Raw genomic sequence first — 57,671 nt, 5'->3', positions numbered from 1 at the left:
CATCGGAATACAGAAGAGTCCGCCGGTATCCATGCCGTCTGCTGTTGGGCGTGCGCCGTAACCGCCTGCCATCGGTTCCATCATGATGTTGAGGAACGGAACGGGTTGTTCTCCGCGTTCGTCGAGGCCTGCGATCACGGCGGTGTCCCAGGTGCCGCAACATGCAGCCTGCACGCTCTTGCCGAGGTCCACCGATCGGTCGAGCATCTGCGACAGACATTCGGCGATGAGGGTTCCGGTCAGCCACGCCGGTCCGATGGGACCACGGCTGACCGCCGCCGGGAAGCTCGCGTTGTTGATGGTGCCCTCTTCGGAGACCAGGTCGAAGCATCGCATCAATCCGCCTGCAGACCAGGGAATGTCACCCGCGAGGATCGGAAGCAAGGCGAGCATGACGCCGCCGCGCATTCCTGCGTAGGTGCAGTTGATGACGCCCGTCTGCTTGTCGGTGCCGGTGAAGTCGAATGTGAGATGGTCGGCGGTCTTGCTCATCGCGACGGTGATCTTGTGGACATCACGGTCACCGGTGTGCGACTGGTCCTGGTAACCGGTGGCCTTCCAGGTCCCGTCGGGCAGCGACGAGAGTTTGCTGCGCAGGCGGCCTTCGGCGTCGGTCATCATGCGCTTCATGACGGCCTTGACCGTGTCGGCACCGTACTGCTCGATGACGGCGAGCATGCGATTTCGTCCGACGGTGTTCGCACCGATCTTCGCCCGCAGGTCGAGCCCGACCAACATCGGAACTCGGGAGCGTCGCACCCAGAGATCGGCGATGTCGCGCTGCAACTCGTAGTCCCGAACGACCTTCACCGGTGGAGTCGGAAGCGATTCGGAGAAAACGTCTTCCGCCGACGGATCGAACGATCCGAGGCCGGAACCACCGAGGTCGGGTTCGTGGCAGATCGCGCTGGTCCAAGCGAACAGCTTGCCCTCGTGGAAGATGGGTTGGTAGACGATGACGTCGCTCTGGTGCAGTCCCCCGCCGACCCACGGGTCGTTGCAGAGGAACATGTCTCCCGGCGCGATTCTCGGATTGGTGGCGCGGTGTTGCAGCGTCCAGTAGATCGCGAGGTCGACGGCTCCGACAAGCATGGTGTTGTAGAGGCCCACCTGAACTTCTTGTCCCAGTTCGTCACTGATTGCGAAGTCGAAATCGTTCGCATCGGTGACGATGGGTGAGCCCGACATTCGTTTGAGTGCCTCGCCCATCTCGTCGGTGACCGACCAGAGTCGGTGCCGGATGACCTCGTATGTCAGCGGGTCGAGGTCGTCGATCTGCTGCTGGGTGACGGTGTGAACGGGAAGAGTCGGTGGCAGAGTGCGGGCGAGGGCGTCGGGGTCGACGGGGCGGGACGAGAAGATCTCGGACCCGGGAATTGGGGATGTCATGGTTCGGTTCTCCTGTGGTCTCAGCCGGCGACGATGTTGAGGTTGCCGAGGCGGTCGACAGTTCCGGTGGTGCCGTGCGGGACGACGACGGTGGTCGTCGGGACTTCGACGATGGCGGGGCCGGCGAGCACATGCCCGGCCGCGAGCTTGCTGTAGTCGTAGATGTCGGTGTCGACGTAGCCGATTCGACCGTCCAGGTTGACTTTTCGGGAGCCGATGCGAGCGACCGAGGCATCGGCTGAGTCGGCGGACTTCAGTTCGGGCAGGGTCGGCGAGAACGGCAACACGCCCGTCGCACGAACGCGATAGGTGATCGCTTGGATGCCGGCTTCGCGGAATCCGCTGTCCTTGCCGTACAGATCTGCGTATCGCTGCTCGAAGAGATCGGAGGCATGGGCGACGCTTGCCGAGTCCAGCGAGCCCTCGGGAACGGTAGTGGCCACCTCGGCCAGCTGCATCGTGTACCGCATGTCGATCTCGCGTTCAACCTCGACGGACGTGAAATTCAATCCCTGTCGACCGAGAGCTTCGCGGACGCGCTTCTCGAGGCTCTCGAAGTTCGCCTCGGCGCGGGCCGGATCGAGCGGCATCGCAGCTGGGTCCGACAGCTCGGCCGCGAGCACGATGTTGGACGAGGCAAGACCGTAGGCCGAGAACGCCGATGCCACCTGCCCGAGCGGAACGATGACTTCCTTGACGCCGACTTCTGCGGCATAGGCAGCGCAATGCGACGGGCCGGCTCCACCGAATGCGTAGAGAACGAAGTTGCGCGGATCGTGCCCGGCTTCGACGACGGTCTTGCGCAGAAGGTCGCCGGTCTGTGCGTTCTGGACGGCATAGATCGCGGCGGCTGCGTCCTCGATCGACAGACCGAGCGGTTCGGCGATGCGGCGTCGAATGGCCTCGCGCGCCAGCTCTTTGTCGAGTGGTTTACGTCCGCCGAGCAGTCCGCGTTCGGGGAGGATGCCGAGGACGAGATTGGCGTCGGCATTGGTGGGTTCGGTGCCACCCTGTCCGTAACAGGCAGGTCCGGGTACCGCCTGGGCGCTGTGCGGCCCGATCTGGAGGTTGCCGCCGGCATCCACCCACGCGATGGCACCGCCACCGGAGCCGATGGCGTGCACCTGCAGGGTGGGCACGTTGATCGGGTGGTGATTGATGATGGTGCTCGACGCACGCACCGGCTCACCGTCCACGACGAGGCCGACGAGGAAGGTGGTGCCGCCGACGTCGGTGGCGATGATGTTCTTGTGACCGAGCTGTTTTCCGAGTGATACCGCACCGACCACGCCGCCGGTCAACACGGACCCGACTGTGCTGATGGCGTTCTTCGGGGCCTCGGCTGCGGCAACGGCACCGCCGTTGCTCTGCATCACCAGGAGTGGGCCGGCGAGGTCGAGGGCGCGAAGCTTCTTTTCCAACGAGCCGAGGTAATCGCGCAATCCCGGGCCGATCTGGGTACTCATGATCGTCGTCGCGTTACGCGCGAACTCACGGATGCGCGGGCTCACCTCGGAGGACAGCGAGACGAATATGTCGGGGTCGATCTCGTGGACCAGCTCGCGAATGCGCTGCTCGTGCACAGGGTTACGGAACGACCAGAGCAGCGAGACCGCGATGCCGGAGACGCCGTCGTCGACGAGGCTTCGGATGGCGACGCGCGCGGACTCCTCGTCCAGCGCGACGACGACCGTGCCGTCACGGTCGAGGCGTTCGGTGACCTCGAGTGCGTGTCGCTTGGGGACGAGACCGTGGGACTTGCTCTGTCCCAACACGTTCTGCAGTTGCTCGGGAGAGCCACCGAGGTAACGACCCTCGACGTTCATGATGTAGATCGAATCCCGATGCCCCTTGGTGGTCAGGAATCCGACCGGCGGAACGTTGCCCATCACCAGAGCATTGAGCGAGGACGTGGTGCCGTGCGCGATGTGGTGGGTGTTCGCGAGCATTTCCTGCACCGGGCATCCGAGTTGTTCGGCCAACGCTTCGAGAACGTCGATGACCCCCTGGGAATAGTCGGGTGGAGTCGAGGGCGCTTTTGCAGCGACCACGGTGCCGGAACTGTCGTCGAGTACTGCGTCCGTGAACGTTCCGCCGACGTCCACTCCGATCACATAGGTCATGCCGGTGTGCTCCTTAGGTCCGAGTCGAAGACGTTCTGGCGTGTGAGAGCGAATCACCCTCGAACACTGCTTACGTCTGCGTCGAGTATTCGACGTGACCGACGACATGTCAAGCGTGGATGTGAGTGCTGTCACCACGGACAATTCTGCCCGACTGGACACAACCTTCCACTTTCCCAGCTGAGGGCCACTTGACGAATCATCGTCTACGTCGAATACTCGTCACTAGCGTCAATTAGTGAAAGGCAGTTCATGAGTATTCATCGTGTTGGCTTGGTCGTCCCGAGCTCCAACGTCACCGTCGAAACGGAGATGCCCGCGTTGTTGGCGCGACATCGAGAGGCCCGGTTCTCGTTCCACTCCTCGCGGATGCGCATGCAGGCCGTGTCACCGGAACAACTGCGAGCGATGAACGCCCAGCGCGAACGGTGCATCCTCGAGTTGGGCGATGCCGGAATCGACGCCGTTCTCTATGCGTGCCTTGTCGCCCTCATGGTCGTTGCGCCCGGGGAACACCAACGCGTCGAGGGGCTCATCGCGGAGCAACTCGCCACGGGCGGATCCGATGCAGCCGTCAGGTCGAGCGCGGGCGCTCTCGTCGAAGGCCTGAGGGCTCTGGACGCAAAGAACATCGTTCTCGTGACGCCGTACATGCGACCGCTCGCGGAGAAAGTCGTCGAGTACATCGAGGCCGAAGGCATTCGTGTACTCGATTGGCGTGCGCTCGAGGTGTCCGACAATGCCGAAGTCGGCTGCATCCCAGGCGAACGAGTCATGGACGCTGCGCGGTCGCTGGACCTCACGGATGCCGACGCCCTGGTGATTTCTGCGTGCGTACAGATGCCGTCCCTACCGCTCGTCCAGGCTGCCGAGGACGAATTCGGCATCCCCGTTCTGTCGGCCGCGACGGCAGGTGCCTACAGCCTGCTCCAAGCGCTCGACCTGCCCGTCGATCTACCAGACGCCGGCTCACTGCTCCGGGCCGACGCAGTCGTCACGTCGTAGATCGTCACTTCGTAGAGAGGAAATCTTCATGTCCGACTTGCCACACAAGGTGCGGGGCGTCGACCACGTCGCCTACCCCACGTTCGATCCGGCGGCAACGGTCGAGTTCTATCGCGACGTGCTCGGCTTCCCCGTCGTCCACTCCATCTGCGCCGCAGGGTGGGGCCCGGAGAAGCATCCCGACTTCATTCACTTCTTCTTCGACATCGGCAACGACGACCGACTCGCGTTCTTCTACTACTTCGGCCTCGAACCGTTCGACGGTGGACCACAGGGTGATTCCTATTCACGCTTCGCCGAGGACGTACCGATCTTCTTCATCCGCTCGCGTCACCTGGCAATCCACGTCGACAGCGAAGAAGACCTCATGGAATACCGGCGGCGGCTGGACGGCAGCGACTGGCCCGTGGAGATGCAGATCCAACACGAGACGATCGAGTCGATCTACACACACGATCCCAACGGCTACATGATCGAGCTCACCCGCGCGATGCGTCCGGTCACGCCGCAGGAAGACCTCGACGCGAACCTGACGATCGACGCCCTGATCGACGTCGTTCGCGGACCCGACCCGAGTATGGCGAACCTGTTGACCCGCAAGGCCGAGCTGATCGTCGAACGTGCGGCCGACTGGTCGGCCGAGCACGAGGTGGGGGTGTCGTGACCACGTTGTATGTACTCGACATTCCCGAGAACACCACTATCGCATCGGTGGCCGACGTCGACCCAGCCGTACGCGTAGACCACGTAGGCCCGTACTTCCGCATAGTCTCGGACGGGGACATCGTCATCGACCGTCGGGCCACTGGATGCAGGCACGCCGTCTGGTACAGCAGCGTCTCTGGCCTGTCGGAGTCTCGAATCACACAGTGGGACAAAGACGCCCTGCGCGTCGAGCAGTCATGACTCGGACCCGACTCGGCGCAGGCCGGTACATCGATGCCGCCGAGGCTCCGTCGAACACGGTGACCTCGGCGCACGAGCTCACCACCGCAGACGGTGCCAAGGTCAGCGGTGTGTTGCGCACGGTCCCTGGTGCCGAGACGGTCGTTGCCCTGATGCACCCGAGACAGGACCTGACGCATCACGTTCTCGTGCCCGAGTTGCTCGCCCGCGGATACGCGGTGTGGACGCAGGGCACGCGATCGGTGAACAACGACATCTCCCTGGTGCACGAGCAGGCATTGCTCGACGCCGCCGCCGGGCAGGTGTTCCTACGCTCACAATCGTTCGATCACGTTGTGACGCTCGGACACTCGGGTGGCGGCACCCTGTTCGCGTTCTACCACGAGCAAGCCGGTCTCGCGCCCGGGGATCGGCTGGCGGCAACGCCTGCAGGTCGACCGATCGACCTCGCGTCCGCGGAGATGCCAGTGCCGGACGGTGCGATCTTCATGGCTCCGCACCCCGGACAGGGTGCGCTGCTGCTCCGACTGATCGATCCGTCCGTCGTCGAAGAATCCGACCCCATGTCCATCGACCCGTCGCTCGATCCTTTCGATGCCGCCAACGGATTCGTCGATGCTCCCGGAAGCTCCTCGTATTCAGAAAATTTCGTGGACCGGTATCGCGTCGCACAACGCGAGCGCGTCGCTCGATTGGACGCACTCGCGCGAGCACGGGTCGCCGAAGCATCCGACGCCCGACGGCGTTTCAAGACAAGCGGTGATCCTGCCGACCGTCGAGATGCGTTGGCACCGAGATTACTGACCGTCTATCGAACCGACGCGGACCTGAGATTCACCGACCTCTCGCTCAGTCCGAACGCTCGACCGTACGGTTCGTTGTTCGGCCGACGGCCGGATCTGACGAACTACGGTCTCGTCGGATTCGCACGCCTGTCCACGCCCGATGCCTGGCTGTCGACGTGGTCCGGTCTGAGCTCCAACGCCGACTTCGTTCGGTGCGCACCGTCGGTGACGGTCCCGTCGTTGTTCGTCGAACTGACCGGCGATCAGGCGTGTTTCCCGGAGGACGCGTCCAGGATGGTCGAGGCTCTCGGCTCGGTCGACAAGAGCCGCGTGGCGATCGAGGGCACCCACTTCGGCGGCCCCATTCGCGACGGGGCGCCCACCGGCGCTTCTCTGGCCGCCGCCGATATCGGTACCTGGTTGTCCGAACACTTCATCTGACCCTCTTGCGAGCGGAAACACATGTCACGTAACACTTTTTCTCCCGTGGTCGCACTCTGTCTGTCGGCGCTGACGCTGGAAGGGTACGACCTTCTGATGTACGGAACGGTGGTTCCGTCGCTCCTGGCGTACGAGCCGTGGGATCTGGATCCGGCGACCGTCGGGGTACTCGGATCCGTGGCGGGAGTCGGCATGCTCGCCGGGGCACTCGCCGCGGGCAGCATCGCGGATCGCTGGGGTAGGCGACGCGCCTTGATCGCCGCGGCCGCGTTGTTCTCGGCCGCAATGGGATGCTGTTCGATTGCACCCTCACCCGAGATCTTCGGAGCAGCGCGATTCGTGGTCGGCGTCGGAGCAGGAGTGTTGATGCCGACCGCGGCATCGATGCTGATCGAATTCTCCCGACTGGACACGAGAGCACGAACGGTCGCACTGGGATTCGTGGGCACCAGTGTCGGCGGTATCGCGGCGGGGATCCTGTCGCTGTGGCTCGTCCCGGAGTTCGGCTTCCGAGCGATGTTCGCAGCAGGAATGATCCCGGCGTTGTTGATTCTGCCAGTGATGGTCGGCTATCTCCCCGAATCTCCGGCCTTCCTGACCTCGCGAGGCAGGACCGATGCGGCACAAACGATCTCGACGCGCTACGGACTGGAGGAAGCAGTCGAGGATTCCGGTGGTGACCCGCGATCGACGGATCGCGGAATCAGCGCACTGTTCACCGCGAACCGAGCGCGAGTGACGTTGTCCTTCTGGGTGATGACCCTGCTGTGCCTGCTCGTGTTGTTCGGTGTCGCGACCTGGTTGCCCGCTGTGATGCGATCGGCCGGGTACCCGCTCGGAGCAGCGCTGTCCTTCCTGCTGGTACTCAATGTGGGCGGTGCAGTAGGTGCGCTCGGCGGTGCTTACCTGGCCGATCGGTTCGGCATCAAACCGGTGACCACCCTCGGATTCCTCTGCGCAGCGGTGTCGTTGGCATTGATCGCGACCACTCCCCCGATCGGGATCGTGTACGTTCTGGTGCTGATCGCAGGAATGGGTACGACCGGGACGCAGATCCTGCTGAACACCTTCATCGGTGGTTACTACCCCGTGTCGTGCCGGACCACAGGACTGGGCGTCGCACTCGCGGCGGGGCGACTCGGTGCGATCGTCGGTCCCACGTACGGCGGACTGTTCGTTGCCGCCGGTGCGGGAACCAGCACTCAGCTTCTGGCTTTCGCCTTGCCTGCGATCATCGGTGCCGGAGTGACGATTCTGACTCCGGCGGGACGAAAGTTGCGTAGCGGCCGGGCGTCCGCATCGGAAGGTCGGCTGCATGCACCTGACGCAAGATGACTGTGTTCACGATCGGGTTCACTTTCCGGTCCATATCGGATCGCGCTTCTGCATGAAGGCCATGATTCCCTCCACTGTGTCTGCCGAACGGCTCAGTGAGTCCAGGGCCTGTTCGCTGAGCTCCCAGCTGCGCGCTTCCGTCTCGATCGCGCCGTCACTGATTCCGTGAGCGACGCGCTTGCTCGCCTGAACCGCGAGCGGTGCGTTCGCTGAGATGACGTCTGCGAGGGCAAGAGCAGTGCTCAGCACATCGGGTTGAGGAACGACCCGGTTGACCAATCCCCACCGGAGCGCGTCCTGGGCGCTCATGGCGGCTCCCGTCAGCAGTAGCTCCAGCGCGACAGCACGCGGCAGGGCCGTGGTCAATCTGAATACTCCGCCCGCTCCGGCGATGAGACCTCGTTTGACCTCGGGCAGGCCGAAGCTCGAAGTATCCGCAGCGACAACGAGATCGCCGGCCAATGCAAGTTCGGTCCCACCACCGAGTGCACTGCCGTTCACCGCGCAGATCACCGGCTTCGTGATGTGGTGCTTGACGATTCCGGCGAAGCCCCAGTGCGCGGTGTCCGGTGGAGTCACACCGGCGGGTCCGGCCGTTCCGAGGGCCTTCAGATCCGCTCCGGCACAGAAGACTTTGTCGCCCGCTCCCGTCAACACCACCACTCGAATATCGTCGGTGTTCTGGGCGAGCTCCCAGGCCTCACCCAAACCGCTATGTACATCGGCGTTGATGCTGTTGGCTGCCTCCGGGCGATCGATGGTGACGACGAGGGTGTGTCCCCGCACTTCGGTGAGTACCACTCCGGACACGTCGATCCTCATTTCTTCGGGTCGTGAGACCCGACAACACTAATTCAGACAGTCACTGTCTGCAATGGTTCGGCCGGTGGCCCGGTTCACCATCGGCTAGCTCAACGCTCGCAGAACGGTGTCGACGACCAACTTCGAGTGGTGCACGGCGGCGCGACTTCTCGCGCCTGCGTGCGCTTGCGCGAACAGTGCACGCGCCAACACCGCTCCCGTCACGAGTTCGAGCAGCAACGTCGTCGACGTGCCCTCCGGTAGTTCTCCTCTCAGAATCGCGCGCCGGACGATGCGTCGGGTGGTGACCAGACGGCTCTGATTGAGAGTGTCGGTGAGATGCGACAACAGGTCCGGATTCACCATCGCGTCGAGAGTCACCCGTAGTGAGACCAAGCCGAAGAGCTCTCCGTAGCCGACGGCCAATTGCTCCGCGAGTTCGATCAGGTCCCCGCGGACCGATCCGGTGTCGATCGGCGTGGACAGCGGCGACCGTGCTTCGAGCGCTTGAACCAGGAGCTCTTCCTTGTCGGCCCAGCGGCGATAGAGCGCGGCTCTGCCGACCTTGGCCCGCCGCGCGACTGCATCGAATGTGAAGCCCCGCCAACTGGTTTCCCAATACACCTCGAGCACAGCGCCGTACACGCGGTCCTCCATGTCCGCGTCACGGGGGCGTCCTGGTCCGCGCGGAGACTCCTGAGACATCATTGCATCCTCTCACCCGTCTGCCTGCCGAACGCGACGGTTACGTGCAGAGGCCGACGGCAAGCTTCCCCTCCTTGTCCACCAGCTCGATCCGGCGTCCGACGGCCGACTCGTTCCGCCCGGACACGAGATCGTGAAGCGTCGCTGCGAATTCACGTCCGGCTCGGCCCGCCACCCGCGCCCCATCGTCTGTTGCTGCAACGACAAAGGCTTGCTCCGGCAGGCCGCTACGGTCGTACGTGACCGTAGCCGTCTCGATGGTCGCCCTTCCCGAGTAGCCATGCACGACACGTGCCGGCGTGCCCGAGGAATCCACCGGCTCCGGGTCGCCGACGTATCCGTCGCGATGAGCCGTCGTGGACAGCAGCACCACATGCTGATACGTCAGGTAGCCGCCGTTTGCATGAACCAACGCGACTCCGGAGGTCTTTCGCAGCAGCCGCGTCGACTCCGCAACGGCGTGGAGCGAATAGCTGCTCAGCGGCCCACCGAAGAACGAATGTCCGCCTAGGACAGTGGGAGTCGACCCCTCGGCCAGGCCGAGCTCGTCGGCCAGAAGCTCCGGCACGATCGGGAAGCAGCTGTACGCGTCGACGAATGCGAGGTTCGCACTGGTGGCATCGGCCCTCGACAGAGCGCGCTGCACGGCCGCACGGAGAGCCGGGGCATCGTCGAACACCGGGCGCGCCAACACATCCGGATTGTCGACGGCACCCGCACCACCCCACAGGTACACCATCCGGTCCTCTGCCACACCAGACTTGCGAGCGGTGGCCAATGAACAGACCAAGACCGCAGCTGCTTGATCGACGAACGGCATTGCGTTCATCGACAGTGGATAGCAATCGGACACAGACCGGTTCGACGACGTGACAGTGCCGATGTCCTCCGGCGTGCGAAAGACCGGGCTCCAGGCAACAGGATGTTCGGCCGCGATTGCCGAGAAGCGGGAGTACATGTCGGCCGATTCGCGCAGTGCCTGGTTGGGGGTCAGTCCACGGCCATGGGCACGGGCGTTCTCGAAGAGCGGGTAGATCTGTACCGGTGCCAGGATTCCTGCTCGCTGCATTTCGGCGCTGCCGAGGTCCTCGGGCGAGAACGAGGGAGGGCCTCCCGGTGCGGTGGTCCAACCCGACTCACCGGGGTCCACACCCGCCTTCATCAGGGCGCGGACGGAGGCCTGCGCCTCGCCGCCCACCACCAGCGCTGCAGTGGTGAGCCCCTCGGCGATATCTCGGCCTACCTGGTCGAGTAGGCGCACCGGGTGGTGCCCGCCGATCGTGCTGGTGGAACGAGACTCGAGTGTCACACCCAGTCGGTCTGCGACCAGGGACGGAAGGTCGTCGTAATTCCAGCTCGTGGTGCGAACAGCGTGCACAGCATCGAGCTTCTCTTTCAGGCCGTGTCCACCAGCGTCGTCGATCGCTGCGTTCACAGCGCGCAGAACGAGCTCGAGGGGTTCGATGGTGCTCTGCGTAGTGTCATCGCCTGCGAACTTCAGGTCACCCACACCCACGATGACGGGAACACGTTCCGCGCTGATCAGCATGCTGCCAGCATATACAGACAGAAATTGTCCGCAATGCTGCGCGGATCGATCCGGTTACGGGTCACCGAATTGTCAAGGGACGTTGACGGGTTCCGCGTCGACGTCGCCGATCACGACGTCGGCTCGGTCGGTGTAGAAGGCGACGTGCCGTCCTATCATTGCCACCGCAGGAAAGGGCGCGTTGTAGGTCCAGACGACGTCGGCGACAGTTTCGGACTCAGCGGCGACGCTGAAGTACTCGGCATCGCCCTTGAACGGACAATAGCTGGTTGTGGCGCTCTTCCGAAGCAGACCTGTATCGACGTCACTCATCGGGATGTACTGAACCGCAGGGTAGTTCGATTCGATCAGGGTCAGGGCGTTGCTACTGTCCGCCACCTGTTGCCCGTTGATGTGAACGGTTACGCGCCCTTCGGTGGGCTCGACGGTGATCGGGTGCTCGGCGTTGGGTTCGAGGACGACGCGTTCGGACACGGTGCATGCCTTTCACTTTTCAGGTCGTGCTGACGAATGATCCAACCGCAAACCTAGGCAGTTTCATCCCTCCGGGAGGCACTTTCTTTCCGTACTCGACAACGAGCTGATAGATGGTTCCCTGCACCGTCCGATCCGCAGCACCCACACCGCTCTACGGAAGCAGTGGAGCCCTGTTCACCTCGGCACTGCGACCCAGAAGCGAGCCCTCTACTATTCCATTCACTTCAACGACCAGCGCCTCCACTGCGATCTCTCTCGGACTCTCGGTTCGAGCTCTCCGCGATCTTTGGGCGAGCCAGAGCGATACGGTTGCGGCCGTTTCGTTTTGCAGTGAAGAGAGCCGCGTCGGCGGCGGCCAGTGTCCCGTCGAATATCTCCCGGGACGTGCGGCGGTCCATGTGCGGCAACGAACCGCCGATGCTGACCGTGATCGCGATGTCGTCGTCGGCGTTGTGTACGGCACGACGCAACTTGTCTGCGAACTCCCCGAGGGTCGGCGTCGGATCGGAAACCAGGACGACGAATTCGTCGCCACCAAGTCTCGCGACGACGGCGTGCCTGCCGGCAGACATGGTCAGGCGCATCGCTGTCAGTCTCAGTGCCACATCACCCGCTGTATGGCCATGGTGGTCGTTGACTGCTTTGAAGTGGTCGATGTCGATCAGCAGGATTGCGGGGTAGCCAACGCTGTCGCTGGTGTCGAATGCTCTGGCCTCGAGGCCCCGCCGGTTCAGCACTCCGGTCAACGGATCCGTCATCGCATCCGACAGGTGTACCCGAGAGGACTTCAACACCGCCCGCGAGTACGCCGACAGCAGTGTGACAGCGCCGTTGATAACGATGACGGCCACCAACACTCGCAGGACGATCGATACGGTGTCGGTCGCGGCCCTTGCCAGCGCCACGGCTCCGAGTGCGAGAACGAAGACGGTGCTCCACACGACGTGGAACCAGATCACTCTCGGTCGGGCGAAATGGGCAGCGTACGCACCGACCAGTGCGAGCAACATGGCCCCGTGCAGCGCTGCCAACGGATCGGAGTACGTTGCGGTCACGGCGGTGACACCGAATTCGCAGTACACGACGAACCAGTTGTTGACCGGTGCGCGGCGAGACCACAAGTCCATCCGGTAATCGGCTTTGCTCATGATCCATGCGACGGGAATCGTGCTGATACACACGGCGTAGGTCAGCACGGTGCCGAGACCGTCGGCGGGGCCGTCCTGTGTGAAAGTGGTGCCGATGCCGACGAGCCCGAACAGCAATGTCTGAACGACGACGCCTGTTCGCAGCAGCGGGTCGGGAGGCTCGTCGTACGTCCGAGCGCCCGCCGAAATGTGGGTTGGCGCAGTTCTCGCCGTCGATTCCCGGTGTCTACCCACAGGAATCGTCTCGTGTCATCTCCGTTCGCCACCGCAGACTCGCTCGGATCGCGTCGCCCACGCTTGCCGCGAAATCGGCAACGGTGCTCTCCGAATCGATTTGTGCGAGTGCAACTTCCGTCATCGGCCGGCGAGTCGGGTCGATCGAACGCTCGGTATTGGGCGATCCGCCATCGATACCCAACCGAAACGCATTGGGCGGGGCCATACGGATTGCGGGCATGCGTTCGGCGTGTCGTGGAACTGCCGAACAGTCGATGGTGAGCAGCATGCGATCGTGGCGCAGGAACGTCTGCTTGTCTGCAATGGCAACATACAAGCCGTCGTTCGCCTCGGCGCGCGTGGCCAGTCGCGTGAGCACCCGACGAATGCGCTGCTGACACTGCGTCCGGTCCGAGGAAATGACCAGCGCAGCACCTGGTACCGACGATCGCGTGCGGTGGGCCTGCTCCGTCAGGGTGGTCCACGCACAATCGTCGCCATTACCGAAATATGTTCGCAGCAGCCACAGTTCAGAGTGGTTGTTTCCGTCGGGCATGGTGATCCAATCCGAGAACTGTGGGGTGCACCGAACCGTTCGGTCAGGCGGAGGGGACGGCCCGGAGTTGCAGGGGCACGTTGTCGGTCAGAAAGGTCAGTTGATCTCGAATCACCGAGGAGAACAATGGCTCGACGTACGGATCGAAATGACCACCGTTGTAGGTACGTACCGTGGCTTTGCGCACTTTCGCCGCGGCGCGTTGTGCGACGGACGCCGGGGTGACGGCATCGTCGGACGCGATCTGCACCAGCGTGGGGCAGCCGATCGCGGACATCGTACGGCCCGGCGAATACCGCCAGATCTTCAACAGTATCCGGGCCGCCACGGTCTCGGGGTAGTCACCGTCCTTCAGACCCGACTCGAGAACCAAGCGGTCACGCCCTTTCATGGCGTCAGGTGAGACCATCACAGCTCGGGTGCCAGGAAGCCCGACACTGTCGACGTAGTGCGGCGATCGTCCGAGGACGGCGCGGACGCTGTCGGTGATGGCAGCCGGTGCCAGCCGCAACGCCTGCCTGAAACCGGTCGCGCGAACGGCGGCGGTTCCGTCGACGTGCGGCACCTGGGCGATGACTGCTGCGAACCGAACGCCGTTGCCCGCCAACGTGAGTACGTGACCACCGGCGAACGATGTACCCCATCCGACGATTCGGTTCTCGTCGACGCCGTCGAGCGAGCGAGCGAAGTCGACTGCGCTTCGCCAATCGGCAAGCTGAGAACCCACGTCCAGCAGTTGGCGCGGTTCGCCGTCACTGTCCCCGAAGAACCGATAGTCGAAGACGCAGACCACGTAACCAGCCTCGACGAAACGCTCGGCGTACGCGTACAGGCGCATTGCTCGAGGCGTGCCGAATCCGTGCGCCATCACGATTGCCGGCCGCGCCTCGGCGGCGGACCCAGCGGGACGAAAGACCGTTGCTGCGCATCGAACTCCGTCCGACATGAACGATGTTTCGGCGCGGGTGAAGCCGGTGTGGTTGTCGGTGGTCATGCGTTCGTCTCTCTGTTCTCCAGCAGCGTGGTGATCGGATCTCACAGCTTGAAAGGGTTGAGGGTTTTGCCGAGGTAGTAGCCGATGCGAGTCGGAATCGGCTTCGCGGCAGCAGCAGTCACCTTGTTGACCATCCCGGGCACGCACACCGGCGTGCCGTTGTTCACTGCCCGCCATCCCTCTCGGACAACGTCCTCGGGCGACTGCCACAGCAGAGAGGGCAGCTTGGAGGTCGCTGCATCTCGGGTTCCCATCACGTCGTGGAACTCACTGTGGGTGAAACCAGGGCAGAGCGCAGTCACGTGGATGCCGTGCGGGCGCAACTCCATGTCGAGTGCTTGCGACATGTCGAGCACATAGGACTTGATTCCGGTGTACAGCAGACTCGCACCAGGTGGCAGCAACGCCGCCAACGACGACAGATTCACGATTCGGCCGTATCCGCGTTCTTTCATGCCGGGCACCGTGAGATGAGCGAGTTCGGTGACGGCAGTGATCATCACCTGTATTTCCGCGGCGTGTGCGTCGAACGGCGCATCTGCAAACGTGAAGTTCCCCGACATGCCCGCGTTGTTGATGAGGATGTCGACGTCGACGCCGAGGGATTTCGTTTCGTCGAAGATGGCCCGGGGTGCAGAGCGATCGGCGAGGTCCGCGGGCACGACGTCGCATCGCACATCATGCTGGGACGACAGCTCGTCCGCCAGTGCGATGAGTCGGTCCTCGCGCCGCGCAACGAGAACGAGGTTGTGCCGCTCGGCGGCGAGGTGTCGAGCAAAGGCCGTGCCTATGCCCGCTGACGCTCCGGTGATCAGCGCGGTTCTTCCGGTCTTCGACATCGACGGGCCTCCACTCTTGAACGGTATTCAAGGACGGTAGCAGTCTCTTGAAGACCATTCAAGATATAGTTGGTCACATGCCCAGGAATCGCGGACTCCACGACCGGGAGAGCAAGCGAGAGGACATCGTGCACGCCGCCCGCGACATGTTCGTATCCGACGGCTTCGACCGCACCTCGATCAGCCGTCTGGCGAAAGCAGCGGGCGTCACCGCGAATACGCTGTACTGGTACTTCGGCGACAAGGACGACATCCTGGTCGCTGTTCTGACGGCCATCGCCGCCGAGGACGCCACGGACTACCTCCAGATCGTCGATCTACCACTCGCCGACAGGCTGTACTGGCTGGTGGAGCGGCTTCGGAGAGTCGGCCCATTGGTCTCCACGGTGCACGATCGGGTGGCCGAGTCGGAGGCCATCGATCAGTGGCACAACGGGTTTCATGCTTTCGCTGAATCGCTGTTCGCCGCCGATATCGAGGCTGCAGGCCTATCCGGTGAGGCGGCCGATGCCATGCTCCGCATCGGTACGTTCGTCGTCGAGGGCTTGCTGACTCACGCGGCGTCGCCCGAAGTCTCCCGAGCAGTCATCGAGCAACTCGTCGACACCATCGCACCCGCACCAGGAAGCGATCCACTATGAGTACCGAACCCGATACCGCGTCGACCGGTCGTCCGCGAGTGGCAGCCGACCACGCCGACTCGGAATCGATCATCGCGATTCCCAGCATGGACCCGTTCTATCGGGCCCCTGCCGGATTCGAGCGCGCGGAGCCGGGGACCGTGTTGCGGTCCCGCGAGGTGACCCTCGCGTTGTTCGGTGTCATTCGGCAGAAGGTGTCGGCGTGGCAACTTCTGTACCGGACCACCAGCCTCGAGGGGGCAGCGCGCGTCGCGGTCACGACGGTGATTCTTCCGGTCGGGGGCCGAGCGCGAACGCAGCGCGCCCTGCTGTCCTATCAGTGCGCGATCGACGCCGTGTCGGATCGATGCTTCCCGTCCTACGTCCTGCGGGCGGGCGCTCGAGCCGTCGGCTCCGTACCGCAGTTCGAGTTCATGATCATCCTGTACGCACTGCGCCGCGGATGGGTTCTGTCCCTTCCCGATCACGAGGGCATGAACGGACAGTGGGGAGCACCGATCGAGCCCGGCTACTGCACACTCGACGGCGTCCGCGCGGCACTGTCTTTCGAGCCGCTCGATCTCGCAGCCACCACCCCTGTCGCGCTGTGGGGGTACTCGGGTGGCGGATTGGCGACGTCGTGGGCCGCGGAGGCTGCAGCCGACTACGCCCCTGAACTCGACATCGTCGGCGCTGCACTCGGATCGCCCGTCGGCGATCCCGGATCTGCATTCTCCCGCCTCAACGGCACGATCTTCGCGGCGCTGCCCGCGATGGTGGTGGAGGGCCTCCGTCGCACCTACCCCGAACTCGACCGCGTCGTTCGCGAACACGTGGCTGCTGCAGGGCTCGAGGCCCTCTCGTCCCTGCACCGCAAGACGACAGTGCATGCCGTCGCGTCCATGGTGATGCACGATCTGGAGCGGCACCTCGATATCCCGATGGCAGACCTCTTGGCGACACCCGAGATGGTGCAGATCTTTCAGGATATTCAGCCCGGCAAGTCGGCACCCGACTTTCCGCTTCTCGTGGTGCAAGCGGTGCATGATCCGATGATCGACGTGGACGACGTGGACGGGCAAGTGCGCCGTTACCGCGCTGCGGGAGCGAACGTCACATACATCCGTGATCGCCTCAGCGAACACCTGTCGCTGCACCCGATCGCAGCCCCCGTCACTCTGGATTGGCTCTCGGATCGCTTCGCGGGCAAGCCGACCGACGAATCGTCGACGAACACCGTGTGGTCGCTGGCGGGATCATTGCCGGGGTTGCGCGGATTGCTCGGACTCGCTGTATCGACCGGACGCGCATTCACCGGCCGACTTGGTTGATACACAACCACATCGGGACCCAAAGAGCGCACTACACGAGTCGGTCGGAGACGTCGGTCAACCGGCCGACTGTAACGCGGACGGAAACAACCGCAGATCCGCAGCAAGACGCACCGGCAGATACTGGTGAGCTCGGTGGCGGGAAGGATCAACAGTTCCACCGTGACGAAAACGTCGCCCAGAAACGTGGGGCACCGCCCGTCTGCGACGTTGAAGGAGAACAGTCCTTGGCGGGAAAACTCTCCGTCGGAAGCTAAGCAAATATCCGCAGTGTCAGCGCCAGTCCGGTTGGTGGTACTTTGCGTAGTTCGGTTTTCGTCTCAGGTGGTCATCGATTGTCGCAGTGCCACTTCTGGTGCGCCCGACTCGCGAACGTATGCGTTCGCTGATCCGGTGGGAAACGAAGAATGCGCCGCTCGACGCAGACTGGCTCGATCTCACCGAGAGAGGTGCCGACTTCCCGTCGGCGAAACCAGTGGTTCCACGCCGCCCCAAGGGGAATCGATGGGCGACGCTGTCCGCGGACGTCACCATCGTCTTTGCCGGCGAGAGTATGGTGCACAACAGTTCTCGTGTTGCCGACGCAGTCGGGAAGGTTCTCCCTAACGCACACACCGTCGTTCTGACCGGCTGCAGCCACCACATGTTGCCGATGGTTCCGTCCGGAGAACTTGATGCCGTGTTGCTGAGTGCACTGGGCTGACACCTATCGTCTGATTGCCGCCAGCTGTATCCAAAGCAGCAATCGAGAGGCGGGATCCGAAAACCGCTGTTCTCGTTCACAACGCTGGTCCACGTACCCGATTTCCCGTCCGACACGGTGGCCTTCCCAGATGATGGACGGGTCGTGTGCGGCGGCGTACAGGCCGGCAGTGTGTACGAATTGTGCACCCAGCTCCAGGCATCGGCCCCGGTAAAGCGACTACCCTCTCCCGGAGCGTCGGCCCACCTAGGCCGGCTCTTCTACGACTCGAGCTCGCCCTCGGCTACGGCATCACCGGCAAGAAGGCCCGCTTCGCCGCGCAGATCGAAGAAGAAGTGCAGGCCGCCCTGCGCGACCGAGGTGACCCCACTCGAGGTTCAAGCCGCAGAGTTGTCGCCGGCGATGAGCATGGTCGTCGCCAGACAGCCGACCACATGCCGACTCGGATCGAGATATGGGTCGGCGTGCGGCGCCGGTGACTCATGTCGTGCCGGGTACGTCGAGTTCCAGGGCCAGTTCCATGCATCGTAAGCGTGCAGGAGAGAAGTCGTACGGCATCATCCGCACGGTCTCGGCGAGGTTCGTCGACCCGCACGCCGATCCGGCGTCGGCGGGAGCGGGGTGCACTTCGTACCAGGCGTCGAACCGAGCGTCGTCGGCCTGCGCCAGACCGGATCTCTCGATAACCGCGTGCAGGGCGGTCTCGAAGGCGTGCCGTTCGCCGGCCACCTCCGCCACGCGGGGGTCGTCGACTGCAACCGTGTCGTCGAGCGCCTCCTCGGCGGCAGCGACCCGGTCGGAATCTTCCCGCAGATCCGGGTGCGTGGCCAGGGCGATGAAACGCGATGCCTGGACGGACGCGCCGAGCGCGCCGAAGATCCGCTCGGTCACGAGCAGGGTGTCGAGGTCGTCCTGCCGCAGGGCCCCCTCGGGCAGTTCTGCGAGGCGCTCGCTCACGACATTGGAGAGCAGGCCCACCCTGCTTCCCCGCGCACGCATACGCTGCACGGCGATCCGCTGCTGCTCGAGTTCTGCTTGCCGGGCGACGAGGGACCCCTCCAGCCGGTCCAGGATGCGCGCGACGTCGCTGTCGGCGGTACCGGACGCGTCCGCGAATGCGTCGCGGATGTCGTCGAGGGCAATGCCCGCGTCGGCCATTCGGCGGATCCACAGCAGCCGGACCATCTCGTCGTAGCCGTAGCGGCGGCGGTCGTCGCTTCCCCGTTCGGGCTCCGGTAACAGACCGATCTGGTGGTAATGACGGAGCGCTCGCGGCGTGGTGCCGACAAAAGCGGCGGCACCTCCGATTGTGACCTGACGCGGCGGAACGAACGACGAGAACATGTGCGGGCCTTCCTCTGTGGGCTTGATAGGCCCACTGCACCACATGACGCTACGGAACGTGCAAGTCCGCGACGGATGTAAAGACACATGAGGCAACAGGTTTTCGAGACATTCGAGACTGCGGGACGTCGCCGACGAGCCGAGTGCACGCAACTCGTCGTTGTGGACGAATACGCCCGAGAGGCAATGTTGTCGTATCTGTCCGAATGAGCCGCGCGACCTACCTGTGGGGATTCGCGGTCAGGCTGATGATCGGGCTCCCTGCAACGTTGCGCCAGTTCAGGATTGGAGTCGGCGGGCCAGATATGGTCCCGTGATGCTGTCCGTGGACGACGCGACTTCGGCGGGGGTCCCGGTGGCAACAACAGTGCCCCCGTTGTCGCCGCCGCCGGGACCGAGATCGATGACCCAGTCTGCGGACGCTATGGCATCCAAGTCGTGCTCCACCATCACCACGGTGTTGCCCGCGTCGACAAGCAGGTTCAGCTGGCGCATGAGCAGTGCGACGTCGGAGGGATGCAGCCCTGCGGTCGGTTCGTCCAGTAGATAGAGGGCAGTGCCGCGCCGGGTGCGCTGCAATTCGGTGGCAATCTTGATGCGCTGTGCTTCTCCGCCGCTCAGCTCGGTGGCGGGTTGACCGAGTCGAAGGTAGCCGAGCCCGATGTCGCGCAAGGTCTCCAGACTGCGGGATGCTCCCGTGATATCGGCGAAGAACATCGCAGCCTCGTCCACCGACATGTGCAGCACTTGCGCAATTGTCTTGTCACGCCACGTTATTTCGAGAGTTTCCGGGTTGTACCGGTCGCCATGGCAGGTGGGGCACGGGCCATAGGTGCCGGGGAGGAACAGCAGCTCCACCTCGACGAAACCGTCGCCCTGACACGTGGGGCATCGTCCGTCGGCGACGTTGAAGGAGAACCGTCCCGGTGCCCATCCGCGAGCCTTGGCCTCATCGGTGGCGGCGAACAGTTTGCGGACGATGTCGAACATTCCGACGTAGGTGGCCAGTGTCGATCGTGGGGTTCGGCCGATGGGGCGTTGATCCACCCGGACCAGGCGGGTGAACGTCTCGATTCCGGAGACCTCGGCCACGTCGACCTCGATCTGCGCGTCATCGTCCTCGTCCGCCGCGGTCTCGAGTCGGTGGCGCGCCACCTCGAACAGAACCTGGCTGACGAGTGTCGACTTCCCGGAGCCCGACACACCTGTCACTGCCGTCAGGACCGCGTGCGGGAACTGCGCCGTCAACTCCCGCAGATTGTGCCGGGTGACTCCGGTCAGAGTGAGCCAGCCCTGGATAGGGCGTGCCTCCCTCTGCACGAACTCCGCTCGACCGAAGAGGTGCCTGCTGGTGACCGACTCCTCGATCTCCTCCAAGCCCGCGACTGGGCCGCTGTAGAGCACCCGTCCGCCGCCCTCGCCGGCAGCGGGTCCGATGTCGACCACCCAGTCGGCGCGGCGGACCACGTCCATGTCGTGTTCGACGACGAACAAGCAGTTTCCCGACGCCTTCAGCTGGTCCAGGACGTCGAGCAGTGGCTCGGCATCCGCGGGATGCAGCCCGGCAGAGGGTTCGTCCAACACGTACACCACCCCGAAGAGCCCCGAGCGGAGCTGAGTGGCGATCCGCAATCGCTGCGTCTCGCCTGGCGACAGAGTCGTCGAGCTACGGCCGAGCGACAAATATCCCAAGCCCAACTCGAGCAGCACGTCGATCCTGGCCAGCAGGTCGGCGGTGATGCGTACCGCCACCTCCGTGGCCTCCCCCGACTCTTCGGCAATGGGGCGCAGTATCGCGGCAAGTTCTGTCAGCGAGACCGCATTGATCTCGGCGATCGACCGGCCGGTGACGGTGACGGCCAGCGCGTCGGCGCGCAGTCCGCTTCCGGAGCACATCGGGCAGCGGACGGTCTCGGTGAATTGCAGAGCGCGTTCCCGCATGCGCTCGCTGTTCGAGTCGGTCAGAACGTGCATGACATGGCTGCGGGCGCTCCAGAACTTGCCTTCGTAACTGTGGTCGACTCTGCCCTCTTCCGGTTCGATCCACACCTTGGGATGCTCGTCGGTGAAGAGAAGCCACTCCCGGTCCTTCTTCTTCAGCGTGCGCCACGGCGCGTCGATGTCGATACCCATGCCGCTGACGATGCTGCGCAGGTTTGCGCCTTGCCAGGCACCCGGCCACGCAGCGATCGCGCCCTCACGAATGCTCAGCGACGGGTCGGGAACGAGCAGGTCCGTTGTCACATCATGGAATTCACCCAATCCGCCGCACCGCGGGCAGGCGCCGGCGACGGTGTTGGGTGAGAACGCTTCTGCCGGGAGCAAGGGCGCACCGTCGGGATAGGTACCGGCCCGGGAGTAGAGCATGCGCAGGAGGTTCGACATCGTGGTGATGGTGCCGACGCTCGAGCGTGAACTGGGTGAACCCCGGCGTTGCTGCAGCGCAACGGCTGGGGGAAGGCCGGTGATGGACGCGACATGAGGTGCACCCACTTGCTGAAGCAGCCGACGTGCGTACGGGGCCACAGACTCGAAATAACGTCGCTGCGCTTCGGCGTACAAAGTGCTGAAAGCCAGTGACGACTTCCCGGACCCCGACACCCCTGTGAACGCGACGAACGCATTGCGGGGAATGTCGACATCGACAGCTACCAGGTTGTGCTCGGTAGCGCCGCGCACACGGACGTACCCGTCCCACGTTGAGTCCGTCACCGAACGAGCCTAGCGGTTCGTACCCTTCATCGGCGATTTTGTCGCTTTCCCAACAGGTGTCGCCGCTGTCGTGTGCGGGTGGGTCGGGGCGCCCGTTGGTACCGGTGGCTACCGACCGCGCTTCCCTGTCTCGACACCACCCCGCTACGGTACCGAGCTGGGGGGCGACGGATCGGGCACACCGAGTGCGGGCGCTTCGGTCGACAGACTCTGACTCATGTCACGCGCTCGTGAGTCGGTCTTCGCGTTCGACACACTGCTGCGGACGGTTCGAGGCACCGACGTGATCACCGCCGCGCAGCACATGGCGAGAGTGAACAGTAGGTATCCGAGGGTGGTTCCGGCCGGGAGACCGGCGGCACCGGGACTGGTCGTGACGATGACGAATGCGAAATCCGAGATGGTCAGACCAGAGAACCCCACTGCAAGAACGAGTGTCATCAGATCGCGTTGCGCGGTGAGGATGGGCATGGCGGCCACTGCCGCCAACACCATGCTCGTGGTCGGATACATCACCGACACCCACGATTGCGATCCCGTGGAGAACGAGGACGAGATGGTCACGAACGCCAGTGTCGTGGCGAACGCCGCAATTCCTACCATGACCAGACCCGAGATCGCCGTCGGACGGTTCTTGATCGCGCCGAGATGCGACGCACGCATCCACAAGGCCGGGATCGCGCAGACCGGCAGCAGGTAGTACGCGATGTTGCCCAACTCGAGATTCGGTAGCGGGTCCTCGAATGCGTTGTGGGCCACGGTCCAGTAGCACTGACCGATCGCCCACCCTCCGAGACCTATCGCCATCAGCACTGACACGCGGTGGAGGGTGTCGGTGCGGTTTCGCCATGATGTCACCGCGAAGATCGATGCCGCGATGGAAGCGAACAGTAGCTGAGCAGAGTCGACGAGAAGCTGATTGCGCGCCACGGCTCCAGGCGCGAGGCCCACCAGAACGCCCAGCGTCGACATCAGCAACAGTGCCGAAGTGATCACCAGTGCGGCCCGCCGGAAATCATCGCTGGGATTACCGGCGGCCACGACTGCAGAGATTTCCCTCTCCTGCAGTTCTACTCCATTCTCATTCTTCGACAATTTCCACAATAGTTCCAATCTCTGTGATTCTTTGTCAGTGCATTCGAGCGCAGCGCAGATCAACGAATGCGACCTGAACGAGATCAATGCCGATTCCGGATCGAAACATTTAGCCACTGTTGTATGGCTGCATCCCGCACTTTCGGCGAGAGCCCTGAGGCTGGGGTCTCCGGCCCTACGGCGAAGAGAGATCAGTTCGCCCGTCAGCAGCATGCGCGCTTCGTTGGAGTTCACGGGCGCGACTGTAAAACGGGCTGTAAACCCTTGTCAACCTGGGTAAACATTGTTCAACTTCTGGCAACCTATTTTGTTTGACAGGCAAACGTGTCACGGTCGTTGTCGATCAGGTCGATCATTCGCCCACATCCAACACAATGCGCCGGACCCTTTGGGCGCACCGTCAACGAGGGACACGATGATCTATCAACGGGCTCACCAGATAGTGAACGATCAAATCTTTCTGGAAATGCAAGGACTTGTCGAAAATTCGACAGTTTACGTGAAATTGGAAGGGCTGAATGCCGCAGGATCGATCAAGCTGAAACCCGCTATTGCCATGATCGAGGACGCCGAACGCCGCGGAATTCTCACCGCCGGTGGACACGTCATCGAGTCGACGTCGGGCAGTTTGGGCGTAGCAATTGCGATGGTGTGCGCAGAAAAGGGCTACCTCTTCACGTGCGTGGTCGACCCCAACGTCTCTCGGCAGAGCCTGCGCACCATCCGCGCTCTCGGCGCACACGTCGTCCAGGTTCGTGACCGCGACGCGAACGGCGGTTATCTGGGGACGCGTATCGCCGTCATCCGCGAACGCCTCGGCAACGATTCGACACTCCTCTGGCTCAATCAGTACGCCAATCCTGCCAACCCCAACGCCCACGCCCTCGGCACAGCAACGTCGATTCTGCGCGAGCTGGGCCATGTCGACCAGGTGTTCATCGGGGCCGGGACGACCGGAACCCTGATGGGATGCGCCGAGCATTTCCGTAGGTTCTCGCCCTGGACACGCATCGTGGCCGTGGATTCGGTCGGATCGGTCACCTTCGGTGGTGCTGCGGGCCCGCGTTTCGTGCCCGGTCTGGGTGCCAGCCGTAGGCCCGATATCTATCGGAGCGGCACAGCCGACGCGGAGGTGACAGTTCCCGAGTCCGAGGCTGTGCGTATGTGCAGGCACGTCGCGCGTACCTACGGGGTGCTCGTCGGCGGCTCGACGGGAACCGTCCTCGCGGCCCTCGCGCAGAGCGCCGAGCAGATTCCACCGGGATCGCGCGTTGCGGCGATCTCCCCGGACATGGGTGATCGGTACGTCGACACCGTCTACGACGACGACTGGGTGCTCGACACCTTCGGTCCCGATCCACTGATCCCCTACCCGACCGCCCGAGATCGTGCGGTCCAGAACAGGAAGGTTCCCGCATGACCGACACAGTGGAAGCTGCACCTCTGCCAACGCGTCCTGGTGGCTTGTTCGGTTTCGACGTGGTGCGCGGGGATGTCGTCAGAGACGTCATCGCCGGTTCGCGTTCGGACATCGTAGATGTCGTACGCGCCGCGTACCTCGATCACCACGAGGGCCGATCGGTCAATCCTCGAAGCCACTTTCTGAGGTTCCCCGACAAACCGAACGCACGCATCATCGCCCTTCCCGCATACCTCGGCGGTAGCAACGACATCGCCGGCATCAAATGGATCGGCAGTTTCCCCGCCAACATCGATCACAACGTTCCTCGCGCATCCGCGGTCCTGATCCTCAACGACTACTCCACCGGCTATCCCGTGGCATGCATGGAGGCATCGCACATCAGCGCCGCACGAACCGCCGCCTCGGCAGTGCTGGGTGCCGAGTTGCTCGCCGGACGCCGTCGGGCACAACGAGTATTGGTGGTCGGGGCAGGCGTCCTCGGGCGTGCTGTGGTCGACTTCTTCGCGGCCGCCGACTGGGAGATCGGCGAGCTTCTCGTGCACGACAACGTGTCCTCCTACGCTCGAGCTCTCACCGACCACGCCCGATCGGTGGACCTTCTCGCAGAGGTCAGTACCGACGTCGACGCCGATCTGCAGTCTGCAGACATCGTCGTTCTCGTCACCACCGCTGCAGACCCCTGGATAGTCGAGGACGGCGCGTTTCGACCGGGTCAGATCGTTCTGAACGTCTCACTCCGCGACATCGGACCCGACGTGATCGCCGCCGCGCACAACGTCGTCGACGACATAGACCATTGCTTGAACGCCAACAGTTCCCCACATCTGGCACAACAGAAGTACGGCCACACCGACTTCATCGACGGAACCATCGCGGGCCTGCTGTCCGACGACTTCACGGTCTCCGCCGACAAGCCGATCATTTTCTCACCGTTCGGGTTGGGCATCCTCGACCTCGCAGTCGGCAACTACGTCTATCGCGCCGCCCTCGAACGCGGCCTGTCCGACCCGATCGTCGACTTCTTCGCAGACACCACTCGCTGGCAGTAGCCCGCGCTGACCGGCCGAAAGGACTCACTGGTGGTCACCCCACTCGCACACTCGTCAGCTATCGAGGTCCCACCCGGACTCGTCGCCGACTACACTCGCCGATTCCCCTGGTACGAAACACTGTTGAACGCCCATGACAGCGACCCGACGGTGTTGACGTCACTGCCGCTCATCGACGGCGACATCTTGGCCGAGCACTACTATTTCGCCGAAACCGACGATCCCACTCTCGATACGTACCTCACGTCCGGAACCTCCGGTGGTGCCAGGAAACGAATCCAGTACGGGACCGTGGACGACGATCTGTACTGCCAGCATCGACGAGAGTTGTTCTCGCACTTCACCAACGGCGTCCCGCCGGGTTCGGTTGCGGTGGCAGATCTGGGCACCGGACATGCCGCTGCCTCGGCGCGACGTGTCTTCGAGGAACTCGGATTCGATGCCCGAGACATCGACTTCCGTGCGCCCTTGGCAGAACACGTGGAGAAGTTGAATACCTGGCAACCGGATGTGCTGTTCACGATGCCCATGATTCTCGATCGCCTGATGACCACCTCCGAGGGATTGTCGATTCGTCCGAGAAAGATCATGGTGGTGGGCGACCTGGCACCGGCCGCATGGCGGGCCAACGTGGCTCGGCACTTCGCACTCGACAGCGCCGACGTTCTCGATGTATTCGGAAGCATCGAGATCGGTGCAATCGGATACTCGGACGCCGAAACCGGCCTCTACCACTTTCACGACCACATCGTTGCCGAGGTGATCGATCCAGTCGACTACCGAGCACAGCTGAGTACCGCAGCGCGTTCAGAGGGTGACGGACTGCTGCTGCTGACTTCCACTGCGCGGCCGAACTTTCCGGCGCTGCGATATGTGACCGGTGATGCCATCAGCGGACTCCGCGTCATAGAACACCGCGGACGGAGCGTGGCGGCCTTCGATCGCATCGAAGGACGCATCGACGGCGACGCCAAGCACGGCGAGCGGCTCAGTGGGCACGACATCGCTACTGCGGTCGCCAGCGTCTTCCCAGGATCCGCGTTCGAGGTGGTCGACGACGGCGGTGTCGTACTTCGCATCGTCGATGCGCATGTGACCGCTGAGAGAGTCGACGAGCTTCGGCGCGTGCTCGACGCTGCAGCGCCCGATGTCGCGACCATGATCCGCTCGGGGTTGGTCCGGCCGATCGAAGTCGTCGGTGTGGACCCCCACGGACTGCAGTCCGGTCATGCCAAACGCCGATTCAACCTCAAGAGGGAACCCTGATGTGCGGAATTGCAGGATCGTTCGGACTTCGACGCAATCAACCGGATCGAGGATTCGCGCTCGCGGCGTGCGCCGCCATGGTCCATCGAGGTCCCGACGAACACGGATCGTTCGACGACGAGCGCATCTCACTGGCGATGTGCCGGCTCAAGATCCTGGGCCTGGTTGGAGGCGAACAGCCGGCCTTCTCCTCCGATCGGAGCGTTGTTGCGGTCGTCAACGGTGAGATCTACAACCACCATCAACTGCGTGCCCTGCTCGAGTCGAGAGGACGGCGGGTCGAGGGAACGAGCGATGTCCACGTCATCCCCGAGCTGTATCGAGAGTTCGGCCTCGACTTCGTCGATCATCTACACGGAATGTTCGCCGTTGCGCTCTACGACAGTGCGCGTGAGCGCCTGATCCTGGCAACAGACCGGGTAGGCAAGAAACCGATCTACCTATCGGCCCACAGTCAGGAAATCGTGTTCGCCTCCGAGCTGACCGCGCTCCGCCGGCATCCACAGGTGAGCACCGACGTCAACCCCGAAGCACTCGATCAGTATCTGAGTTTTCGGATCGTGGGTGCCCCGTCCAGCATCTTCGGAGGAGTCGAGCGGGTTCGCCCCGCGACTGTGATCGAGTTCGATCGAGACGGTCAGCGCACCGACCACGAGTACTGGACGTTCCCGTTCACCGGTGACGGGTCCAGCACCGTCGACGACATCGACGATCTGCTGGTCGCTGCCGTCGACGCCCGCCTCGAATCCGCTGTCCCACTGGGCGCGATGCTCAGTGGCGGACTGGATTCGTCGCTCGTCGTCGCGCTGGCGAGTCGACGACTCGGGCGCGGACTGCACACCTTCTCGGTCGGCTTCGATCATCCCGCGTTCGACGAGTCCGCCCAGGCCCGTCTGGTTGCCGACGCGTTCGGGACTCACCACCACACCGTCACGTTGACAGCCGACGACGCTCTGGCCTCGCTCGATCGAGTCCTCGAGCACACGGGCGAACCGTTCGCCTTCCCCTCTGCGATCGCGTCGGATGCGATGTACCGCTTGGCCTCCGAGCACGTGACCGTCGTGTTGACAGGCGACGGTTCGGACGAAATCTTCTGCGGCTACGGGCGCTACAGCAGACTGCTGCAGACGAGCGGCGGCGACCTCGATCGACGATATGCAGATGTGCTCGTCGACGGTGTCCCGACCGAGACCAAGCACAGAATTTACAGCGATCGTTTCCGAGATACCTTGCCCGGCCACCCCATCGATCATCTGCGCGGCCGCTTCGCCTCAACCGACCCCGCGACTGCGGACCTCGACCGTGCCATGGCCGTCGACTCGCGTTTCTGGCTGGCCGATGCCCAGTTGGTGAAGATCGATCGGATGTCGATGGCACACTCCATCGAGCCACGCAGCCCGTTTCTCGATCACCGGCTCATCGAGCACGTTGCGCGAATTCCCGCCTCGCGCAAGCTGGTCGACGGCGAAGAGAAGGTGTTGCTCAAGCAGGTTGCCGCACGGTACCTACCCGAGTCGATCGTGACCCGGCGCAAACAGGAACTGGCTGTGCCGCTGGAGGCCTGGCTGGGCGCGACACTGCGACGCGAGATCGACACGACGCTGCTGTCCGACCGGGCCCTCGAGCGAGGCTATTTCGATCCGGATGCTCTGCGCCGCTTCGTCACCGACGCCGACGGAAGTGACAGCTACGCGCTGTGGACGCTCTTCGTTCTCGAACGCTGGCACCGGCTGCACGTCGACCAGGACAGCGCCGCCTCTGCCCACGACCGACCACTGATCTCCGCAACCATCTGACGACACAACGGAGGAACCATCATGAGCACTGCATCACTTTCCATGCCCGCTGAGTCCGCTCGCCTGGCCGGAACTTTCGATCCTGCACGCATAGTCGACGAGCTCACCTCGGTGCGCTCGCACTCCTGGGGTCGCCAGCGGGTGTACGACGACGGGGGAATCGGTGCCGAGACCGACGTCGACTGGCGGTGCCTTGCACTCCGAAGCCCCGGCGGAGATCCCACTCGAACCGATCCGGGCGGGCCCAGTGACGTCGACTTCGCCGACACACCATGGCTCGCGCAATTGCCCTACGTCCGAGAGATTCTCGCGTCCATTCCAGCGCCGCTGCACGCCGTACGGCTGATGGCACTCGGACCCGACACCGTAGGAATCGATCACACCGACCCCAAGTACAGCCCGAGGTGGGGTGTCGTACGGCTGCACATCCCCATCGAAACATCACCCGAGGCGATCCTGGTGCTGGACGGACACCACTTCACCTGGCAACCCGGTGAATTCTGGTTCGGAGATTTCAGCAGGGTCCACCGCGTACAGAACCACGGATCGACCACCCGCACTCACCTGGTCATCGATGCACTCGTCGTCCCCGGCCTTGCGGATGTATTCCCCGATGCGTGGCGCGCGTACTTCGAGGAGGGCGATGTTCTGGTCAACCGACAGACCCAGCCGCAACATCGATCGGAGATCGTGCAGGCGGAGTCGACGTTCGAGGTGCCTGCCAACTTCCACCTGTGGGAGGAAGACGTCGACTTCGACCACGCGGACCCCGAGTCGAGGGTGTCGGTGTCACTCGTCGCCGGCACCGACGGACCCGACCTCGTACTGCCCGACGGCCGGCACCGTCGTCTGGTACATCTCGGTGCCCACGAATACCGGTTCGCAGGGTGGAGCGAGGAGCGGACGCTGCAGGTCTTTCCCGATGGACCCACACCGGGAGTTCTGCTGCGTACCCGTATCGGCCGCGAATCCAGGCAATCGTTCGTCCCATCGACCGAGCGCATCGGGGTGTCATCGTGACCGAGTCACCCTCTGTGGTGGTGGTGACCGATCTGGTCGTGATCGCACGCCACTTGTCGATCTTCGACGAGATCCGTCGGCGCGGCGCGCAACCGGTCGTCATCGTCGGCCCGGAGACCGATTCCCACGAGCTCGCCGAGATACGCGAAAGCCCCACCCATCCACTCGCGTCGGTGACCCACATCGTTCACCTTTCCGACACCGGAATCGGCTCTCTCGCAGCTGCTGTCGCCGACATTGCCGAGTCCTTCGACATCATCGGGCTGCTGAACGTGGGAGAGGTGTTCGTCGAATCCGCCGGTGTCCTCGCGCACACACTCGGCTTGCCGGGGCCGGGAGCGTTGGCCTCCAAAATCGCACGGGACAAGCTGCTCCAACGCATGGCACTTCCGGAGTTGGCACCCCACTGGACCATCGCCACCGCACAGTCGACGATCACGGGTCCTGCATTGCTGAAACCGACGGGCAGAATGTCGAGCTCGGGAGTGCAGAGGATCACTCCGACCGATCGGATCGCGGACCTGCTCGGCGACTACCCACCTCACGAAACTGTCTTGCTCGAAGAGTTGGTGGAGGGGCAGGAGTATTCGGTGGAGTCCCTCGTTTACAACGGAGATCTCGTGTGGGCCGGCATCACCTCGAAGAACACCAACGAGGACAGCAGTCGGTTCTTCACCGAGATGGGTCATGTCAGTCCTGCTCTCGGTCTGACTGCGCAGGAGCAGGACATTCTCTTGACTGCGAACAGGACCGTCCTCGAACGGCTCCAGTTCGGAAGTGGCATGGCACATGCGGAATTCCGTCTCAGCGGCGCCGGCCGCCCGATCCTGATGGAGGTTGCCGCCCGCGCCCCGGGAGATGCCATCACAGCGTTGTGGCACTTGGCAACCGGCGATCCGATCGAGCCGTCACTGGTCGATCTCGCGCTCGGCACGAAACCAGCCGAACGGACAGTGCATCGCCGCGCCGAACAGATCTATCTCGACCATTCGGATGGGCAACTGGACACCATCGACGGTGGTGAGATCCCTGTGCACTGGGTCTCGTCCACCAGACAGTGGCCCGTCCTGCGTCCAGTACAAGCATCGGCACCGACGCGAGTCTGCGCGGTAGTCGCCACCAGGGTGCCTGGTGAGGTGCTCGGCGAAATCCGCAGTTCAGGCGATCGCAGTGCCTCGTTGGTAATCGACTACCCGCTCGACGATGCTCTTTCGCCCGGTGAACTCGACCGGGTGACGATGTCCGCGTCGGTGTCCGTGGTGACGCGGGAGGCGATCCTTCATGCCTGAGACCACAGTGCTCGACGGACCGGCCCTGCGCGCGACCGCAAATGCCACTGCGGCAGGGCGTCTGGTGACATCGGACCCGGTCCTGGTAGATATTCGCCCTGCCGGCGAGGTCATTCCGGGAATGCGGCCCGAGGTCATTCTGACCTCGGGTGCGCCCCTGCCCTGGGGGGCATATCACGGTGGGCAGCGGCGAGCGATTGTCGGCGCAGCGGTCTTCGAGGGTCTGGCGGTGGACGAGGCCGACGCCGACCGCAAGCTCAGCGCGGGAGAAATCTCCGTGCACGCGGGGCACGATCACTCGACGGTGGGTTCGCTGACGGGGGTCTGCACGTGGTCGATGCCCACCGTCGTCGTACGCGATGTCGCCAATGGAACTGTGGGGTACTGCCGGATCAACGAAGGTCCCTCCACAGAGTCGTTGACATTCGGAGCATGGTCCGACGGGGTTCGCGACAGGCTCGCAGAGATCCGCGATGTCGTTGCACCTGCTTTCGGCACCGTCGTCCGCAGTATCGGGGGAATCGAGCTGCGTCCGGTCATCCGCCGCGCCCTCGCGCTCGGCGACGACCTGCACAGTCGACACACCGCAGCGGGATCGTTGTTACGCAACATCGTCCTCGAAGCGCTTCTCGACAGTGTCGGTGATCTGACCGACCATGAGCGCACCGCGCTGGCCCGCTACCTACGCGAAGCGGAGTATCTCTTCCTGCATCTGGCCATGGCCGCGGCCAAAGCAGCAGCAGATGCCGCATCGAATGTCCCCGGAAGCAGCGTGGTCACAGCAATGGTGCTCAGCGAATGCGAGTTCGCCCTGCGCGTATCCGGTCTCGGCGACGAGTGGTTCCGAGGCGCGCTGCCGGATCCGTCGACGCTGCGCGGTCGACTCGCAGACGGCGTCGACCACCACGATCTGGGATACGTCGGCGGCGAAAGTCTCATCACCGAGGTCATCGGACTCGGCGGCATGGCCGCCGCGACAGCGCCCGCACTGCAGAACTCATCGGCAGGTTCCGCGCGAGCGATGCACGATCTGACGCTGGCGATGTACGACATCACCGTTACCGAGCACCCGAACTACTTGATTCCAGCACTGGACTTTCGCGGAGTCCCGGTGGGAATAGACGCCGCCGCGGTCGCCGCGACCGGTGTGGTGCCTGCCGTGCATCTCGGCGCGACCCTCGAGCGCGGCGGCCACGCCGGTGCCGTGTTATTCGAACCGCCCCTGGAACCGTTCGTCGAGGCCTCGCGCGCTCTCGGCGCTCTGAACACCTCCAACTACCTACACAAGGAGACAGTGTGACTGCGGACGAGCAGGTCATCGAACCCGAATCGACCGAAAAGGCCACGCTACGAGCGTGGTTGGCAGTAGCAGCAGTAGGCCTCGGTGTGTTCGTCTTCACCACGACCGAAATGGTCCCGATCGGATTGCTGACGACGATGTCGACCGATCTCGGTATCTCCGAGGGCGTCACCGGTTTGACAGTCACCCTGTACGGCGTCGTCGCTGGACTCTTCGCGCCGATCCTGACCACCGCGACACGGCGATTGGATCGCCGCACGCTCCTGATAGCAGTGCTGGTGATCTTCGTCGTCGGCAACGTCGCGACGGCAGTGTCGACGAATTTCACGGTGCTCGTAGCGTCTCGTCTGTTCACCGGGTTCGCTCACGGTGTCATGTGGTCGATCTCCGCCAGCATCGCGGTCAGGCTGGTCCCCAGCGCGGTGTCGGTTCGCGCGATCGCGGTGGTGTTCTCGGGAATCTCGATCGCGTCGGTCATCGGGGTACCGCTGGGAACACTCATCGGCGACGCCGCGTCGTGGCGAGTGGCGTTCTGGGTGATCGCCGCTCTGGGCGCTCTGACTCTGATCGCGTGCATAGTCCTGGTGCCATCGCTCGCGCCGACCAGCGTGCTTCGACTGTCCGACCTTCCCGCACTGCTTCGTCGCCCCACGCTACGGATCGCGGTCACGGTCACTGCAGTGGTCGTCATCGGCCACTTCGCTGCCTACACGTATGTGTCCCCGTTTCTCGAGCAGGTATCGGGCATCGATCGTCGGTGGATCAGTCTGCTACTCCTGGCCTACGGAGTCGCCGGTGTCGCCGGGAACTTCCTCGCCAGCGCTGTGATAGCGCGGAACCTTCGCACCGCGCTGATCGCATTCATCGTCGGACTGAGTTCGTCGATCACACTGCTGGTGCTCGTCGGGACATGGATTCCTGGAGTGATCCTGTTCCTACTGACGTGGGGAATCGCCTACGCCGCACTGCCTGTCGCCTTGCAGACATTCGTGTTCGGAGCCGCACCTGACGCTCCGGAGGGTGCGACATCGCTGTTCATCATGTCCTTCAACGTGGCGATTTCGCTCGGCGCGCTCCTCGGTGGTCTGGCCATCGACTCATCAGGTCCCTCCTCGGTCATGTGGATCGGAGTCGGATTCGGTGCCGTTGCCGCGCTGATATTGCTCTGCTCTCGCCGAAGCGCGGAGAAGGAGACTGCGTGACCGCCCTGGCTCCCATCGACTTCCGCTCCGACACTCTCACCGCCCCGGACGACGCCATGCGTCACGCGATGGCGTCGGCGCAGGTCGGTGACGATGTACTCGACGGCGATCCCACACTGCAGTCGCTCGAGGCAACGGTCGCCGATGTACTCGGACACGAAGCCGGCCTCTGGGTTCCATCAGGATCGATGGGTAACCTCGTAGCTCTGATCGTGCACCTACGCCCCGGCGACAGCGTCCTCGCCCCCGCCGAAGCGCACATCTTCGACAACGAGGTGGGCACGGTGAGCTGGCTTGCGGGCGGCTTCCCGAAACCTCTCGAATGCGACCACGGGCCGGGTATGCCTTCGGCGGCGACGGTCACCGCCGCCGCCGCCGCTACGGGACCGTACTTCGCGCTCAGGCCGCGGTTGCTGTGTCTCGAGAACACGCACGCTGCGGCAGGCGGTGCCGTGGTGACGGCCGACGACTCGTCTGCGGTGGTATCCGCGGCCAGGTCGGCAGGCCTGACTACCCATCTCGACGGCGCCCGAATATGGAATGCCGCAGTACATCTCGGCATCCACCCGGGTGAGCTGGCTTCCGAATTCGACACCGTGCAGGTCTGTCTGAGCAAGGGACTCGGTGCGCCGGTCGGATCTGTCGTATGCGGTTCCGAAGCGTTCGTCACCGAGGCGCGACGGGTGCGCAAGATGCTCGGTGGGGGCATACGACAAGCAGGAATCCTCGGTGCTGCCGGTCTGGTCGCGCTCGAACGAATCGACCGACTCGCGCTCGATCACCACCACGCCTCGGTACTCGCGGAAGGTTTGCTCGACCGAGGCTGGACTGTGTCGCCGGTGACAACGAACATCGTGATGACCCCCGTCGACAATCCTGTCGAAACCGCCGAATCGTTGTCCGCAGTGGGCATTCGGGTGCTCGCTGCACGATCGGCGGTGCGATGGGTGACCTATTCCGGTGTTTCGCTCGACGATGTGCGCTGCGCCCTCGATCGCGTCACGGAATTGACGCCATCGGCAGAACAGAGAGCGTCATGACTCGGCCGAGGGCCGGGTCGCGTCGCACAGCACGATCCGGCTCTCGTTCGGCAGTGGGTCTCTACGCGCTCGCCGCAACGGCCACAGGCGGCGCGCTGGCATGTGAGACCGAAATCAACGGAATGCTGGGCACACAGTCCGACCCACTCGACGCGGCCGTGGCCTCGAATGTCGTAAGCCTGATCATCGTCGTTGTGGCGATACCCTTCGTGCCAGGACTCGAGCGGGCAGCGCGGGACCTCCTGACGATGCTCCGAGCCGGGTCCGTTCACCCGGCGTGGCTGTTCGGCGGTATCGCAGGCGGATTCATGGTCTTGACCCAAGCGATCACCACTGGACACCTCGGCGTCGCCGTCTTCACCCTCGCAGCAGTGTCCGGCCAGACACTCGGAGGTGTCGTGTTCGACTGCATCGGTCTCGGGCCCGGACCTCGTCGCGCTGTCGATCGGCGACGCGTGCTCGGTCTGCTCATGGCGGTGTCGGCGACGATCGTTCCGGCTGCGGCCGATATCGGGTCGGCCACGACCCTCATACTTCTTCCGTTTGTCGCAGGAATGGGCGCGGCCCTGCAGCTGGCGCTCAACGGCCGCGTCGACGAGGCAATAAGCCATCCGTCTCCGTCGGCGATGTTGAGCTTCCTCGTCGGGGCGGGGATGCTCGGATCGATCGCGCTCCTGCGTTTGACGGTATCCGACTTCTCACACTCGTGGCCCGCGGATCCCTTGCTCTACACCGGGGGTGTGTTCGGCGTCGTATTCGTGCTGTCGTCGATTCTGGTGGTGCGCCGACTCGGAGTGTTCGTGGCAGTCATGTGCATCGTGACCGGTCAGGTCGCGACGTCGATCGCCATCAGCACAGTGCGGTTCGGGCCGAGCACCGCATTGGTGGGGCACTGCGTGGGTGCAGTTCTGCTGATCGGCGGCGTAGTGATCGTCTCTTCTCGCAAGGGCAGTTCGGCCGACCGAACCAGCAGCAGCGCAATCCCTTCCGGCTCGCACAGATAGATCACTAACGATCGGCGGATCATACCGACGCCGCGGTTGCGTCGATGACCCGTCCGAGCTGGCGGGGTGATTCGATGTGAGCGAGATGACCGTTGCCATCGAGCTGATGAACGCGCGCGTTCGGGATTCGACGACTGATCCGATCGAACGATGTGCCGTACGGTTCGATCGAACGGTTGAGTTCTCCGATGATCAGGTCTACTCGCTCGACTTTTCCGGCCAGAACATCGGGAGGATGCGATGCGTCGAGCGCACTCAACTCGTCGTACAGCGGCTCGGCGAGCTCGCACAGCGCCTCCCACTGCCTCGTGTCGGCCCGCAGGATGTCGACGTGTTCAGCGGAGAAGCCGGAGATGCCGACGTTGACAATTTCGACACTCCTCCCCCGATCACCCTGTGCCGCTGCTTCTTGCAAGCCGGACAAGGCGTGTCGAGCGAAGGGCGGCATGACAGGTTCGTACGCGATGAGGTGTTCGACGGGATGTTCGTCGGCAGCGAGTAACGCGATCAGTCCGCCGTAACTCCACCCGAAGATGCTGACCGGCTCGGGAACCGTGCCCAACACCCGCAGAAGATCATCTACCTCGACGCCGATCGAGTAATCGGTGGTCAGTGGCCCCGAAGGCTGACGTCCGCGTCGATTGACGACGGTGACCGAGGGCCACGCCTTCACCGATCGCGCCACCGCGGCCCAGGATCGAGCATTGCTCATCACCCCGGGGAGGATGAGAAGGCCTGGCAGGTTCGGGTTGCCATAGATGTCGACGTTGACCCAGCTACCGCCGGACACGGACACCGATTTCTGAATCGTTCGCTCCATATCGCAATTATGAAGCAATCGCTCTAAAATGCAACCATGGCAACACCGACTCGTGGCAGGCCCTCCGCATACGACCGCGATCTCGTACTTCTGGCTGCTGCGCGACTCTTCTGGCGACACGGATTCTCCGGTACATCCACACGAGCACTCACCACTGCAACCGGGCTGTCCACGTCGAGCCTGTATGCAGCCTTCGGCAGCAAGGCAGGATTGTTCGAGGAAACCGTTCGCACCTACACCGCCGAGTATCGCGACATCTACACCCGTGCAGTCGATCTCGACTCGATCGCTGCGGTGATCGATGCGATTTTGACGGACTCGGTGGTCGAGTTCACCGCCCCGTCCGAGACTCATCCCGGGTGTTTCGTCAGCAGCGCGGTGACGAACGACAGTGCTGACACGATGGACGCCGCGGAGTACGTCGCCGAACTACATCGTGCGAACGAAAGCACGCTTCTCGCGCGAATCGAACGAGCCATCGCAGAGGGTGAGCTCTCGGTCGACACATCGGCCAGCGCCATCGCCGGAGTCGTCCAAGCGATCTGGCACGGGCTCTCGGTTCAATCTCGAAACGAGGTGCCACGACATGCACTGATCGCGACCGCCAAGCTGGCCGCATCGTCCATTGTCGACTACTGCAAGACCGAAAGACTCGCACAGGCATGACGGAAGACTGCTTGCCGAGTGCAGCAAACACAGTGAGGCGGTCCTGAGCCAGACCGATGTGCTCGAGCTCGACCGCCTCGCGCGGTACGGTGACCGCGGGGATAGGTACGGCTCGAGAAGAATGTCGGGGGATCATGACTCTGTTCGGTGTGCTCGATCGCGTACTGACTCGACGACTACCCCTCGAGCCTCCGGACGATCCCCATGCCGCGATTCTTCCGACCCCGATCGACAACGACGCCTTCTTTCTCACCCCTCCCGGCATCGAGGACCTCGCACCCGGTGCGGTGATCCGGCAGCGCACGACCCGTGGTCTGGTGCCCCGGCCGCGGACCGCAATGCGTCAGTTCATGGTTCGATCGACCGACGCGCGGGGTCTGCCCGCCGGCGTCACCGCCTCGCTGCTGATCCCGAGGCGACCGTGGACCGGGCGCGGACCGCGGCCCGTCGTCGCCCACAATGTGGCTATCGATTCCCTCGGAGCCAAGAGCACGCCGTCGTACCGCCTGGTGCACGGTGTCGGTGCCGACCTCCCGCCGGTGATGCCGCTCTGGCTCGCCCGCGGATACGCGGTCCTCGTCGCCGATCACCAAGGCCCGCGGATGTCGTACTCCGAAGGCACGATGGCCGGGCATGCCGTCCTGGATTCGCTACGCGGGATGACGGTCGTCGCCCCGGAGCTCGCCGACAGCCCAGTGGTTGCCTACGGCTACAGCGGCGGCGCGATCGCCACCACCTGGACGGCGCAGCTGCATCCGAGGTACGCGCCGGACGTGAGGTTGGCGGGCGCCGTCGCCGGTGGAACGCCCACCGACTTCTCGATGCTGCTGGACACCATGAACGGCACCGTCTCGGCCGGCCTGCTGGGTGCGGCGAGCATGGGTCTCGCGCGTGAGCACCCCGAGATGGTGGAGTTGTTCGGCCCGAAGGCGCTGCTGTTGGCATCCTGGGTGAAGGACATGTCCGTCCTCCCCCTGGCCCTGGGCGGGTTGGTACGCATGCGAATCGAGGACTTGGCGTCCGAGCCCGACCCGTTCGACTCCGACATCGCGCGACGGGTGATCGCCGCGAACCGTCCGGGCGCCGACGCGCCGTCGGTGCCGGTCGCGTTCTTCCACGGTTCCGCGAGCAAGTGGATCGGCGATCGCTTCATCCCCGAGGCCGGCGTGACTGCCCTGATCGAGCAGTGGCGCAGCAAGGGTGCGAACGTGCACTACGAGCCCGTGGCAGGCGACCACTTCATCGGCGCCATGACTGGACTGCCGTTCGTGTTGCGCTGGACCGCAGGGCAATTCGCGGCCAACGGTTCGGGTTAATTCGCCGCCCGTCGGGTTCGGCGTGACAGGTCTGCATCGCGTCGCGAATGTGTGCGCGCCCCTGGACAATTGGCCCGTGTTCGACGTTGCCCTTCCCGAGCCGACCGCCGTCCCGACGGCACCTACCGCAGAACCATCCAACGTCATGGTGCGGTCCACACCACATGACAACTCGGTGGGAACAATGCGACCGCGACGGCTGGACGACGTGGGTGTCGATGCGATTCGGCAGGATCGGTTGGAAGCGAGAGCGACCGACCGCGCCCAGACGATCCGATGATCGGGCTTCGCCCGTTTCGGTCCCGATACTCAGCGAGCGGGCACACTCAACTTGTTCTCCGACACCCCGATCTGGCCCGTCCCAGGGGCTCCCCGTCTTCGTAACCTCAGCTCATGAGACCTGGCTCGGTGGTCTTGGCCTTTACTCCTGTCGGGGTTGGTTCCCCGGCTGTCGGGTCGCCGAGGTGGGCCTGCACGCGGTGCGAGTGGATTTTCGGGGCTGCTTCTGGTGATGGTCGAAACACACTCGAACCCGTACGGCACCACCCCAAGAAAGAAATAGTTGACCTTCAGCCGGGTCGAAGCCGAACAATAAGAACCACCGTTCGCACGAGACTCAGATCATCGAGGAGCTACACCTATGACCGACACCCCCACCGCACCCGACAGAACAATGGATGCCATCAGCAAGGCGGTCACGCTCGGCCGCAGCGGTGACACCGCTGCGGCCCGCCGCGAACTACTGGCCCTCTGGCAACAAATCGGTGCCGCCGGCGACCCGTTTCACCGCTGCACCCTCGCTCACTACCTCGCCGACCTCTGCGAGACCCCGGCCGAAGCGCTGATCTGGGACACCCGGGCCCTCGACGCCGCCGACACACTCTCCGACGAGCGCGCCCGCCGTCACCACTCGTCGCTGAGTGTCGCGGGCTTATACCCGAGCCTGCACCTGAACATCGCCGACAACCTACGGCGCAGCGGCGCATTCGACATCGCGGCCGAGCACCTTCACCTAGCTGAACAACACGCCGCCGCACTGACCGACGACGCATACGGCGTCATGATCCGCACCGCCATCACCGAGGTACATGAGGCAGCCCGGCGGCACGACACCACGCGGCGACCGTCCGCACAGGGGACTGTAGCCGCAGAGATTCGCAGGGCAATGCCCGTGATCGTGACAGACGACCCCGCCGCCGCGCGCGAGTTCTATGAGACGTTTCTCGGTTTTCGCGTCGCGATGGACCAAGACGGCATGCTCATGTTCGCGTCGATGAGCACGCCAACCACACAATTGATCGTCGCCTGGCACAGTCAGACTGCCGTGGATCCCGAAGTCACATCAGTCGACATTTCGATGGAGGTCGGCGATGCGGACGCGGCCTACGCTCGAGCCAAAACGGAAGGGTTGGAGATCGTAAGGGAGATACGTGACGAAGTGTGGGGCATCCGCCGGTTCTTCGTACGCGACCCTGCGGGTCTCGTCATCAACGTGGCCAGTCACATTTCGTAAATCGGAAGCCTCGACGGGCTCGTTCGACCCGTGTAACGCAGTCGCTGCCGAGCGGACGGCATCGTGCTTGAACTGCACACACGCACCGAATCGCGACTGATTCGGTTGGAACCACAAGCGGAATCCAGATCCGCTGCCTCACAAGTCCATTGAGGACTGCCACAGTTCACGGCATCCGCCGAAACTTGTTGCTGGACGAAGCCTTCGGGTCCATACGGACCAACGTGCCCCCAGTCGGACTCGAACCGACACTGTGCGGATTTCAAGTCCGGAGAAGTGGATTCACCTGAACGTTTCTGGACTCGATAATTGTTCACTTGCAACGTTTTTCGTACATTACCGTCCGGGCCAGTCCATGTCCGAACGTACCGACTTGTGACACTCTCGTGACACTGAGGGTTCCCGCCCATCGGCGGATCGGACCGGCCTGGACGACAAGGGACTTTGGTACCTCGAACCGGGTGTGCAACTTCCGACCGCGCGTATCACCGTGTCGGCTCGAGATTCAGCGGATCAGCAGCGGCGATTGGCCACGGGACCGATCGGGCCGAAAAGGACGATTACCGCACTGTCAGCAGATTTTGGCGGTGTGCCGCGTCAAGAGATCGCTTGATGTCCGGCACGCCCCGCGTCCTCGAATGCGATACCAGGACAACCCATCAGTTGGTAATGATCACGCCGAGGTCTCACGTAGCTCGTGCTCTCGGTCCTCCAGAGCATCGATGGCGGCCGCCGTCAGACTCTTCACGATGTGTTGACGCATGAGATCTGCAGCCCCCTGCGAGTCTTGTGCGACAACGAGTTCGAGTATTCGGAAGTGTTCCTGGTGGTCGACGGTGCGCGGTTCTGCACCGGGTGGCAGCTCGAGACCGATCCGGCGATAGCGGTCGGATTTGTCCCACAGGTCATCGAGCAGACGGATCAGGACGTCGTTGTGCGACGCCAGATACAGCGCGCGGTGGAAATCTCGGTGCGCACGCAACGCGTCCTCGCCCCACTTCTGCGTGACCGGCAGTAGCCGTCCCGCGGCCGCACGCATGTCGGCGATGTCTGTGTCTGTTCGCCGATCGGCAGCCAACTCGACTGCGGTTGGATCCAGCGACAGACGAACCTCGAACAGCTGACGCGCTTCCGCTGCGCTCATGGGCGCAATTCGCACGTTCTTGTGATTGTCGAGCTCGATGAGCCCCTCACTGCTGAGCCTTCGTACTGCCTCGCGGATCGGGGTGATGCTCATGTGCAGCCGGTCGGCGAGCTCGTATTGCGCCAGTTTCGATCCGGCGTCGAGAGTGCCCATCAGGATCATGGCGCGCAGCTCGGCGTAGGCGACTTCACCTTTGCTGGAGAAGACATTGGTAGGAGCGGTCACTGCTGGACCTGCCTCTCCGCTATGGACACACCCTGTCGGGGCTGACCTTGGTCCGGGTTGTCGATCATTGACTCTACACCCGCAACCCGTAGTTCTTATAAGATACCTCACCGACTTTCCGGATCTTATAAGTAAGGGTTGTGTTCGCCGTCACTCTGAGCTACCGTCGTTTACACCTTATAAGATATGAGAAAGGCATTCCCATGAAGATCATCTCCGTACACGAGGGCATCGTCCCGATCAGCTCCTCGATCCGAAACGCATGGATCGACTTCTCCAAGATGGATTGCTCGATCGTGGCCGTCGTCAGCGACGTGATGCGCGACGGCGAACCGGTGGTTGGCTACGGCTTCAACTCCAACGGGCGCTACAGCGCCGGCGAGATACTCCGCCGTCGCGTCATCCCCCGCCTGCTCGACGCGGCACCCGACGCCCTGCTCGACGCCGAAGGCGAGCTGGACCCCACCCTCGCGTGGGACTTCATGATGAGCAACGAGAAGCCCGGCGGACACGGAGAACGCTCCGTCGCAGTCGGTGTCGTCGACATGGCACTGTTCGACCTGGCTTCCAAGATCGCCGAAAAGCCGCTCTACCGGTGGCTCTCGGACAAGCACGGTGACGGACAACCCGACGACTCGGTGTTCGTCTACGCAGCCGGTGGCTACTACGCGCCCGGCAAAACCCTCGCCGACTTGCAGGACGAGATGCGCGGTTTCCTCGACCAGGGCTACAACGTGGTGAAGATGAAAATCGGCGGTGCCGATCTCGCGGAGGACCTCGAGCGCATCGAAGCCGTACTCGAAGTCCTCGGTGGCGACGGGCAGCGCCTCGCGGTCGATGTGAACGGGAAGTTCGATCTGGCCACCGCCCTCGAATACGGCGCAGCCATCGAGCAGTACAACCTCTTCTGGTACGAGGAGGTCGGTGATCCCCTCGACTACCGTCTCAATGCCGTTCTGGCTGAGAATTATTCGGGACGCATCGCAACCGGTGAGAACCTGTTCTCACTGCAGGATGCACGTAACCTCGTCCGCTACGCCGGAATGCGACCCGACCGCGACATCATCCAGGTCGACCCCGCACTGAGCTACGGACTCACCGAATACCTGCGAATCCAGAAGATGCTCAAAGACCACGGCTGGTCTTCACGCCAGTGCATTCCTCATGGCGGACACCAGTTCTCGCTGCACATCGCAGCAGCGCTCAAGCTCGGCGGCAACGAGTCCTACCCCGGCGAATTCCAGCCCACCGGCGGATTCGCCGACGGGGCAGTGGTCGAGAACAGCCGCGTCGGACTCACCGAGACCCCCGGCATCGGCTTCGAGGGCAAAGCCGCCTTCTACAAGGTCCTGCGCGAATTGCACTGACCACTGCCAGACCGCTTCGACCAAAGCTCCACGTGACGACAGAGCTACGCCGACACACCAGCCGCTGCGCGGCGTAGCTCTGTCAGTGCTGCGCGAAAAACATTCGTAGACAGCAGTTCCGAAACGGTCTTGCACGAGCGGGACCACACTCCCCCACCCTTGCTGCTGTGCAAAGGAGCACCTCATGGCGACCACCCACCTCGACACCCCGAACCATCCGCCCCACAACACCCCCGAACGCTCGCGTCTCGCTCGGTTGATACGAGAACTGTGGTTTCAGGTCATCATCGGAGCAGTCGCCGGTATCGCCGTCGGCATCTTCCTGCCCGACGTCGGATCGGCACTGAGCCCGCTCAACGATTGGTTCATCGCGCTGGTGAAGATGATCGTCGTCCCGGTCGTCTTCTGCGTGGTCTCGCTCAGTATCGCCTCGATGGACAACCTCCGCAAAGCCGGCCGGATCGGTGTCAAGGCAATCGGCTACTTTCTGTTCCTGTCGTTGATCTCCATGCTGTTCGGGCTCCTCGTTGCCAATATCTTTCGCCCCGGCGACGGAATGAACATCGACCCCTCAGCACTCGATTCCTCCTCCCTGCCGGTCGACGAGAACTCTTCGGTCTCCGGTATCGAATTCGTCAACAATCTCATCCCCGAATCACTCTTCGGCGCACTCACGGGCCACACGATCCTCGCGGCCCTGCTCGTATCCATCATTTTCGGTGCAGCACTCAACGTTTCGGGTGAAGCCGGGGCACCCATCACCAAAGGAATCAACTCACTCTCCACCGTCGTGTTCAAGATCGTCTCCTGGGTCATGAGACTGGCCCCGATCGGAACCTTCGGCGCACTTGCTGCAGTCGTCGCCAACTACGGCGCGTCGACGTTGCAGCAGCTCGGCTACCTGATCTTGTTGTTCACCGCGACGTGTGTGGTGTACGTCATCGTCATCCTCGGCGGCATCGCCCGCGCCTGCGGACTGCGACTCTGGCCGCTGATGAAATTCCTCAAAGCCGAACTGCTCGTGGCGCTCTCCACTTGCTCGAGCGAAGCAATCCTCCCGCAATTGATCAAGAAGCTCGAACACCTCGGAGTCGGAAAGCCGGTCGTCGGCATCGTGATCCCTTCCGGGTTCTCCTTCAACCTCGACGGCTCCGCCGTCTACCTCACCATGGCGTCGCTGTTCCTCGCCCAAGCATGCGGTATCGACCTCAGTTGGCAGCAACAGCTGATCATGGTCGGAATCATGATGCTCACCAGCAAGGGCACAGCCGGCATCGCAGGCGGGGCATTCATCGTCCTCGCCAGCACCATCACCGCCGTCGGACACATCCCCCTAGCAGCACTGGCGCTGATCGTCGGTATCGATCGAATCCTCAACGAGGGCCGCGTCTTCATCAACGTTCTCGGAAATGCCATGGCCACCATCGTGATCGGAAAATGGGAGAACGACTTCGACACCACCCGGGCACGCTCGGTTCTCAATGGCGAGATCGACTACGACCCCAATTACGACCCGGACCGGATTGGCGACTCCACGGAGGCCGAGACGTCGACCGACAAGACCAACGCCCGAGTCTGACATCGGTCGGTCCACCCGCCGGCATTCGACGCTTGACGTCGAATGCCGGCGGCATTCGGCCGTTTGTCCCATGTCGTTGCACCACAACCGATCTCCGCACACGCCACGGAAGGACCGCGCCAGTGGGAACGATCCTCATCACCACCGACTACCTCGTACCCGGCGACGAGGTAGACCAGCTTTTCAATGCAGCCGGCCATCGAACAGTGCACAGCCCTGCAACCGGTCGACGCGCAGACGGAGAAATGGCCGACCACCTGCTCAGGTGCGACGCAGCGCTGATCGCCAGCGAACCCGTCACCGCAGAAATGATTCGGCCAGCCCGATCCCTGCGCGTCATCGCACGCAGCGGTGTCGGATACGACTCCATCGATGTCGAAGCAGCGACCGCGCTCGGCGTCGTCGTGTGCAACACCCCCGGTGCCAACAAGAACGCCGTGGCCGAGATGACGGTCACCCTCCTACTGATGTGCGCCCGGAGGATCGTCGAAACCGTCGACGGCGTCAGGACAGGTCACTGGCCCCGACACGATACCGGCGAACTACATGGTGCCACCCTGGGAATCATCGGCCTCGGGCCCAGCGGGCGGGCGGTAGCCGAGCTGGGCCGCGCCTTCGGTATGACCGTTCTGGTCTCGACCGGCCATCCCGCTGCCGAACTCGACGTGAGCTATGTCGACAACGAAGAGCTGTTCTCCCGATCCGACTTCGTCACCCTGCACGCGCGTGCTCAGCCCAACGGCACTCCGATAGTCGACCGCGCGGCGCTCGCCGCCATGAAGCCCTCCGCCTACTTGGTGAATACAGCACGTGGTTCTCTCGTGGACGAACCCGCACTTGTCGACGCGCTGAGGCGCGGTGACATAGCCGGCGCAGGACTCGATGTATTCGCCCGCGAGCCAGTCGATACGGACAACCCGCTCCTGAGAATGCCCAACGTCGTGTCGCTGTCCCACATGGCCGGGCAGACCCGTCAAGCACGTACCGAAGCGAGCCTGGCTGCCGCCCGCGACATCGTTGCAGTTCTGGACGGCCGGCACCCACGCGGCGCGGTGAACGCTCCCCAGAACACCCGTCTCGCCGAGCCTGACAGCCGCCACTAGGCCTCGGGATCGTTCAGGCAGTGGGTCTACCCGGACGTCACGACGTTTCGAATGAACCCGACGCCTTCGATACTGACTTCGATTGTCTGGCCCTCGGTCAGGTACTCGCGAGGTGTTCTGTTGTGGCCGTTGCCGGCTGGCGTTCCGGTGAGAATCACATCACCGACCTCGAGAGTCTTGAACGTCGAGATGAGTGAGATCAATTTCGGCACCGAGAAAATCATCTGGTCGATGCATCCGTCCTGCACCAGAACGCCGTCGACCATCGTACGGATCCGTGCATCGGGCGAAACGTCCTCGTACGGAACGATCCACGGCCCCAACGGAGTGGTGGAATCCCAGGCCTTGCCCTGCAACCACTGTGCGCTCGAGCTTTGGAAGTCACGCACGGTCACGTCGTTGGTGACCGTGCAACCGAGAACATGATCTATCGCGCTCGATTCCGGGATGCGCCGGCCGCGGCGACCGATCACGATCGCCAACTCGCCTTCGGCATCCACCGCCACCGACTCCGAGGGCATCTCGATCGGATCGTATGCGCCGACCAGACAAAACACGAATTTCGTGAAGAAGACCGGGTAGGCGGGGGCTGCAACGCCGACGGGGAGGGCATCGTAATAGTTCATGCCCACGCCGATGATCCTCGATGTGTCGGTAACCGGGGGGAAGCAGCCTGACATCGGCTGTGGGCACAGATCGGCTGTATTCGGGGTGTGAAGTGCCGCGACGCAGATCGCCTACCAAACCTGCATCGAGGGGGAAGATCGTCGTGTCTCGACGCCACCCGACCGATACCTCGCCGCTGTATTCGTAACGAACGTAAGCCATTTCTCAGGTGCTCATCGGATGCATTGGGGCCACCGAGCCGGTCGTCAGCCGGATCAACTCTCGGGTGATGTTGTCGCCGAGGGTGTTCGTGGTGGCAGATCCGCCCATATCGGGAGTAAGTGAGTCTCCTCCGTGGGCGAGCACGCTTTCGATTGCGCTCATCACCGCTGCCGCCGCCTCGGTCTCTCCCAGATGATCGAGCATCATCGACGCACTCCAGATCTGCCCGATGGGATTTGCGATTCCCTGTCCTGCGATGTCCGGTGCCGACCCGTGAACTGGCTCGAACAGACTCGGGAACGACCGCTCGGGGTTGATGTTGCCGCTCGGGGCGATCCCGATGGTGCCGGTGCATGCGGGACCCAGATCGGAAAGAATGTCACCGAACAAGTTGCTTCCGACGACCACGTCGAACCAATCCGGGTGCATGACGAAATTGGCCGCCAGGATATCGATGTGATACTTGTCGACGCGGACGTCCTGGTATCCGGTGGCCATAGCTTCGACCCGCTCGTCCCAGTACGGCATGGAGATGGAAATTCCGTTGCTCTTCGTCGCCGACGTCAGGTGCTTCTTGGGGCGAGTCTGTGCAAGATCGAACGCGTACTTGAGAATTCGGTCGACTCCCGTGCGGGTCATCACCGTTTCCTGGGTGACGATCTCGCGATCGGTCCCGTCGAAAATCTTACCGCCGATAGACGAATACTCTCCCTCGGTGTTCTCACGTACGACGTAGAAGTCGATATCACCGGGCTCACGGCCAGCGAGCGGGCTCGGCACTCCGGGTAGAAGTTTGACCGGCCGTAAGCTCACGTATTGGTCGAAGTGACGGCGGAACTGGAGCAGGCTCCCCCACAGCGACACATGGTCGGGAACCACTTCTGGCCACCCGACAGCACCGAAGAAGATCGAGTCGAAAGACACGAGCGTGTCGAACCAGTTGTCAGGGAGCATCTGGCCGGTCCGCAGAAAGTAATCGGCGCTGGCGAAGTCGAAATGCTCGAAGTCGAGCGAGAACTCGAACGCCGACGCAGCAGTTCGAAGGACCTTCAGCCCTTCCGGAACTACTTCTTTTCCGATGCCGTCACCGGGAATGACAGCAATGCGATGTGTTGCGCCCATAAGGGGATCTCCGTTCGTGGAAAAGCTCGATCAGACTGATTGAATGCCCAGTGCACGTGCGTGTTCGATCAGGGCCCGTGCTCGCCCGAGACGGGGCGGATCGCTTCCGTCGCGTATCACCGACCCGCGGGACTCGAATTCGGCGAGGAACTCCGCAGCCCAGGTCAGATCCGCGGAGGCGGGGCTCATGGACGTGTTAGACCGCGAGCGCTCCGAGCCCACCCTTGACTGCACGCCACTGTGCTGCCGCATCGTCGTGACCTTCTTCCTGTCGAGGCCTGATCGGCGAGGTCCGACCTCGTCCGGTCCTGCGCTCGACTCACTGAGTCACCGTATCCACCGCAGTCTTGCATCTTATAAGAAAGTCCGCAAGGGGTGCTGCGGCTGAAGCTCGACTCCGCTATTTGTTGTTACCCTCGGGCCCCTCCAGGAGCGTGGCGGTCGCCGAGGCCTGGTGACCACTCAGGGCTACCGCGCCCCCATCCCGTGGCCGCTTGCTGGATTGCACTACCTGCGTAGCCGTTGGTCGGGCCACTCGATCATGCCGAGCCGAGCGTGCCGAAGGTGCCTCGTGCTCTCGGTCGATGGAAGCGTGATGTCGTGGACGATCCGGCCTTCGTCTGGATCAGTACATCCGCGTCCGGGTGTGCACTCCGCCAGTCAGCAACAATTCGTTCGGTTGCACCTTGCGCGTAAATGTCCGCTGTGTCGAACACTGTGCTGCCGACCTCGACCGCATGGTCCAAGATCGTGGTCGAGCCTGCGGCGTCCAGGCCGATATCGGAAGCAACAGTTCCGGCATCGCCGCCGAAGTTATCCGTTCCCAACAACACTGGGCGAAATCGCCGTCTGAGCGTGGACGTGAGGTCGGACGTGGTCATGGCTGTGCCTCTTTCGGGCCGAGGGTCGGCGGTGTCATCGGTGTCGATTCATGCCGGTCGGCAGGTTCGAGTGCGGCGGCCGTGGCGCGGCTGCGGGACCGACGTCGTGCACGGTTCGCGGGGTCGAGTCGGTCCCGCATGAACTCGGATGCTTTCGGCCCGGAAACGAACTGCGCCTTGCTTTCTGCCAGGGTGCGCCCTGTCCGACGGTCCACGAATACCGGGTCGATGGTCTCCCCCGCCTCGTCCACCAGCACCACTGCACGGTCGTCGTATTCGACGTGCTTGTTGCCCCAGGCGTAGAGCGCGACGATGACCGGTGTGAGTTCTCGCCCCCGGACGGTCGGTACGTACTCGAAACGAGGCGGACGGTCGCTGTACTTCCGACGCTCCAACAATCCGGCGCCGACCAAGGATTTGAGCCTGCGCGTCAACATGTTCGGTGCGATACCGAGATTGCGCTCGAATTCGTCGAAGCGGCTGAACCCATCGAGTGCATCACGCAGGATCAGCAGAGTCCACCATTCACCGACCTGTTCGAGCGCGCCGGCGATAGGGCAACCCATACTGTCGAAACTGCTGCTCTGCATGTATCACCTCGGGGGTATGACGAGCAGGGAACTCGTTCCGGTGGCAACGACGTTACCGTCCTTGTCGACTATCGATCCTTCCGCGAAGATGACTCGTGATCCTCGCTTGACCACAGTTCCGGTGGCGATCAACGGTCCGCTCGAATCGAAGATTCCTCGGAGGTAGCTGACGTTCAGATCTATCGATGTGTACCCGGTTCCGGCAGGCAGCGTGGTGTGCGCCGCGCAGGCGATCACCGTGTCGAGCAACGTGCACGCGAGACCGCCGTGCACAGTGCCGATGGGGTTGTAGTGCGCCTCGGACGGAGTGCACTCGAAGACCACTTTGCCGTCCTCGACCTCGACGGGATCGAACTGCATCAGAACCGCGATCGGCGGTGGCGGTAGCTCGCCCGCCGCCAGAGCCCTCATCACCTCGAGGCCACTCATTTGCGACGCCTCTCGCAACACCGATTTCGGGGTAGTCCAGGTGAAAGTCTGTGAACGTTGGTCCTGGCCGATTGTCATATCCGTCCTTCAGCAGTGATGAAGCGCAGTTGAGTAACTATCAAGATGATAGTCAGTATGGCACAGCGTCCCCCAAATGCACGGCGACGTTCAGGACTTCGATACCGAATTTCGATAGTCAGATTTCTTCGGATCCGATGCGATCGAATTTATGATCACGATGCTTCCACCACTCCAAGGCAGTACTCGCGGAGTGCGCGGCGTACGTGCGGTCTTCCCCGAAACCGACCATGTGCGTAACGGCCATCGGAGCCAGTACAGCGACGACAGCATCGCCGTGATCATCGAAATGTCCGGCCGCTTCCAGGGATACGAACCCGTGAACCAAGCTCCACAGTTGAGCCGCTATCAGTTCGCCGTCCTCCTCATCGATTCGACCGGAGGACGCAAGATCCTGGCATGCACGCGCCAGCACCTCGTATGCATCCGAGAACGGCTTTCGCGTCACGGTCGCAGGCGCAGCCGCCCGGTACGTCCCCCGGGTCGAGAGACCGAACATCATGTCGTACAGATGAGGGTTGCCACGAGCCATTCCCCGGACACACAGGGCCATCGAAAACAGCTGAACCTCGGGTTCGACATTCGAGGCGGCAGCGTCGAGAAGTTCCGCACGAAGCATCGAAAATCCGCGGTTGACCACCTCGATCAGCAAACGTTGCAGATCACCGAAGTGGTGGTAGACCGCGATCGTCGAAGCACCGGCCTCCTCGCTGATTCGGCGCACTTTCATCTCACCCGGACCGTGAACGCGCAGCACCTCGATAGCTGCTTCGACCAGCCGCTCACGTACGGGACCACGCTGCAGAGCCGACTTCTCGTCTGGGGACCCGACCATCAAACGATGGTGTCACAGACCGAGGTTCACCCAGGCACGACCATTGCGGTCGCTCGCCGTCGCTGCTATAACTTCGTTATGCACCTGGCTTCGGCGGTACCTGCACTTCGCTCCAGAAAGACCCATGCGTTGGTGACGCTGTGTTTCGCGGTCTTCGTCGTCAACGTCTCCACCACGATCGTCAACATCGCATTGCCCACCCTCGTAGGCGATCTGGGCGCGACAACCCGAGATCTTCTGTGGATCGTCGATGCCTTCAATCTCGCGTTCGCAGCACTGGTGCTCGCTGCCGGATCGCTCAGCGACCGATTCGGACGGCGCCTGTTTCTTCTGGGCGGACTCACGTTGTTCGCGATCGCATCGCTGGGCGGGGCATGGAGCAGCGATCCGGGGCAACTCATCGCGTGGCGTGCGCTGGCCGGCGTCGCGGCAGCGATCGTGTACCCGGTGACGTTGTCGATCCTGACGAACGTGTTCACCGAACGATCCGAGCGGGTTGCAGCCATCGGAATATGGGGCGCAGCGACCGGAGTGTCCGTCGCCGTCGGCCCCGTCGTCGGCGGCGCTCTGATCGAGCACTTCTGGTGGGGATCGATCCTCGTATTCAACGGTGCCGCAGCACTGTTCACACTGCTGATGGCCACCCGAACCATTCCTGACTCACGCGATCCGTCCACGCCTCCGCTCGACAAATCAGGACTGATCCTGTCCACGATGGCAATCGGATCACTGGTCCACGCGATCATCGAAGCGCCCGACCGCGGGTGGGGTTCACGAGCGACCACACTCGCTTTCGCCTTCGCAGCAGTGCTGTTGACCGTCTTCGTCTACCGGGAGTCACGCGCCCGCCACCCCATGCTCGACGTACGACTGTTCAAGAACATGCGGTTCACCGCGGCAAGCGGAGCGGTCACCAGCGCCTTCTTCGCCATGTTCGGTTTCATCTTCCTGGTCACCCAGTACTTCCAATCCGTCCGCAGTTTCGGAGCCCTGGAAACAGGCGTGCGCATGCTCCCGGTCGCGGGAGCACTTGCTGCGTTCTCACTCGTCAGCCCTCGCCTCGCCGTGTCGATAGGCAGCAAACTCGTCGTAGCGAGTGGACTTGTGTCGTTGACCGCCGCGTTCGTCTGGATCTCGACCATCGACGCAAGCACCGGATACGGGCAGATAGCCGGGCAGATGGTCCTTCTCGGTGCAGGCCTCGGCCTGATCAGTGCGCCCGCAACCGAGGCCATCATGGGGGTGGTGCCAACCGACAAGGCAGGGATGGGATCTGCCGTCAACGACGCCACGCGAGAACTCGGCGGGACCCTCGGCGTCGCCGTCATCGGCTCGGTTGCGCTCTCGGTATACCGCGACAGCCTCGAAGGCACACAACTACCGCCGGTACTGATGGAGCCCGCTCGGGAATCGGTCGGCGCGGCACTCGCCGCGTCGCAGCAAGCAGCCACCGCCTTCGGTGATGCAGGAACGCTTGCTGCACGCGAACTCTCGGACCTGGCCCGAACCGCATTCGTCGACGGCTTCACCACCGGAAGCCTCGTAGCAGGGGTGATCACCGCAGTCGCGGCAGTACTGATCCTGATATTTCTGCCGGCGCACCCCAATCAGCAGACATCCGACGACGAAACCAGCGAATCCTCGTTGCCGCAGTGACATCTCCCGTCGGCTACTCGTCAGGATGCCTGCGCATCCGATCGACGCCCGTCCTGTGTCGACAACAGAATCTGGGGAGCCGCGAGAACCAACTATTCGAAGTAGCTGTTGATAGCACCTCGACGATGAGGCTGACCCGACATCTCGCGGGTATCGACGAGGTCAGTCAGCTCAGCCAGATCGAGTTGCGACAGCCTAGTGACATCGAGCCTCACGCGAAGACGACGATTGAACACATAAACCAGACCTGAACTGCACGTACGCCAAGATACGGCGCCGAATGAAGAAGGCTCCCGCGCGGATCCGAAATCCGCTGCCTCCGTTGTTCACTCAGATCCATGGTCGGCCACTGAGGTCCGCGCTACCACCCGAAAAGCACTGTCCCGGTCCAGAAATCTGGATCCATATGGACTCTGGTGCCCCCAGTCGGACTCGAACCGACACTGTGCGGATTTTAAGTCCCTGGAAGTGGATTCACCTGAACCTTTCTGGACTCGATATTTGTTTACTGACAACGTTTTTCGTGCACGACCGTCCGAACCAGTCCATGCAGATTCGTACCGACTTGTGACACTCTCGTGACACCGAACTTCGCACACTGTAGCTGCGTCGGAACGCCCTGAACGACCACGGACCGCGGTGGGATAAGACGGACAGGCGATCGCGCTCCTCAGGAGTGCGGCAGCGGATCTTGTGACACCCACACCCACCATCGTGGCCGCTGTGCCTCACTCATGGCTTGTTCGCCGAAAGCCTTGTGTCTGCAGCCCTCCGCTCGTAAACGAAGTCCATGAGAGGCGATCCTCGTTGCTGCTAAAGGTGTTCATATTCCCAGCCCGATGCCTTGGTTGCCAAGGACGGAGCGGGTGACTCTTGGTACGTCGACACCCGTTCGGGTCCTCGGCAGGGTTGCGTCCGCTATTTCGCTGCGGAAGCCGCCGATCAAAGCACTTCCTACTTACCATTCCTCGACGGAATACCTCGACGCCTCACGTGTCGACGTCGAGTCGCTGTCTGAGCTAGACGGCCCGGCCCCGGTCATCTGTAACCGCGCGCTGTTCTGGGATCGCCCCCGCGCTGAATCCGTTCACTTCACGACACAGTCGACGCCCGCCCCGCCACCCCGGACCAAGTCGCTATACGCCCAGTCTTGAGAGTCACCAGCAAACCTCTTGTTATGGTTCTGTTGCAGTACTTTTTCCCGGAATCGTCATGGGCGGCGTTTTTTGAACAAACGCCAGTCGTCGCGGGCTGTTCGGCCGACAGCTATCCGAGAATTCCTTCGTGTCGGCGGTCGTCGGCATAATTGAGAACGCCCGCTACGACGACGTAAGGCGTCGTAGCGCCGGCGGCATTAATCCGCGGATACCTACTGGGATGCACCGGCCCGGTGACGAAGATCGGAGAAGCGTGGCGGACGAGACAGCACCTGACAGCACGGGTCGGACAGGACCGGATCCATACCTACTTGCTCAGGTGCGAGAAGCCTTCGGGCGCGTGGTTTACAGTCACAAAACCCGAGAGAAGCAGGCTGACATGTGCTTCACGAAGCACCGGTGGCAGCAGGGGGTCCTTGTCGCCCTTACTGCTATTAGCTCAGGCACCTTCCTGGTCGCAGTGGTCGGCCTTATCGGAAACCCGGTCCTGGCCAGCTTGACGACGTCGTTCATTGCGCTTGTAGTGACCTGGATGAGCCTCGGCGCGAAAACCTTCAAGTTCGCGGACGAATCCGACGCCCATCGCGGCGTTGCCACCCAGCTCTGGGCTGTCCGTGAGTCCTACATCTCCTTGATCTCTGACCTGATGTCCGGTGGCATCTCCGATGAGCAAGCAAGGACGCGGCGCGACGAGCTCCAGGAGGCCACGAGCGCCGCCTACGATGATGCGCCGAGGACGACCACAAAGGCCTACACGCGCGCTCAAGAGGGACTCAAGCACAACGAAGAGATGACCTTCGCTCCCCGGGAGATCGACCTCTTCCTGCCCGAAGCACTTCGCCTCAATCGCGGCGAGGTGCGGCAGTGAAAACATCGGAGGTCTTCGACGGTCTACTCGCAAACCTCAAGGTCGGCGACACGGCGACCACGGTCAGTTCGCGCCGGGACGAGATCACCAAGTCGCTGAACAAGGACTTCCGGTCCAAAGACGGTGACACCGCCCACAAGTTGATGGTGGGCTCCTATGGCCGTCACACCGCCATCAAAGGCGTCTCCGATCTCGACATGATCTACATCCTTCCTCCGAGTATCCGGGACGACTATGCCAGCGAGTCCGGACCGCGGAGAGTGCTGGAACGCGTCCGGAACGACCTGAAGGCGCGGTACTCGAACACTGACATCCGCGTCGATCAGTGCGTCGTGCGCGTCCAATTCCAAAGCAACGCTTTCAAGTTCGAGGTCCAGCCGGCGTTCGCGAACGCTGACGGCAGTTTCGACTACCCGGACACGGCGACGGGAAGTTGGAAGGTCACCAAGCCTCGCGCCGAGATCGAGGCGACAAGGGCGTGCAACGGCCGCACCTCGACGAACATGCGGCATCTCGCGAGGATGGCCCGAGCGTGGAAAAACGCCAACGGCGTAGGTATGGGCGGCCTACTCATCGACACCCTGGTTCACCGGTTCTTTGCTCAGACGAACGAATACGACTCGACCGGTACCGGATCGTTTGACTTGATGGTCCGCGACTTCTTCAGGTTCCTCATGGAGGAACCGGACAAGGACTTCTACTTGGCGTTGGGCAGCAACCAACGGGTGAAAGTAAAGGCGAGATTCCAGCCGAAGGCTAAGAAAGCGTATAACCGCTGCCTCCAGGCAATCACCGACGAGGGTAAGGCCTCGGCGAACAGAAAGTGGCGAGAAATCTTCGGAAGATCGTTACCACTTGAGGCCGTTGTCGAATCAGCACGCTCTTTCGACAACACCGAAGAGTTCGTCGAGCAGAAGTACCCGATTGACATCCGATACACGCTCACGATCGACTGCACGGTCACCCAAAATGGCTGGCGTCCAACATCTCTAAGAGAGATGCTTCGAGCCAGTACTTTACTGCTGCCCAACAAGGGACTAGACTTCACAATCACTGCGTGCGATGTCCCGGATGTGTATGACGTCCGTTGGAAGGTACTCAACCAAGGCGATGAAGCCGAGCGTCGGAACATGATTCGCGGGCAGATCGTCGAGCCCAACCGCGCGAACGGCAGACACGAAAGCACCTCGTTCCGCGGTAAGCACCTGGTCGAGTGCTACGCCATTCAGGACGGCATAGTAGTTGCACGGGACCGCATCGATGTACCAATCAGCGCAACAGCCAGGAATGCGACTTAGCCGCACCAATCGAATGTGAAGGCACTCGCGGCGTCCCGCTCGGCACCGTCGCGCACAGATGTTGAGTTCCGCTGTCGCGAACGACCCGGAAGTCGACGCCGAGATCTCGTACCTGTGCCGCATCCGCGTGGCGGAATAGGGCGGATGAACGCATGGCACGTGCCGGCCGGGGCAAAAGTTCGCGTTGGTCGAGCAATTCGGCGAGTCTTGATCTGTAGGATTACCAGTAGTAAGCCTGGTCGGCGGGCGGACAAGGGCCCCCTGCCTCGGGATGGATCGGACAGACTGTCACGGGCAAGCCGAAGTTGTTTTCAGTGTTCACGGACGTCGGGTCGCCGTTGCCGTCGATCGTGACTATACGAGCTGCGCCACCGATGCTCGAAGCGCCGACCAGGAGTCTGATTTCGTTGTAAGACTCTATCGCCGTTGCTAATTCGGACACGGTGACGTCAGGTCTATCGGTATCAATGCCCAGTTGGTAACTCTGCAGATCCTGTTCATCCAGCCATCGCAATGTGGCGCTGTCTGCCGCCTCAAAATATGCGGTCCTGAGCAGGCCCCAAACTATGTCCGCAGTGGCGGCGATATCAACCAGTGGCTCGCTATTCGCTGCGTCGACGCGCTGCTTAGTCGTGGAGACCACGGGGATACCGAAGCGATGCCCAGATAACAGCTCTCCTTCTAACAGGAAGTGTTGATGGACGGGCTGGCATTCAGCAATGGGCTCGAACTTGTTCGAGATGGTTGCGCTGACAACCTCACCTGCGTTAGGTCCGAATGGGACACACAGCCAGGACAGTTCAGCCTCACGAGTCGGCTTGCAACGGCATCCTGTCGGAAATTTCGAGGGGGACGTAGACACTGAAAGCCTGTCGCCAGGCGAGCACAAACACCCTCCATCTCCCGGCTCCATCCACTCGTACTTTGGATCGATCTCGTCGCAGTTTCCGCAGTCGAAATTTTGTCCACACAAATAGCAAAGTTCAGCAGGGAAGACACACTCAAGATGCCGTGAAGCACAGTCACACTTCTGTTGCCTGTTGTACTCCTTGAGTTTGTCAGTGATGTGCGCGATGAAATGCGCGGGACTCGTAATACTCCCGCCAAATTGATCTACGATCTCCTCCTCGATTTTGCTGATCGGGTCGCCACCGATCCAGGCCCGGCCACTGGAGGCAGTGACGTAGCCACCCTCCCCGATGTGATACCAACGGATCTTTTTGGCGGTGTCCGTCTCGATGTGCTTCGGCAAGTTCGGCGAACACGTGCGGCCGTCGGATGCAATAACGTAGCCACTGGTTGCACGGGCGAAAAGGATCACGGTCATGCCTCTATTAGACCGGACAATGCCGGGCTCAGATGTCGAGATCGGTACCTCCTGCCAAGATTGACTTGACTGTCTGATGTTTCTTGCCTCGACACCCGATCTCTACACCCCCTCTCCTGGTCGACAGCATCCGAACCCGCCTCCGAGCGTAGCGATGGAGGGTTTACCGTCTGGCGGTTTGAACATGGCGGTTTGCACTCCTTCACCCAGGAGCAGAGCAATGGCAATGCGACGAGTTTTGATATGCAGGGTTACCGGTACACCACTGTGTATTGCATCAATGAGTCAGGGACCGGCCGGGCACCCTCTATCGCTACCACCTCAAACCCCATGCTCACCAGGGGGTTCCGTCAAGATTTCAGCCGAGCTGCCATCTCAAATCTCTGATGTACTCGAAAGCCAGCCGCCGAACGGATCAGGGGCGCAGCGCTAAACGGAGTCAAGGTTTGGGCGGGTCAGACGATGCTGGCCAGCTTTCCCATACGCGTCGTACAACCGTTGCTGTCCTTCCACACAGCGACACCGTCCACGAGTCGCGCGTTCATGAATCCACCGCCGTCACCCCACGGCCATACGGTACAAAGGTCAGCCACAACGTCCTGGACCGAATCAGCCATCGCCCACATCGCAAAGTCTTCGTCCGAGTCGACGCGGGTCCAGATCCAGCTACCACCGAACTCACACGGAACGACGCCGGCAATCGTCACCGCGCTCAGCAGGAACACACCGTCGATCTCCGGGTCGTAGTCGATCTCCCAATCGACGTGTTCAAATTCGTTGCCGTACTGGCGCACTTACAGGTCGCGGCCCAATGGAGACAGAGCCGACGCCCACGGCTCAGGCAAGTCCGAGTGCGCCACCCGAACCCCCAGCAAGGCAGACCACTTTGCCCTCAATAGTCGCTTAGACAAGTCGTGGTGACGCACCGAGTCAGTCCGTCAGCCCAGCGGTCCGCACCCGACGTCGCGGGCGTGCCCCAGCCTGGCTCATTCCTCGCGCGAGCTCGGAACAATACGGCCAATCGCGATATGCAGCGCTACCGGCAGCCTGTTCACAAGGCTTTTGCGGCGTACAGTTTAGCGCAAAGTCGTGTGCCAGTGGTGACTCATATCGGGGTTGGGACGGCGGACTTGAACCGTTGCTGCTGTGGCAACCAAATGCGGCAGCGCTGCTGTGCCCTCGTATGTCTGTGACTAGTGTGTCGGTTGCAATTGCATCTAAATGACGTTGCTGATCAGCCGAGAGATCCAGGTGGAAGGATGTCTTAGTGTTGGCGACCTGCGCACGTACACACCGGAGGCAGCAGTGACCACAGCCCAGGCACCCGCCGTAAAATGGGTGGCCGCGCTCACTGGACTGTCCCCTGCGCAGTCCGAGGAGTATGCCCGCACCCATCACCGACTCAA

General features: G+C 62.8%; 52 protein-coding genes and 1 pseudogene (2 of these 53 cut by a window edge). 28 read left to right on the top strand and 25 right to left on the bottom strand.

The window, feature by feature from the left end; all coding sequences use genetic code 11:
* Window positions 1–1,389, bottom strand: partial view of a hydantoinase B/oxoprolinase family protein gene (locus CH275_RS21250; RefSeq protein WP_094680191.1) — the 5' portion only. 933 nt of this gene lie to the left of the window's left edge; the window shows 1,389 of its 2,322 coding nt (coding positions 1–1,389); its start codon is at window positions 1,387–1,389; its stop codon lies off the left edge, out of view.
* Window positions 1,390–1,409: 20 nt separating this feature from the next.
* Window positions 1,410–3,512 (bottom strand): hydantoinase/oxoprolinase family protein, encoded by a 2,103-nt coding sequence (locus CH275_RS21245; protein WP_094680190.1) that lies wholly within the window; start codon window positions 3,510–3,512, stop codon window positions 1,410–1,412.
* 252 nt (window positions 3,513–3,764) lie between these two features.
* Between CH275_RS21245 and CH275_RS21240 the strand changes: the two genes are divergently transcribed.
* Genes CH275_RS21240 through CH275_RS21220 form a run of 5 tightly spaced genes read left to right on the top strand, consistent with a single transcriptional unit; the run spans window position 3,765 to window position 7,984 of the window.
* Window positions 3,765–4,517, top strand: coding sequence for a maleate cis-trans isomerase family protein (locus CH275_RS21240; RefSeq protein WP_094680189.1), 753 nt, complete (start codon window positions 3,765–3,767; stop codon window positions 4,515–4,517).
* A 28-nt stretch (window positions 4,518–4,545) separates the two neighbouring features.
* Complete coding sequence (locus CH275_RS21235) at window positions 4,546–5,181, top strand: VOC family protein (protein WP_094680188.1); 636 nt, start codon at window positions 4,546–4,548, stop codon at window positions 5,179–5,181.
* Window positions 5,178–5,423, top strand: coding sequence for a hypothetical protein (locus CH275_RS21230; RefSeq protein WP_037176298.1), 246 nt, complete (start codon window positions 5,178–5,180; stop codon window positions 5,421–5,423). Before CH275_RS21235 ends, CH275_RS21230 begins: the two co-directional genes overlap by 4 nt.
* Window positions 5,420–6,649, top strand: a complete 1,230-nt coding sequence (locus tag CH275_RS21225; protein WP_094680187.1) for an alpha/beta hydrolase — start codon at window positions 5,420–5,422, stop codon at window positions 6,647–6,649. The genes CH275_RS21230 and CH275_RS21225 overlap by 4 nt, the downstream gene beginning before the upstream one ends.
* A gap of 45 nt (window positions 6,650–6,694) precedes the next feature.
* On the top strand, window positions 6,695–7,984 hold the full coding sequence (locus CH275_RS21220) for an MFS transporter (RefSeq protein WP_256991145.1): 1,290 nt from the start codon (window positions 6,695–6,697) through the stop codon (window positions 7,982–7,984).
* Between the two features lie 18 nt (window positions 7,985–8,002).
* On the opposite strand, the gene CH275_RS21215 is transcribed toward CH275_RS21220, so the two are convergent.
* The 8 genes from CH275_RS21215 to CH275_RS21180 all read right to left on the bottom strand — a co-directional run bounded on the left by CH275_RS21215 (window position 8,003) and on the right by CH275_RS21180 (window position 15,269).
* On the bottom strand, window positions 8,003–8,806 hold the full coding sequence (locus CH275_RS21215; RefSeq protein ID WP_094680185.1) for an enoyl-CoA hydratase-related protein: 804 nt from the start codon (window positions 8,804–8,806) through the stop codon (window positions 8,003–8,005).
* Window positions 8,807–8,890: 84 nt separating this feature from the next.
* Complete coding sequence (locus CH275_RS21210; protein ID WP_094680335.1) at window positions 8,891–9,490, bottom strand: TetR/AcrR family transcriptional regulator; 600 nt, start codon at window positions 9,488–9,490, stop codon at window positions 8,891–8,893.
* A 40-nt stretch (window positions 9,491–9,530) separates the two neighbouring features.
* Window positions 9,531–11,039 (bottom strand): acetyl-CoA acetyltransferase, encoded by a 1,509-nt coding sequence (locus tag CH275_RS21205; protein WP_094680184.1) that lies wholly within the window; start codon window positions 11,037–11,039, stop codon window positions 9,531–9,533.
* Window positions 11,040–11,111: 72 nt separating this feature from the next.
* A complete protein-coding gene (locus CH275_RS21200) occupies window positions 11,112–11,513 on the bottom strand; it encodes a DUF427 domain-containing protein (protein WP_094680183.1) in 402 nt (133 codons plus the stop codon).
* A gap of 227 nt (window positions 11,514–11,740) precedes the next feature.
* Window positions 11,741–12,898, bottom strand: coding sequence for a GGDEF domain-containing protein (locus tag CH275_RS21195; protein WP_094680182.1), 1,158 nt, complete (start codon window positions 12,896–12,898; stop codon window positions 11,741–11,743).
* On the bottom strand, window positions 12,891–13,436 hold the full coding sequence (locus tag CH275_RS21190) for a DUF6924 domain-containing protein (RefSeq protein WP_094680181.1): 546 nt from the start codon (window positions 13,434–13,436) through the stop codon (window positions 12,891–12,893). Before CH275_RS21190 ends, CH275_RS21195 begins: the two co-directional genes overlap by 8 nt.
* Window positions 13,437–13,479: 43 nt before the next feature.
* On the bottom strand, window positions 13,480–14,430 hold the full coding sequence (locus CH275_RS21185; protein ID WP_094680180.1) for an alpha/beta hydrolase: 951 nt from the start codon (window positions 14,428–14,430) through the stop codon (window positions 13,480–13,482).
* 41 nt (window positions 14,431–14,471) lie between these two features.
* On the bottom strand, window positions 14,472–15,269 hold the full coding sequence (locus CH275_RS21180; RefSeq protein ID WP_094680179.1) for an SDR family NAD(P)-dependent oxidoreductase: 798 nt from the start codon (window positions 15,267–15,269) through the stop codon (window positions 14,472–14,474).
* A gap of 77 nt (window positions 15,270–15,346) precedes the next feature.
* Here CH275_RS21180 and CH275_RS21175 point away from each other — a divergent pair, with 77 nt between their 5' ends.
* The 3 genes from CH275_RS21175 (at window position 15,347) to CH275_RS21165 (ending at window position 17,923) form a co-directional block, all read left to right on the top strand.
* On the top strand, window positions 15,347–15,910 hold the full coding sequence (locus CH275_RS21175) for a TetR/AcrR family transcriptional regulator (protein ID WP_179276261.1): 564 nt from the start codon (window positions 15,347–15,349) through the stop codon (window positions 15,908–15,910).
* On the top strand, window positions 15,907–17,220 hold the full coding sequence (locus CH275_RS21170; RefSeq protein ID WP_094680178.1) for a lipase family protein: 1,314 nt from the start codon (window positions 15,907–15,909) through the stop codon (window positions 17,218–17,220). Before CH275_RS21175 ends, CH275_RS21170 begins: the two co-directional genes overlap by 4 nt.
* A gap of 343 nt (window positions 17,221–17,563) precedes the next feature.
* On the top strand, window positions 17,564–17,923 hold the full coding sequence (locus CH275_RS21165; RefSeq protein WP_094680177.1) for a hypothetical protein: 360 nt from the start codon (window positions 17,564–17,566) through the stop codon (window positions 17,921–17,923).
* A 480-nt stretch (window positions 17,924–18,403) separates the two neighbouring features.
* Here the strand turns inward: CH275_RS21165 and CH275_RS21155 are convergent, their stop codons facing one another.
* The 3 genes from CH275_RS21155 to CH275_RS21145 all read right to left on the bottom strand — a co-directional run bounded on the left by CH275_RS21155 (window position 18,404) and on the right by CH275_RS21145 (window position 23,020).
* A complete protein-coding gene (locus CH275_RS21155; RefSeq protein WP_094680176.1) occupies window positions 18,404–19,267 on the bottom strand; it encodes a MerR family transcriptional regulator in 864 nt (287 codons plus the stop codon).
* A 279-nt stretch (window positions 19,268–19,546) separates the two neighbouring features.
* A complete protein-coding gene (gene uvrA, locus CH275_RS21150; protein WP_094680175.1) occupies window positions 19,547–21,979 on the bottom strand; it encodes an excinuclease ABC subunit UvrA in 2,433 nt (810 codons plus the stop codon).
* Between the two features lie 144 nt (window positions 21,980–22,123).
* Complete coding sequence (locus CH275_RS21145) at window positions 22,124–23,020, bottom strand: hypothetical protein (protein ID WP_143546843.1); 897 nt, start codon at window positions 23,018–23,020, stop codon at window positions 22,124–22,126.
* 469 nt (window positions 23,021–23,489) lie between these two features.
* On the opposite strand from CH275_RS21145, the gene sbnA reads away from it, so the two are divergent.
* The 10 genes from sbnA to CH275_RS21095 are packed head-to-tail and all read left to right on the top strand — an operon-like array spanning window position 23,490 to window position 35,463.
* Complete coding sequence (sbnA, locus tag CH275_RS21140) at window positions 23,490–24,494, top strand: 2,3-diaminopropionate biosynthesis protein SbnA (protein ID WP_094680173.1); 1,005 nt, start codon at window positions 23,490–23,492, stop codon at window positions 24,492–24,494.
* Window positions 24,491–25,546, top strand: coding sequence for a 2,3-diaminopropionate biosynthesis protein SbnB (sbnB, locus tag CH275_RS21135; RefSeq protein ID WP_218828809.1), 1,056 nt, complete (start codon window positions 24,491–24,493; stop codon window positions 25,544–25,546). Before sbnA ends, sbnB begins: the two co-directional genes overlap by 4 nt.
* A gap of 30 nt (window positions 25,547–25,576) precedes the next feature.
* Window positions 25,577–26,812: a hypothetical protein gene (locus CH275_RS21130; RefSeq protein WP_094680172.1), complete on the top strand. Its 1,236-nt coding sequence runs from the start codon at window positions 25,577–25,579 to the stop codon at window positions 26,810–26,812.
* On the top strand, window positions 26,812–28,608 hold the full coding sequence (asnB, locus tag CH275_RS21125) for an asparagine synthase (glutamine-hydrolyzing) (protein ID WP_094680171.1): 1,797 nt from the start codon (window positions 26,812–26,814) through the stop codon (window positions 28,606–28,608). Before CH275_RS21130 ends, asnB begins: the two co-directional genes overlap by 1 nt.
* Before the next feature lie 21 nt (window positions 28,609–28,629).
* Window positions 28,630–29,628, top strand: a complete 999-nt coding sequence (locus CH275_RS21120) for an aspartyl/asparaginyl beta-hydroxylase domain-containing protein (protein WP_094680170.1) — start codon at window positions 28,630–28,632, stop codon at window positions 29,626–29,628.
* On the top strand, window positions 29,625–30,917 hold the full coding sequence (locus tag CH275_RS21115; RefSeq protein WP_094680169.1) for an ATP-grasp domain-containing protein: 1,293 nt from the start codon (window positions 29,625–29,627) through the stop codon (window positions 30,915–30,917). Before CH275_RS21120 ends, CH275_RS21115 begins: the two co-directional genes overlap by 4 nt.
* Entirely contained in the window at window positions 30,910–32,217 is a 1,308-nt protein-coding gene (locus CH275_RS21110) for an oxamate carbamoyltransferase subunit AllG family protein (protein ID WP_094680168.1), read from the top strand. The genes CH275_RS21115 and CH275_RS21110 overlap by 8 nt, the downstream gene beginning before the upstream one ends.
* On the top strand, window positions 32,214–33,419 hold the full coding sequence (locus tag CH275_RS21105) for an MFS transporter (RefSeq protein ID WP_094680167.1): 1,206 nt from the start codon (window positions 32,214–32,216) through the stop codon (window positions 33,417–33,419). Before CH275_RS21110 ends, CH275_RS21105 begins: the two co-directional genes overlap by 4 nt.
* Complete coding sequence (locus CH275_RS21100; RefSeq protein WP_094680166.1) at window positions 33,416–34,459, top strand: GntG family PLP-dependent aldolase; 1,044 nt, start codon at window positions 33,416–33,418, stop codon at window positions 34,457–34,459. Before CH275_RS21105 ends, CH275_RS21100 begins: the two co-directional genes overlap by 4 nt.
* Window positions 34,456–35,463 (top strand): DMT family transporter, encoded by a 1,008-nt coding sequence (locus CH275_RS21095; RefSeq protein WP_179276260.1) that lies wholly within the window; start codon window positions 34,456–34,458, stop codon window positions 35,461–35,463. Before CH275_RS21100 ends, CH275_RS21095 begins: the two co-directional genes overlap by 4 nt.
* Window positions 35,464–35,482: 19 nt before the next feature.
* Here CH275_RS21095 and CH275_RS21090 read toward each other — a convergent pair whose 3' ends face one another.
* Window positions 35,483–36,283 (bottom strand): alpha/beta fold hydrolase, encoded by an 801-nt coding sequence (locus CH275_RS21090; RefSeq protein ID WP_094680164.1) that lies wholly within the window; start codon window positions 36,281–36,283, stop codon window positions 35,483–35,485.
* 36 nt (window positions 36,284–36,319) lie between these two features.
* Between CH275_RS21090 and CH275_RS21085 the strand changes: the two genes are divergently transcribed.
* The 3 genes from CH275_RS21085 (at window position 36,320) to CH275_RS30445 (ending at window position 39,778) form a co-directional block, all read left to right on the top strand.
* Window positions 36,320–36,949, top strand: coding sequence for a TetR/AcrR family transcriptional regulator (locus CH275_RS21085; RefSeq protein ID WP_094680163.1), 630 nt, complete (start codon window positions 36,320–36,322; stop codon window positions 36,947–36,949).
* Between the two features lie 56 nt (window positions 36,950–37,005).
* Window positions 37,006–38,265: a lipase family protein gene (locus CH275_RS21080; protein WP_179276259.1), complete on the top strand. Its 1,260-nt coding sequence runs from the start codon at window positions 37,006–37,008 to the stop codon at window positions 38,263–38,265.
* Between the two features lie 640 nt (window positions 38,266–38,905).
* Window positions 38,906–39,778 carry a VOC family protein gene (locus tag CH275_RS30445; RefSeq protein WP_094680160.1) on the top strand — a complete coding sequence of 291 codons (873 nt, stop codon included), beginning with the start codon at window positions 38,906–38,908 and terminating at the stop codon, window positions 39,776–39,778.
* A gap of 673 nt (window positions 39,779–40,451) precedes the next feature.
* Here the strand turns inward: CH275_RS30445 and CH275_RS21065 are convergent.
* On the bottom strand, window positions 40,452–41,147 hold the full coding sequence (locus tag CH275_RS21065) for a GntR family transcriptional regulator (RefSeq protein WP_094680159.1): 696 nt from the start codon (window positions 41,145–41,147) through the stop codon (window positions 40,452–40,454).
* Window positions 41,148–41,350: 203 nt separating this feature from the next.
* On the opposite strand from CH275_RS21065, the gene CH275_RS21060 reads away from it, so the two are divergent.
* The 3 genes from CH275_RS21060 to CH275_RS21050 all read left to right on the top strand — a co-directional run bounded on the left by CH275_RS21060 (window position 41,351) and on the right by CH275_RS21050 (window position 45,196).
* Window positions 41,351–42,514 carry a mandelate racemase/muconate lactonizing enzyme family protein gene (locus tag CH275_RS21060; RefSeq protein ID WP_094680158.1) on the top strand — a complete coding sequence of 388 codons (1,164 nt, stop codon included), beginning with the start codon at window positions 41,351–41,353 and terminating at the stop codon, window positions 42,512–42,514.
* 184 nt (window positions 42,515–42,698) lie between these two features.
* Complete coding sequence (locus CH275_RS21055; RefSeq protein ID WP_179276258.1) at window positions 42,699–44,093, top strand: cation:dicarboxylate symporter family transporter; 1,395 nt, start codon at window positions 42,699–42,701, stop codon at window positions 44,091–44,093.
* Window positions 44,094–44,215: 122 nt separating this feature from the next.
* The gene (locus CH275_RS21050) at window positions 44,216–45,196 is read left to right on the top strand and encodes a phosphoglycerate dehydrogenase (RefSeq protein ID WP_094680157.1); all 981 of its coding nucleotides are present in this window, start codon (window positions 44,216–44,218) and stop codon (window positions 45,194–45,196) included.
* Window positions 45,197–45,222: 26 nt separating this feature from the next.
* Here the strand turns inward: CH275_RS21050 and CH275_RS21045 are convergent, their stop codons facing one another.
* The 8 genes and pseudogenes from CH275_RS21045 to CH275_RS21015 all read right to left on the bottom strand — a co-directional run bounded on the left by CH275_RS21045 (window position 45,223) and on the right by CH275_RS21015 (window position 49,959).
* Entirely contained in the window at window positions 45,223–45,876 is a 654-nt protein-coding gene (locus CH275_RS21045) for a fumarylacetoacetate hydrolase family protein (protein ID WP_094680156.1), read from the bottom strand.
* Window positions 45,869–46,024, bottom strand: a pseudogene (locus CH275_RS30440) (hypothetical protein); the annotation flags it as partial. The pseudogene CH275_RS30440 and the gene CH275_RS21045, both read right to left, overlap by 8 nt.
* Before the next feature lie 3 nt (window positions 46,025–46,027).
* Entirely contained in the window at window positions 46,028–47,146 is a 1,119-nt protein-coding gene (locus CH275_RS21040) for a tartrate dehydrogenase (protein ID WP_094680155.1), read from the bottom strand.
* 30 nt (window positions 47,147–47,176) lie between these two features.
* Complete coding sequence (locus CH275_RS21035) at window positions 47,177–47,335, bottom strand: hypothetical protein (RefSeq protein WP_179276256.1); 159 nt, start codon at window positions 47,333–47,335, stop codon at window positions 47,177–47,179.
* A gap of 350 nt (window positions 47,336–47,685) precedes the next feature.
* Window positions 47,686–48,027: an aldo/keto reductase gene (locus CH275_RS21030; RefSeq protein ID WP_094680154.1), complete on the bottom strand. Its 342-nt coding sequence runs from the start codon at window positions 48,025–48,027 to the stop codon at window positions 47,686–47,688.
* The gene (locus CH275_RS21025) at window positions 48,024–48,617 is read right to left on the bottom strand and encodes a winged helix-turn-helix transcriptional regulator (protein WP_094680153.1); all 594 of its coding nucleotides are present in this window, start codon (window positions 48,615–48,617) and stop codon (window positions 48,024–48,026) included. The genes CH275_RS21030 and CH275_RS21025 overlap by 4 nt, the downstream gene beginning before the upstream one ends.
* A 3-nt stretch (window positions 48,618–48,620) precedes the next feature.
* Entirely contained in the window at window positions 48,621–49,046 is a 426-nt protein-coding gene (locus CH275_RS21020; RefSeq protein ID WP_256991143.1) for a PaaI family thioesterase, read from the bottom strand.
* Between the two features lie 196 nt (window positions 49,047–49,242).
* Window positions 49,243–49,959, bottom strand: a complete 717-nt coding sequence (locus CH275_RS21015; RefSeq protein ID WP_094680151.1) for a TetR/AcrR family transcriptional regulator — start codon at window positions 49,957–49,959, stop codon at window positions 49,243–49,245.
* Window positions 49,960–50,037: 78 nt separating this feature from the next.
* On the opposite strand from CH275_RS21015, the gene CH275_RS21010 reads away from it, so the two are divergent.
* The 3 genes from CH275_RS21010 (at window position 50,038) to CH275_RS21000 (ending at window position 54,938) form a co-directional block, all read left to right on the top strand.
* Complete coding sequence (locus tag CH275_RS21010) at window positions 50,038–51,615, top strand: MFS transporter (RefSeq protein ID WP_094680150.1); 1,578 nt, start codon at window positions 50,038–50,040, stop codon at window positions 51,613–51,615.
* Window positions 51,616–52,899: 1,284 nt separating this feature from the next.
* On the top strand, window positions 52,900–53,640 hold the full coding sequence (locus CH275_RS21005) for an SLATT domain-containing protein (protein WP_256991142.1): 741 nt from the start codon (window positions 52,900–52,902) through the stop codon (window positions 53,638–53,640).
* Complete coding sequence (locus CH275_RS21000; protein WP_094680149.1) at window positions 53,637–54,938, top strand: nucleotide-binding domain-containing protein; 1,302 nt, start codon at window positions 53,637–53,639, stop codon at window positions 54,936–54,938. The genes CH275_RS21005 and CH275_RS21000 overlap by 4 nt, the downstream gene beginning before the upstream one ends.
* Window positions 54,939–55,158: 220 nt before the next feature.
* On the opposite strand, the gene CH275_RS20995 is transcribed toward CH275_RS21000, so the two are convergent.
* Window positions 55,159–56,265, bottom strand: a complete 1,107-nt coding sequence (locus CH275_RS20995; RefSeq protein WP_094680148.1) for a hypothetical protein — start codon at window positions 56,263–56,265, stop codon at window positions 55,159–55,161.
* A gap of 455 nt (window positions 56,266–56,720) precedes the next feature.
* Window positions 56,721–57,059, bottom strand: coding sequence for a hypothetical protein (locus CH275_RS20990; RefSeq protein ID WP_094680147.1), 339 nt, complete (start codon window positions 57,057–57,059; stop codon window positions 56,721–56,723).
* 427 nt (window positions 57,060–57,486) lie between these two features.
* On the opposite strand from CH275_RS20990, the gene CH275_RS20985 reads away from it, so the two are divergent.
* Window positions 57,487–57,671: the 5' end (the start) of a hypothetical protein gene (locus tag CH275_RS20985; protein WP_094680146.1), read on the top strand. It continues 820 nt past the right edge of the window; only the first 185 of its 1,005 coding nucleotides appear in the window; the start codon lies at window positions 57,487–57,489; its stop codon lies beyond the right edge, outside the window.

This window comes from Rhodococcus sp. 06-235-1A (genome assembly GCF_002258785.1).
Lineage (GTDB): Bacteria > Actinomycetota > Actinomycetes > Mycobacteriales > Mycobacteriaceae > Rhodococcoides.
This window is presented reverse-complemented; position numbering and strand designations above follow the sequence as displayed.

Bases quoted from the DNA above. Each gene is read 5' to 3' on its own strand.
- CH275_RS21245 (WP_094680190.1), bottom strand. From the start codon at position 3,512: ATGACCTATGTGATCGGAGTGGACGTCGGCGGAACGTTCACGGACGCA.
- CH275_RS21240 (WP_094680189.1), top strand. From the start codon at position 3,765: ATGAGTATTCATCGTGTTGGCTTGGTCGTCCCGAGCTCCAACGTCACC.
- CH275_RS21235 (WP_094680188.1), top strand. From the start codon at position 4,546: ATGTCCGACTTGCCACACAAGGTGCGGGGCGTCGACCACGTCGCCTAC.
- CH275_RS21225 (WP_094680187.1), top strand. From the start codon at position 5,420: ATGACTCGGACCCGACTCGGCGCAGGCCGGTACATCGATGCCGCCGAG.
- CH275_RS21215 (WP_094680185.1), bottom strand. From the start codon at position 8,806: ATGAGGATCGACGTGTCCGGAGTGGTACTCACCGAAGTGCGGGGACAC.
- CH275_RS21210 (WP_094680335.1), bottom strand. From the start codon at position 9,490: ATGTCTCAGGAGTCTCCGCGCGGACCAGGACGCCCCCGTGACGCGGAC.
- CH275_RS21205 (WP_094680184.1), bottom strand. From the start codon at position 11,039: ATGCTGATCAGCGCGGAACGTGTTCCCGTCATCGTGGGTGTGGGTGAC.
- CH275_RS21190 (WP_094680181.1), bottom strand. From the start codon at position 13,436: ATGCCCGACGGAAACAACCACTCTGAACTGTGGCTGCTGCGAACATAT.
- CH275_RS21185 (WP_094680180.1), bottom strand. From the start codon at position 14,430: ATGACCACCGACAACCACACCGGCTTCACCCGCGCCGAAACATCGTTC.
- CH275_RS21180 (WP_094680179.1), bottom strand. From the start codon at position 15,269: ATGTCGAAGACCGGAAGAACCGCGCTGATCACCGGAGCGTCAGCGGGC.
- CH275_RS21175 (WP_179276261.1), top strand. From the start codon at position 15,347: ATGCCCAGGAATCGCGGACTCCACGACCGGGAGAGCAAGCGAGAGGAC.
- CH275_RS21170 (WP_094680178.1), top strand. From the start codon at position 15,907: ATGAGTACCGAACCCGATACCGCGTCGACCGGTCGTCCGCGAGTGGCA.
- CH275_RS21155 (WP_094680176.1), bottom strand. From the start codon at position 19,267: ATGTTCTCGTCGTTCGTTCCGCCGCGTCAGGTCACAATCGGAGGTGCC.
- sbnA (WP_094680173.1), top strand. From the start codon at position 23,490: ATGATCTATCAACGGGCTCACCAGATAGTGAACGATCAAATCTTTCTG.
- sbnB (WP_218828809.1), top strand. From the start codon at position 24,491: ATGACCGACACAGTGGAAGCTGCACCTCTGCCAACGCGTCCTGGTGGC.
- asnB (WP_094680171.1), top strand. From the start codon at position 26,812: ATGTGCGGAATTGCAGGATCGTTCGGACTTCGACGCAATCAACCGGAT.
- CH275_RS21120 (WP_094680170.1), top strand. From the start codon at position 28,630: ATGAGCACTGCATCACTTTCCATGCCCGCTGAGTCCGCTCGCCTGGCC.
- CH275_RS21110 (WP_094680168.1), top strand. From the start codon at position 30,910: ATGCCTGAGACCACAGTGCTCGACGGACCGGCCCTGCGCGCGACCGCA.
- CH275_RS21095 (WP_179276260.1), top strand. From the start codon at position 34,456: ATGACTCGGCCGAGGGCCGGGTCGCGTCGCACAGCACGATCCGGCTCT.
- CH275_RS21090 (WP_094680164.1), bottom strand. From the start codon at position 36,283: ATGGAGCGAACGATTCAGAAATCGGTGTCCGTGTCCGGCGGTAGCTGG.
- CH275_RS21085 (WP_094680163.1), top strand. From the start codon at position 36,320: ATGGCAACACCGACTCGTGGCAGGCCCTCCGCATACGACCGCGATCTC.
- CH275_RS21080 (WP_179276259.1), top strand. From the start codon at position 37,006: ATGTGCTCGAGCTCGACCGCCTCGCGCGGTACGGTGACCGCGGGGATA.
- CH275_RS30445 (WP_094680160.1), top strand. From the start codon at position 38,906: ATGACCGACACCCCCACCGCACCCGACAGAACAATGGATGCCATCAGC.
- CH275_RS21060 (WP_094680158.1), top strand. From the start codon at position 41,351: ATGAAGATCATCTCCGTACACGAGGGCATCGTCCCGATCAGCTCCTCG.
- CH275_RS21055 (WP_179276258.1), top strand. From the start codon at position 42,699: ATGGCGACCACCCACCTCGACACCCCGAACCATCCGCCCCACAACACC.
- CH275_RS21045 (WP_094680156.1), bottom strand. From the start codon at position 45,876: ATGTCAGGCTGCTTCCCCCCGGTTACCGACACATCGAGGATCATCGGC.
- CH275_RS21040 (WP_094680155.1), bottom strand. From the start codon at position 47,146: ATGGGCGCAACACATCGCATTGCTGTCATTCCCGGTGACGGCATCGGA.
- CH275_RS21035 (WP_179276256.1), bottom strand. From the start codon at position 47,335: ATGAGCCCCGCCTCCGCGGATCTGACCTGGGCTGCGGAGTTCCTCGCC.
- CH275_RS21030 (WP_094680154.1), bottom strand. From the start codon at position 48,027: ATGACCACGTCCGACCTCACGTCCACGCTCAGACGGCGATTTCGCCCA.
- CH275_RS21025 (WP_094680153.1), bottom strand. From the start codon at position 48,617: ATGCAGAGCAGCAGTTTCGACAGTATGGGTTGCCCTATCGCCGGCGCG.
- CH275_RS21020 (WP_256991143.1), bottom strand. From the start codon at position 49,046: ATGAGTGGCCTCGAGGTGATGAGGGCTCTGGCGGCGGGCGAGCTACCG.
- CH275_RS21015 (WP_094680151.1), bottom strand. From the start codon at position 49,959: ATGGTCGGGTCCCCAGACGAGAAGTCGGCTCTGCAGCGTGGTCCCGTA.
- CH275_RS21010 (WP_094680150.1), top strand. From the start codon at position 50,038: ATGCACCTGGCTTCGGCGGTACCTGCACTTCGCTCCAGAAAGACCCAT.
- CH275_RS20995 (WP_094680148.1), bottom strand. From the start codon at position 56,265: ATGACCGTGATCCTTTTCGCCCGTGCAACCAGTGGCTACGTTATTGCA.